Here is a 57,671-nt window from a genome sequence, read left to right on the forward strand (position 1 = left end):
AATTTCAAGGTAAAGTGATGGCTTCTTATATGTACAAAGGAGTATATTTAAATACTGAAGGTGTTGAACAAGGTTCTTTTTTATTAACTAAAATAGATGCTACTAAAGAATCTGATGAAGCTTTATTAGTCGCAAAAGAAGAAGAACATGATGAGGTAAAACAATCCTTAACACCTCAAGAGATTGATCAAATCTTGACTACCTACCTTAAAGAATTTAGAGACTGTAATCAAAAAGGGATAGACCCAAGTAAATGTAGACAGTTTACTTCTATGGCCTTAACGGAAATCTTTAAAACAAATGACTTTAAAGATGAATATGTAGGTGGACAGTATCTAACGATGACTGAAGCTTATGATAAAATTGCTGCAGACAAAACTTGGAAAATGTTGGGAGATGGCAACCAAGCTACATTCACTGCTGCTCAGGAGAAAGCAAATAATGGAGAAATCGTATTAGTGGTATATCCTTTTAAAGGGTATATTCAAATAGCATTAATGAGAGCAGGTGATTTGAAAATGTCTTCTAAATGGGGAATGAAAGTGCCAACAGTATCTATTTATTTCCATAATGATCCAGAAAAATCATCTATTTCAAAATCTATCAACTATATCTGGAGAGGTCCTGATAATGTAGAAGTTTGGGTGAAAAAATAAAATAGAGGATATCTCATTTATCCACTTTACCTCGTATCACAAGTCCTGTAATTAATTTCGGGGCTTGTAATACGAGGTTTTATTGAATTATGAGACATCCTTGTTTTACACTAGAACCAATTGCACAATCACTTCATATTCCCTGCACAATACCCATAATCGAAACTTTTATGTACTACAGTTGTTTTATTATTAGAACCAACTGTAATACTTATGATAAGCCGAAAAGCCAAAATCTACAGACTCTTGTTACAAGCTATTGACCACGCAGGAATGGAACCCCAAGATAAAGAAAGAAGAAAAAAGCGTATCAAAAGCTTATTGAGAATTAAAGCCTTCAATGAAATTTCTAAAGGAGTTATTTTCGAAACTGAAAGTTCAATATTCGTTGTTGGAGCACACCTTCCTTACCTTACTTATCAAGGAAAGAGGATTATAGGTATGACGACAGATTCCCCTATGTATCGTTTATTTAAAGGGAAAAAATCAGGTGATACTATAGATTATGGTGCTGAAAAGGAATCAATTTCTATCTTATAATTGAATTTGCCTTATTGTTGCATTACGTTTTTTTATATCTTTGCAACAATGAACCTGACAAAGAAATCTATATTACTTCTCATGATCTTTGCCTATGCGGTATCTGTATTGCATAGCTTGGTAGGTCATGTCCATCATGATGCACTCGATCATGAGTATTCTTGTCAGCACAATCAACAACTTACATCGCCATCTAATTTTAAAGACAATTGTGATGACAATTTCTATGGGTTATTATCATGTTTATTAGCACAAATACATCATGATGAAAATTCACAGGATGTTGTCAAGTCAATACAATATAAGCTTACCCATTCAATTGTACAGTCTTTTGATGTGGTTAGTTTTCTATTCCTAGAATACCTAAATATTGAGCAAACGGAGGAAAAAGTACCTTCGTTTTTATATCAAAAACTAAAGCAACAACTCACATATACTGATGTCACTCTTCGGGGTCCTCCTAACTCAGTATCTTTTCTTAGATAAGCGATATTTCCTTTGCTTACCACATCCATTTATTTTTTTCAAATTTACGTTTAAAGTGTGTGATAATATGAGTTCATCCTACTTGTATTATTACAAACACATCTATTTTTTTATATAAAATGATTAATCAGATCATTTCCTTTTCAATAAAGAATAAATTATTGATAGGGGTTATGATGATATTCTGGATCATTGCGGGTATTTGGAGCATTACCAAAGTACCTGTCGATGCTGTACCTGATATCACCAATAACCAAGTACAAATCATTACTCAGGCCCCTAGTTTGGGTACTGAAGAAGTTGAACAATTTATTACGTATCCTATTGAACTCTCTATGGCAAACTTGCCGGATGTCATAGAGATCCGATCAGTTAGCCGATCGGGACTTTCTTTGGTTACCGTAGTATTTGATGACGACGCAGGTACTTATCTTCCAAGACAATTAGTGGCAGAGAAATTACCTGAAGTTAGAGAAAAGATACCTCAAGGTTTTGGAGAACCTTTTATTGGTCCAATTAGTACTGGACTAGGCGAAATTTATCAGTATACTTTAGAGGTTGCTCCAGAATTTAAGGACAAATATTCCCTCTCAGATCTTCGAACAATTCAGGATTGGATCATTAGACGACAGATGGCTATGGTTCCTGGAGTGGTAGAAGTCAATGCTTTTGGGGGCTACATCAAAGAATATGAAGTCAGCATAAGACCTGACCAACTAAATGCAATGGGTATTTCTATGGATGAAATCTTCACGGCTTTAGAAAAGAACAATCAAAACTCAGGAGCGGCTTATATCGTCAAAAATCATAAAGCCAATTACATTCGAGGAGAAGGTTTGGCGAGATCTATAGAGGATATAGAAAATATCGTTGTGGCTAACCAAGGTGGATTACCTATTCTTATCAAAGATGTGGGTAAAGTGCAATATGGTCATGCAGTAAGATACGGTGCACTCACCAAAGAAGGTGAAGGGGAAGCCGTTGGTGGTATGATTTTGATGCTGAAGGGAGCCAACTCTAGAAAAGTAATTCATGCTGTTCAAGATAGGGTAGAACTTATCCAAAAATCGCTGCCTGAAGGTGTGCAAATCAAAGAATTCTTGGCTAGAAACAAGTTAATTGATAAAACTACATCTACTGTATATCAAAATCTAATCGAAGGAGCACTGATTGTCATTTTTGTATTAGTGCTATTGTTAGGCAATTGGAGAGGTGGTTTTGTTGTGGCCTCAACCATCCCTTTGTCATTACTTTTTGCCTTTATTCTGATGCATCAATTTGATGTTTGGGCCAACCTAATGAGTTTAGGTGCCATGGATTTCGGAATTATTGTCGACGGAGCGGTAATTATTGTAGAAGCCACCATCTTTTTGATGTACAGTAAATTAAGGGGTAGCGGACTTTTATCTTCAGATCAAAAAGATGAACTCACTTATAAAGCCTCTTCTAAAATGATGAACTCTGCCTTTTTTGGTCAGCTAATCATCCTCATTGTTTTTGCTCCTATCCTTACTTTAGAAGGCGTTGAAGGTAAAATGTTCAAACCAATGGCTTTGGCATTCATGTTCGCCATGTTGGGGGTAATGATTCTATGTCTCACTTACGTTCCGATGATGTCCTCTTTATTTATCAAAGTAAAAGAAAACAGTCATGAAGGATGGGGAACGAAATTCATCAAATACCTCGAAAACCTTTATGTGCCACTTTTATCAAAGGCATTATCAAATGTGAAGTGGGTCATTGGAAGTTGCTTAGTATTGTTATGTATTACTGTAGGGATTTTTACTTCTCTTGGTGGGGAATTTATGACACAATTGGATGAAGGTGATATCGCTTACCATGTCATTTTAAAACCAGGATCATCCCTTGAAGAAAGTATTGCAGCGACGACACAGGTGGAGCAAATAATGAAAGAGAATTTCCCAGAGATTGAGCAGGTCATGAGCCGTATTGGTGTTGCGGAAGTACCTACCGATCCCATGCCATTTGATGTAGCCGATTGTTTAGTCATTCTCAAACCAAAGTCCGAATGGACTTCAGCGGAAACCAAAGAAGAACTAATTCAAAAGATTAAAGAGAAAGTTTCTCAAGTACCTGGAGTTAATTATGAGTTTACTCAGCCTATTGAAATGCGTTTTAACGAGTTGATTTCGGGTGTAAGGGAAGATATTGCCATTAAGTTATTTGGGGAAGATCTGAATATTTTGGCGGATAAAGCCAACGAGATTTCTAAGTTAATTGCAGGTGTAGAAGGTATTGGAGACATGAGAGTGGAAGCAACAGATGGACTTCCACAATACTCCATTAAGTATAACAGAAAGAAGATCGCACAATATGGTATGAACATCCAACAGTTGAACGATCTTATTCAAACGGCATTTGCAGGAAAGTCGGCAGGGTTAATTTTCGAAGGAGAAAAACGATTTGATTTGGTAGTGAGATTCGAAAAGGACCAACGCTCTTCTATCGATCAGTTAAAAGAATTGTTTGTCACTTTACCGAATGGAAAACAAATTCCTTTATACATTCTTGCTGAGATCAAAAATGAGTTGGGTCCCATGCAAATTAGTAGGGATAATACCCAAAGAAGAACCTATGTGGGTATTAATGTAAGAGGGCGAGATATTCAATCGGTCGTAAATGATGTGCAACAGATTTTAGATGAACAATTGGACTTACCTCCAGGGTATTTTATCAGATACGGAGGGCAATTCGAAAACCTAGAAAGAGCCAATAGACGTCTGAAAATTGTAGTGCCATTGGCTTTAGCATCCATTTTTATTCTTTTAATGATCGCTTTAAAATCTTGGAAACAAGCACTAATGATTAATGTAGCGATTCCATTTGCTTGTATAGGAGGAGTCGTAGGACTATGGGGAAGAGGCTTGCCATTTAGTATCTCTGCAGGTGTAGGATTTGTCGTGTTATTTGGTGTAGCGGTTCTGAATGGTTTAGTATTGATTGAAGGATGGAATGAGTTGAAATCCAATAAAAATCTACCATTAAAAGATCGAATTAAAGAAGGAGCTAAACGAAGAATAAGACCGATCTTATTAACAGCTATGACCGATATTTTAGGCTTCCTACCCATGGCTATTTCATCTAGTGCAGGGGCTGAGGTACAAAGACCTTTAGCTACAGTAGTAATCGGAGGAATGATTACCTCCACACTTTTAACCCTATTTGTTTTACCTGTTTTATATCAAATGATGGAAAAGAAAGAGAGCATAAAAGTGGCACCTTCAGTGTTGACAATGTTGATTTTATTTATTGGTATTCCTTCTCTTTTTAATGTCGTCAACGCTCAAGATCGATTGATTAAATCACAGGATGAAGCAGTTGAGATTGGTATGATTCAAAACGGATATATCATTAATGCTCAAAAAGGAGTGGAATGGATGGAAGTGGAGAAGAAAAGAGCTTTTGATATTGATAAACTACAATTAGATGCCAATTATGGTCAGTACAACAGTTACCACAATGATCTTGGTTTCGAGGTGACCCAAAACTTCAATTTCCCTACCGTCTATGGAAAGCAAAAAGGATTGGCCAAGGAAAAAGTAAGTGCTGCCGAGTTCCGTTTAGAATTGACCAAAAGTGAGATGAAGCGTGAGATCAAGAAAGCTTGGGAGACTCTTACTTATCTAAAGGAGAAAGAGATATTGATGAATTACCAGGACAGTATCTTCAAAGAATTTAAGCGGGCAGCACAGGTGCGGTATGAAACGCAAGCGACCAATTATCTAGCCTTGGCCTCCGCAGAAACTCAAGTGATGAAAATTGAAAACGATCTCTACTTGCTATCATCAGATATTTTGATTGAAGAGAATAAGTTGAGAGTGCTTTTACAAGACACAGTCGGTTTCACTTTTCAGACAAATGCACAAAAGAAAAGGTCCATAGAAGAATTTCTATCCACAGACCAATTGATGCATCACCCAAAATTGAATCAGATCAAACAGGAAATTCAGATATCGGAAGCCGAAAAGAAAGTGGCATCTGCCAAAATGCTACCGAATATAAAGTTGGGGTATTTCAATAATTCCATGACCGGAAGTATACTAGAAAACGGAGCTGCGGCAAGTTCGTCTACGAGATTCCAAGGGGTGAAAGTAGGTGTGGGAATTCCTTTATTCTTTGGCTCAGAAAAAGCAGCAATCAATCAGGCAAAACTGAAAGCACAGATGTCGCAAGTGGCAGCCGACCAATATTCCATAGAGTTGAAAGGGGAGTATTATCAATTGCATCAACAGAAACAGAAATTAGAAGGAAGCTTAAGGCATTACGAAGAAAAAGCCTTGCCTCAAGCCGAACGTATTATTGAGTTTGCCCAAAAAAGCTATCAGCTTGGAGCGATTAATTATGTGGAGTTTTTCCAGAATATTAATCAGAGTTTGGGCATCAAATACAACTATTTAACTACGGTGAATAATTACAATCAGGTAATTATTCAATTAGAGTACCTTATGAACAAATAAATCGACATGAAATATATTTATTTAATATTATCGGTGATATTCTTTACAGGATGTTATAACGGTAAGGCAGAAAAACATGAGGATCATCACGATGAACATCATGATGAACATGGAGAGGAAGTCCACCTTTCTGAGCTTCAATTTAAGAACATGAATATGGAACTTGGGAAGTTACAGAAAATGGATATTGGGGAATATGTAATGACCAACGGAACGTTAGAAGTGCCTCCTCAAAACGATGCGGCTGTGACGGCAATCATTGGGGCGAACATCAAGAAGATCTATGTGATTGAAGGAGAAAAGGTGAAAAAAGGACAGTTGTTGGCTTACCTATATCACCCTGATTTGATCAAGTTGCAGACCGATTATCAAGTAAAATCCCATCAATTGGAATTCTTGAAGGAGGAGTTCGAACGTCAGAAAAAATTATATGATGAAAAAGTGGGATCAGGAAAAGAATATCAAAAGGCGAGTGCCGATTATTACAGTACTTTAGGTGATGTCAACGGTTTATCAGCACAAATTAAAATGTTGGGTTTAAACGCTTCCAAGATAAAGTCAGGGCAAATATTCGAAAATGTACCCGTGTATGCTCCACTATCGGGGTATATCAAGGCAGTGGGAGTGAAGACAGGTCAATATGTACTTCCACAAACTGAAATGTTTCATGTCATTAACCTAGAAGATATTCATGTTGATCTAATGGTTTATGAAAAAGACGTTGCCAAAGTAAAAGAAGGTCAAAAAGTGATATTCACGACAGAAATGCACCCTAAAAAAATTAGAACGGCTAGCATTTTTAATATTGGTAGAGCTTTCGAAGAAGGACCTAAAGCCGTACATCTTCATGCGGATATCCACGATTTAAAGGAAGAACTTATTTCTGGAACTTATGTGAGAGGAAAGATTATGGTCAACTCCAACGAAGTATCAGCCCTGCCAAAAGCAGCAGTGGTACAAGAAGGAACAGAACATTTTGTCTTTACCGTTGAGAAAGAAGGAAAGGAGTGGTCTTTTAAACCAGTACAAGTAAATATAGGCAATGAGGATAACGGTCAGATAGAAATCAAACTTTTAGAAGAAGTAGAAATATCTGTCGACTTTGCCTTAAACAACGCTTATTATTTGATGGCGGAGATGAAAAAGGCAGAGGCGGAACATCACCATTAACAAGTGAAGAGTGAATAGGGAAGAGTGAAGGACGGAATTTTAGGTAGCAGGTAGCAGGTAGTAGGTGCTAAATTAACGCTCGTTATTTTTAATTAATAGGGAATAAGTAATACCTGAAGGCTTACACTGAGTTATCAAAGACCACTTTCCTTAGCGAGTCGACTTCAGTCACTCGTACGCGGACCACTTACACGAACCACTTACACATTAGAAATTATATTTATTGTTAGTTTGCGAACTCGTGCTAACGTAATGAGGAGCGTAAATTCCGAACCTACTACCTACTACCTGCTACCTGCTACCTACTACCTATTTTTAAAATTTTTAATTTCAAACCAGCATTTGGCTTTATAATTGAAATTATACACCTTAATTAACAACATATTATAAATATTACAATGATCAGCGATTGGGTAAATACATACGCAGATGATTTATATAGGTGGGTTTTAAAAAGGACCAACGATGTGCAGCTTTCTGAAGATCTTGTTCAGGAGACGTTCATTGCTGCCCATCAATCATTTGATAAATTCGAAGGGAAAAGTAGCCCAAAAACATGGTTGACGGCTATCCTTAAATATAAACTGATGGACCATTTTCGAAAGCAAGAGAAGAAGAAAGAGAAAGTAACTTCAGATTTTTTCTTTAACGAGAAGGGACATTGGAAAGAAGGAAACAACCCATACTTTTGGGGAGATACTGATGAACACCTATTGGATAACTCCGATTTTCAGAAGGTTTTAGCCAGTTGTTTATCGAATTTACCCGACCGATCTCGCATTGCCATCACCTCTAAATTTTTAGATGAAAAAAAAGCAGAGGAAATCTGTCATGATTTAGAAATTACTACGTCTAATTATTGGCAGCTGATCCACAGAGCGAAATTAAGTTTAAGAAATTGCCTACAGTTAAACTGGTTTAAGAATTAAGATGATGATTACATGCAAAAAAGCATCGGAATTAATCGATAAAGAAGCAGAAGTAGGGATTTCCTTTAAAGAGAAATTACAATTATCGTTTCATACTTTTATTTGTAAAGCATGTAAACAGTATAGAGTAATGAGTGATCAATTAGGAAATACACTACAGAAGTTTATCGGCAAAAGCCATGAGGATGCGACGCTCTCTGAAGCGAAAAAAGAAGAGATTTTAAAAAATTTGAAAAAAAATGATGATGAAGTGTAAGGACAGTATAAGTTCTACGACTAATTATCAAAACCTTTAAAATTATGACCACCGCACTCACGGTAAAGTTGTGGATTAAGTTAGTGAGTGAGGTTGTGTGATAAGCAAAAGAGGAGGTTTTAAAGCCTCCTCTCTTTATTTTTTTCCTGTTATGAACATTTTATTGACCCTAATGTAAGAGGCCTTGGAGATGATCCGGGGCTTTTTTGTTGGGCAGGGGATATCACATCACAATCATCGACTCAGGTATCTCCAGGAAGTGTGCAACCCTTCCGCAACGAACCAAATCACAAAACTCTCATCCAAAGCAGGTCTGATTATTCATAATCCTGTCGGTCAACTCATCTTCCCCAAGGAGGGGTGGAACCCCTCCACAACGAACCTCTTATCACGTATCGGAGGGGTTGCACCCCTCCTTGTGTAGGATTAGTGTGCCGATATATTAGTTATATAATCATATCTGTGTATGTAGCTTGCGTAAGAGATGGTGTGTATCGGAGGGGTTACACCCCTCCTTATGTAGGATAAGAATCCCGATATAGTTATTAGGTAAGTATATCTATGTGAGATGCTTGAGTTGAGTAGGAGTGTTTCGGAGGGGTTTCACCCCTCCATGTGTAGGATTAGTCTACCGATATATTGCTTATGTAATTATATCAGTATGTTACGGTTAGGTAAGTGTCGATGTGTCCCGGAGGTGTTCCACCCCTCCTCATTGTACTTTACTACCTCATTATGACTATAAGTTAAGTATATGCATCATCACATCACCACCCCAACCCCAAACATCACCCCAGAAAAGTCCACTCCAACAATACGCAGGGAGTTATAACCACCCTGAACATAAAACGATTTCATATACCATTTCAATCCAATCGTACCTTCGCGCATGTCTACATCATCAGATAATCCGGAGAAGTACCACTCGGTGTAGAGGCCGACTGGCTTAAAAAGGTAGAGTTCGGTACCTAAATTCATATTTACACCAGAGTAGCCATCGTCTAAGAAGAGGTGGGAGTAACCAATGCCTATCCAAGCGTCAATTCCTGTATAGGCAAGTAAATGATAGGAAGCATTTAAATGTAAAGTACCCATATGATCATAGGTGTTTTCATTAATTTTTTCTTGATAATAGTTCCCTTTACCGGAGATACTAAACTTAGGAGCAAAGTTTAACCTTAGCTTCATATTACCAGATTGTAAATTTTGCATCTCTGTAACATAATTCATCTCGAATTCTGTTGTGAAAGAGGTTTTGGCTTCTGGATATCTCGAAAATTTACCACCACCCTCCATATAATAAGGATATTTCTGTAATCGTAAGGGAGCACCATACATTTGTGTAAGTTCTCTTTCTGATGGAATCGCATCAACAATACCCATCACAAGTGTGCCTAATACAGAAAAATTATTATTGGAATTGGAATTACTAGAGTGAGAAGTTGATGAAGAGGAAGACTTAGAATAAGTTTTCGTATCCTGCTTTTTAATATTTTTTCGAACTTGATCGATTTTTCCTTGAGAAAAAATGAACAAGGGGAAGAATGTGAATAGAAATAAGAGAGTAGTTTTCATGCTTTTGTTTAAAAAATTTTTCAATTTAATGACAGTTTGTGAGTGGAATATGACAAAATAATAGCCGTTTATTTAACTTTTAGGGCATTCGTGTTAAAGAAATGTGAATAACAAAATTCACCTTAAACGGAAATTAATATTCGTTCTGAGTCTTAACAAACAGTTCATCGAGTTTAAAAATTTGATAATACACATTGTGATTACTTTTAGAAATGAGTCCTTCATTTTTGCGTCAGCAATTAATTAAAACAAACGAATGTACAAGACTCTTCTATTAAGTATAATTTTTTATCTGACATATAACTCTTCTTTATTAGGACAAACTATTAAGGGAACTATTACAGACGAAAGTGGGGAAGCGCTCATTGGTGCATCAGTAGTTATTGAAGGGACTACCAATGGAGCAATGGTGGGACTTAACGGTATGTACCTTATTAAAGGTGGACAACAAGGAAGTCAAATTACCTTAATGGCTTCTTTTATTGGATTTGAAACACAGAGAAAAACGATTCAGTTGAACGGAAATGCAGAAGTTAATTTTGTATTGAAAACAGATCAACAAGAATTGGATGAGGTGGTAATTATGGCACAAAGAGAACTTGATTCTGATGCCAGTGCCAGAGCAACCGAGCAACATTCTGCTATGGTATTGAATGTTGTATCAGCAAACACTATCGAGTTGTCACCGGACCTTAATGTAGCAGATGTGGTGCAAAGAATTTCAGGTGTATCTTTAGAGCAAAGCAACGCAGGTGTAGGTAGTTATGCTATCGTTAGAGGGATGCCTAAAAGGTATTCTTATACTTTGGTAAACGGAGTGAAGATTCCATCGCCAGATAATAAAAACAGATATGTTCCATTAGATATGTTCCCATCAGAATTATTGGATCGTATTGAGGTAACAAAAGCATTAACGCCAAGTATGGAAGGTGATGCTGTAGGTGGAGTGATGGACTTGATCATGAAAAATGCCAAGGACAATTTCAGTTTCAAAGTCAATGCTTCAGGAGGTATGTCTTCTTTATTTATGGAAGGTAGTGGACAAGATTTCCTAACTTATAATCAATCGTTGACGAATAGAGTGGCTCCACATCATAGAGCAGTGGAAGGATATGAAGCTACTTTTAAAGACTTTACGACGAACAACCTAGTACCTTCTAAAAAGACAAATCCAATTGATTTTAATATTGGTACATCCATCAGTAATCGATTTTTTGATGGAAAGTTAGGTGTTGTCGTTGCGGGTAATTATCAAAAACTCCACAGAGGATCTGATACTCACTTTTACAGTATCGGTTTTGCGGATATCGTCAATAATGTGATGTCACTAAATACGTATCAGCATAGACAATATTCATCAGAAATGTCTAGAGGTGGTGTGCACAATAAAATTGATTATATCTTCAACAATAAGCACAGTATAAGTATGTACAATGCTTTGATTTTCGAAAGAGAAGATCAAGTTAGAGAGACAGAGCGATTTAGATTATGGGATGGGGAGTACAATCCAGAGACTAATTCAGGTACTGCTTCTTTAATTACTCGTATCAGAACGACTGAGCAAAAAATCTATAACTCCACTTTACAAGGTAACCATCAACTTCTACCAAATTGGAAACTGAATTGGTCGGGAGTGTATTCCATCGCTACGAGAAATCGTCCGGATCAAATGGTGTTTACACGAAATGCTTCTTATGTGAACGGAGTGCCGAAGCAAGTAAGGGTAGAAGATTTTGGCGGTCAGTATAGACAGTGGGAAGACAACGAGGATAGAGATTATACCGCTTATCTCAATAATATCTTTGATTTAAACCGCTTTGGAGAGTTGAAAGTAGGTGGAATGTACAGAGATAAAGCACGTACCAACTCTTATATCCGATACAATTTCAAACCACTAAACGACGAAACTAAAGTGGACGAAGATTGGTACTACAATCAAGTAGATTGGGTATTAACGAACCCTAGAGGAGGTCAGACCAACCCTCTAAATTATGATGCTCACGAAAGAATATTGGCGTACTATGGAGAGTATAAAATCGCTCCATCAAAGAATACAGAAATTGTCGGTGGTGTTAGAGCTGAACATACGGACCAAGGGTACGAATTAAGATATCCTCGTTATGGTGAAGAGCCATCGGCTACTCAGGAGTATGTTGATTTCCTGCCGTCGCTTCATTTCCGTTATATGCTAAATGAGAAATCTAATCTTAGAGCTTCCTACTTTAGATCGGTTATCCGTCCGGGATTCTTTGAGATTATCCCTTACGAAATTGGAGCAGAGATTTCTGATAGTGAATTTGCCGAAAGAGGTAATCCAGACTTGAAGAGAACAATTACGGATAATTTCGATTTACGTTATGAAATGTTCCCTGGAACAAGAGACAATCTTTTCATTGGTGCATTCTACAAAAACATCATGGATCCTATCGAAAACGGTATTGTAGTCGATGAAAAAGGAAACACTTTTGTACAGCCAGGAAACTATGGTACGGCAGTCAATTACGGACTAGAAGTAGATGCCACAAAGTATTTCAGAAGCTTCGGTATAAAAGCCAATTATACCTACACACACTCTAGTATTACGACAACAAAGATTTTGTATACTAGAGAAAATCCGGAAGATAACTCTTCGAATATCGTTCCATTACAAGTGGATCAGGAGCGTCCGTTACAAGGACAAGCAAGACATATTGGTAACGTTTCCTTACTTTACAAGAACCAGAAAAATGGATTAGACATTCAATTGGCGAATGTATTTACAGGTAAGCGTATCGAGCAATTAATGGTCTATTACGAAAAAGACTATTGGCAGAAAGCCATGTGGCAAATGGATTTCTCTATGGAAAAACACTTCGATTTCGGACTGACAGTATTTGTCAAAGCCCGAAACCTATTGGATACACATCGTATTCTTTACATCGAAGAACCTTCAACAGAAAATCAATCCAAATATCCGGCACAAGGTGCCCCAGGAGATAACTTGGTAGTTAGAGACGATCGCTATGGTCGCAACTTCCAAATTGGATTAAAATACAAACTATAACTTATTCTTTCTTATTTATTAATCGTTCAAAATGAAAAATTTAAACAACTTCTTGGTGAAAGGTGTATTCTTCCTTTCAACTCTTTTCTTCATGTTCTCTTGTACAGCAAACGAAGAAGATTTATTAGGATCTGATGATGATGACACAGAAACACCTGAAACTCCAGGTGGAGAGGAAGAAGAAGCTGAAGATATTAGTATTACTTCTACTTATGTAATCTCAGAAGATGAGACTTGGGAATCAGGTATCACAGTCAATTGGGGTGGTCATGTAGTGATCGAAGAAGGTGTAACATTAACTATCGAGCCTGGCGTTAAAGTATTAGCTGACAAAACTGCTGCTCCAGAATTCTATATCAAAGGTAACTTGCACGCATTAGGTACTGCTGATAAGCCTATCTATGTAACAGTTCCTGAAGCGGACAGAACAGAAGCAAACATCTTCAACTTACAAGCTTGGGGTGGTTTTATCTGTACTTCTACAGCAAAAACTTTCGTGATGGATCACGTGGTGATGGAGTTCGGTAACGCTACACTAACAGACGACCATATCTCTATCCAAGAAGGTGTAGTAGACATGGAAGTAGGTGAGCCATCTTACGGTTTCTACTCTGAAAATCCAGAAACAAAAGTAATCGTTCATAACTCAGTAATTGCGTATATGTCAGACGATGCTTTCCGTCCACAAGGTGGTCAAGTTTCTTTCTACAACAACGTATTCGCATACATCGGTTCAACAGGTGGTGAGGCATTAAACATCAAAAAAGGAACTACAGGCGATATCGCTTATAACTTATTCTACCACATCGCTACAAACGGTCCTAAGTGGTCGAACAAAAGTGGTGTAGATGTACAAACGAACATCAATGCTTATAATAACACTATCGTTTCGGGTGGATGGAGAAGAAATAAATCAGGTCGTGGTGGTTCTGTAAATATTGAAGAAACTGCTAGAGGTATGATCGTAAACAACATGATCGTAAACTGTCGTTACGGTGTGCGTGTAGTAGGTGATGCTGTTGAAGGTACTAACGTGGATATGGAAAACACTACAATCGACAACCAATACTACTATGGTAACCACGCTAGAATGACTTCAGAATTTGCTCCAAGTAATGGTTTCTTGACTGAAATTGCTGAAAACTCTATTGCAGGTAACGATCCAATGTTTGAAAACTATGATGTAGTAAACGAGTTCACTATCTCTTTAACAACAGAAGACGACGAATTCCCAACTCCTAACGAAGACAAAACTTTTGATGAGTGGTCAAAATATGATTTCCACTTAAAATCAGGTTCTCCAGCATTGAATGCAGGTTCTGTAAATGTTGAGCCAATGTACGGTTCAATTACAGTTGCTGGAAAAACATATACTGTTCCAAGATCGGCTGATTACATTGGTGCTTTTGGTACAAAATAACTTAAACCAATTATCAATTTTTTAGGGGAACCACTTGGGTGGTTCCTTTTTGTTTCAAACAAACCAAACAATAAACGGGCGTATGCGATACGCCCATGCGGACATGAGACATAAGTACATTTTTTTTGGGTTGATGTTTTTTTTAGTAATTGCATGCGACACCACTACCAACGACGAGATCGTTTACGTTCCAGAAGGACCGGTATTCGATACCCAATTCCCCATCACGGTTTTACCTACCGCCGAGGAATTACAATCCGATAACACTTTATTTCTACAGCCCATTCAAGCAATTATCGATGCCACACCATCAGGGGAAGACTTGTATATCAACATCTTTAAATTCTCTCAAGGGACATTAAGAGAAAACATTCTAGCAGCTCAAAGGAGAGGAGTAAAAGTACATATGATCCTTGATTCTGATGAGGTGAACAATTACACCGCTAAAGTTTTTCAAGACAGCCTCACCACATTTTTGAGATACAATAATTACCTCGACAGCAAAGCGATTAATCATAATAAGTACGTGCTCAGCTCGGCCATTAGCACTTCCGATTCGCTTAGAAGAAACATCGTACTCTCCACTAGCTACAACTTCACCGCAAGCGACAATTCAAAATATCAGGATATGCTCCTAGTTGATAACGAATTTGTGTACGAGTCATTCCTCCATAATTTTCATCAAATGATTGAGGTCGAAGAGGAGCAAACACTCCAACATTGGAACTTCCTATGGGTAGATAACAGCGAATACAAGGTTGGCTTTCTTCCTAAAACATCAGGTGCTGATATCATCATGGATATATTCGAAGAAACCTCTTCTACAGCCGAAGTCATTATCATGAATTCAAAATGGGAAGACGATAGACCTCAGTTAGTTTCCACATTGCAAAGATTACTTGATCAAGGCACAGACCTGACTATTATCGCCCCACCATCAAGAACCGATAACCTAGACAAAAACTGGGAAAACCGATTAATCGAGTGGGATCAGACCTACGAGAACTTCACCATAAAATGGATCTCCTCACCAAGCATCCACAACAAAACTATCTACATTAACGACGGAGAAAACAGCTGTGTATGGACCGGAGCCCACAACTTCAGAGCAAGATCACTGAGGTTTAATAATGAGTCGATGTTGAGAGTGAGGGATGTTGAGGTTGTTGAAGCATATCAAAAATGGCTTTATGAAATGAAAAATTAAAAGTTAAAAATGAAAAACGTGAAATGTAAGGGATTACGTGGAGGTGGTTCGTAGAATAACACTGGCGCAGATGTTAAGCGAAGCGACATCTGTGCCTATAAACGTTAGAGGTCTCCCGACCTCGTTTTTTATACTCTCTTTAATAGGCTTATCTCTATGAAGGGAGTAACCCTTCCTCAATCTTAATAATAATCCTCACTTTCAAAGCAGAAGTACTTCTTCACCAAATTCAAGTTCAACTCATCATCGCTAAGGAGGGGGCACCCTCTCCGAATACATCAAGAACTAATTCAACATCTTACAAAATAAGCGTTCTTAACTATTCCGTAAGGACGTTGCAGTGCAACGTCCCTACACAAATACGGTCAACACCTTCACTTTCCCCCCTAACATTTCACGTTTTTCATTTTTAATTTATTCTAAATACCTCATTCCATCGACAAAAATATTGTAATAAAAAGAGCCTTTTTAACACCGAACTCTACAATAAATGTGTCAATTAGTACAAAACATGTAGCATTCCGTCCAATATTTCTTTAAAAAGTGAATGATAATTCACAAAGTGTCTTTTGTAATGTTATATTCGCTCACGTATTTACGACTTTAAAAATTAACTACTACTTTTTTCTATTCTAATGAAACACCTTTTACTCGTTGCGACCCTCATTCTATGCGGGCAGTTTTCCTTTGCTCAGGATTATAGCAAAGATGTTACCTTCACAGCTAATAATGTGATAAATGCTACGCAAACCACAAATGCAGCCACCTCCGACATTACTTATTTAGCAGATGGAGGGAGTTATAACCTAGAAATCAAGGATAACTCAACTTTTACTATTGATTTGCAGTCTACTTATACCTTATTTACAAGAGGTTCAGGTGATCCAGATGATAATACAAATGCTGTCGAATTAGTTATTGATGAAGGTTCAATGCTTATTATCGATGGAAATTTAGATGTTGGAGCTCACACAGATATTGTATTAAATGGAAACATGATCATTACAGGAGATCTTTTAAATTCTGACCGTTTAACTAATGGAGGTTATGGAGATATTGATATTAACGGTAACGGCCTTATCTATATTGGAGGACAAGCGAACCTCGATTTTGTAGACCCTGCTAACGCTAAAAATATTTTCATCGAAGAAAGTTATGAAACACCAAACGATGGTTCCAGGCTTTCTGATGCAGAGCGAGCATTACTTGATAGAAATCTTGGCTCTAATCCGTTTTCTACAGACGATGGATTAAATGTTGATCAACATAATTATGATTTAAACCTATGGGAAGGAGCTCAAATTGATCCAACAGATCAAGGTAATGGAGAATTAACAACTGAGCCATTTACAGCAATAAAAGTAGAGACTGCCTCTGGGTGGTATAATCAATACATTAAACTTAGAGGAGAAGGGTTTGATGATGGTGAATTATCATCGAGCTCAATCTATTTCAATAGTAAAATTACCAGCCTTGATGAATTGGAAGACATTCTTCAGAAAATCAAATGGTCTGTGAAGAATGCAACCGTAAATGATAACGTATTGTTGCATCACGGAGGCTCGGATCGAGATGGTTTTACAGATCCAATAAAAACGGAAATCACCGATTACTTCGCAGACACTCGAAAGATTATAGTTTCCTTTGTCGATGGAGCATCAGAAATTGAATATATAGCGTCTTCCGGCAAAATGATGGCAGCAACAGTTGAAGAAATCATTATCAATACAGATGATGGAGATTTACCGGTAGAACTTATTTTCTTTAATGGTATAAAAAACGAAGATCAAACGGTAACACTAAACTGGGCAACAGCCACAGAAATAAATAACGAAAAATTTGATATCTATAGATCAACCGACAAAATCAAATGGGAAAAGATAGGGACAGTTGCCTCTCAGGCAGGGAACAGTAATTATCGAATTGACTATAAATTTATAGATTCTGATCCTTCAACAAAAAATTATTATAAGCTCGTTCAAGTGGATTACGATGGATCATCAGAAACATTTGGACCAATTCAAGTGATCTCTGAAAACACAGGTATACTTTCAGTAGAAGTTTTCCCTAATCCACTTGCCAACCAACAAAAAGGACAACTTCATATAAAAGGGATGTCAATTAACACCCCAACACAAGTGAGTATCTACACCAAATACGGTAAGATGATAGATACCTTCAACATCAATGAACAAAACCAAACCTCTTATATCCAACCTTTAGAATACAACCTTCCTTCAGGAATGTACTTTATTAGAGTGGTGAATGGAGTTGAGGTGGCAAATGCTAAACTCCTTTTGAAATGAAAAATTAAAAGTTAAAAATGAAAAACGTAAAATGTAAGGGGGGTGAATGAATTCAAGTGAAGAGGGAAGAGTGAATAGTGAAGAGCGGGGTTTTGAAATTAAAAATGAAAAGTTAAGAATGAAAAACGTGAAATGTAAGTGGTAACGTAGAGATGGTTCGTTGCCAAACTAACACTGGCGCAGATGTTAAGCGAAGCGGCATCTGTGCCTATAAACGTTAGAGGTCTCCCGACCTCGTTTTTTAGGTAATATGTTTAAAAAAAGTAAGGGGTAAGAAGTAAAAGGAAAATGCGAGATTGAATTCTCAAAAACTCCTTCATTAAATGTTGAATTCAGTACTCTGGAAATGGAATATGAGTAACTAATAAGTAGTGGGGAATAACTAATAAGCGAAAAGTTACTCTGATTTTTCGATATCCACTTTCCTCAGCGAGTCGACTTCAGTCACTCGTACACGAACCACTTACACGAATCTCTTTCACGAACCACCTACAATTTCCCCCTCAACATTTCACGTTTTTCATTTTTAACTTTTCATTTTTAATTTTAAGAACGCTTTTCATTTTTAACTTCTACTCATTATTTTAGTGGAAATTTTTAATCTATCCATACAAGACAGACCTATTACATCAAACTATTTGTTAGACTTAAGAACAACTTTACAACTCTTTCAAATGAAATTAAACTATTGATCTGCTTCAAATAATATAGTTATAAACGTCTGATTTTTAATAGCTAATCAAACCTTGTGTAGTAGAATTGAAAACCATTTTTTAAAGAAAACTATTTTTAAAAATGAACTTTAAATCAATTGTATTAGTAATTTCATGTATTGTATTTTTCAATCATGTAAATGCCCAAACGACAAGTGAAAAACCCGAAGGTGAAGGAACGGCAATTTCACCATATGAAATAAAAACTTTAAGTCATTTACGATGGATGTCTGAAGATTTTTATTTTTTTCAACCTTATGAAGGACATTTTGTATTAAAGGCAGATATTGACGCTTCAGAAACAAAAACTTGGAATGATGGGAAAGGATTTAAGCCGGTGGAAAAGGTATCATCATTTGATGGTTTGAATTACAGCATTTCCAATTTATTTATCAACCGACCGGATGAAAATGATGTAGGTTTTATCGGACGATATATAGTGGAACATGTACGAAATCTGCAATTAATTAATGTAGATATAACAGGTAATGTATATGTAGGTGGAGCAGCAGGGAGTAATAATCTTACACAAATGTCAAATATATTTGTAAGTGGGAAAGTAACAGGAACCAACCACGTTGGAGGGATCATTGGTGATGTATCAGAATTTCAGTCCAGTGCATTAATTAATGCAGCTCAAGTAAATGGTGATGAATATGTAGGAGGAATCGTTGGAAGAATTGCTTACCTCCATAACGTCGGAAGTAAAAAACTACAAGTTTTTCATATTAATGATAAAAATTATGGTGATGTTTCCGGAAATGATTTTGTAGGTCCCTTTGTTGGTCATATTGATCAAGTTAGGAATAAAGATTTTAAAATTTTATACTTCTTTAATAGCGGAAAAATAACAAATAATGGAAGTGAAAATGATTTCTTACAACAAGAATTGGATCAGGTTTTTGATGAATCGTATAATGATTCTCAAAGTAGCGGTTTTACAAGCACAGTGAAAGGGGTTACCAACTTAACCACAGAACAACTGGGAAATTCATCAAATTATTCATCTAACTTTTTAGAAAATAACCAATTAACAACGGTTTCCGAAATTAGCACTACCACTCAGCCTTATTCAAATGAATACTTCAAACCGTTCAAATTTGAATTTCAGAATGATTTCGATAAAGGAGTACTACTTTCTGTAGAAGGATTTAAAAATTATGGCTTGAATGAAGAAATGAAAGCTAAACTTAATTTTGGAAGTGGAATTCAATTCAAACGATTAATAATTGATGGAGAGACTTTTGAAACAAACGAAATATCGATTACAGCAAAGAAAGGTCAGAATACAATGATCATTGTAGATTTTGAATATAACCCTGTTTTTAGTGGTGGAAAAGGAACGTCAGACGACCCATATCAAATAACTGATATCAATCAACTTCAACAAATTGCATTCAATAAAAATTTACAAAAGGATACTTATTTTATTATAAATAACGATATAGATGCAGATAACCTAAATAATAAAGACGAGGGTTTCATTCCTATTGAAAATCTGAAATTTTTAGATGGTCAAGGACACACTATCCATAATCTAATATTAAAAAAAGGTGGGGTTGTGAAGTTTAATTATGGATTAATAAGAAACCTAAAGTTGAAAAACGCAGAAGGAAATATAAATACTGATGGTCCTTATGTAGGTATCCTTACTGATTTTAATTCAGGGGTGATTGATAATGTTCATATAGAAGGAAATCTAGAGACAACAAGGACAAATGCAGGTTTAATTGCCGGGTATTTTCAATATGGCAATGTAAAAAATTGCTCAGTCGAAGGAATGGTAACTGCTCATAATTATGTAGGGGGATTAATAGGTAATGCATATAGAACAATTATTGAAAATTGTGTTACAAATGTAAAAGTAAAGGGAGAAAATTATGTAGGCGGTAGTATTGGGTATTCATACAATTCTACTTTATCAAATCTCATTAGTTATGGTTCTATAGAAAGTACACTTACTGAAGGAAAAATAAATGCTGCAGGAATTACTACTACTAATCAAAATAATACGGCTGAAGAATCATATTTTGATAACACAAAAATTGGAATGGAACTTAACCAATTAAATGATCAAGAAAAAGGGAAAGAAACCTCATTTTTTGGAGATGAAAACAACTTCTTAAATTTTGATTTAGAAAATATATGGCATATTAAAAGTGGTGTTTATAACGAAACCGATGAATTATTAAGTCTTCAAAGTGCTACTGCGGAACATTATATTGCTGTAAATATTTTACAAGGGGACAATTTAGTAACTAACCTTACCAAAAGTAAAGGCTATAAAATTGGAGATACAGTGAATTTATCTGTTGAACTGATCATTGGATATAAATTAGATTATTGGTTAGTGAATGGAGAAAGATTTAGTTCTGAAAATCCTTTATCAATAACTATTGATGAAACTACAGCTAACGTTTTTAATGCCGTTTTAATTGAAGATTATGAAGTCTTTGATGAAGGAGATGGTAGTACGACTAATCCATATCAAATAAGTACTTTCGAACAGTTGGTGGCATTTTCTAATATAGAAGCACTCACGTATTCGTCCTTTGTATTAACGAATGACATCGATGCAAGTGCTTCAAAAACAATAGATGATGGCAAAGGATTCAATCCTAGAGCCGAATTTGGTGGTGAATTTAATGGACAAGGTTATACAATTTCTGATTTACAGATTCATAGAGATATGCTAACTGCTGGCCTGGTCCAACATCTAAAAAATAGTGGTAGAATGGAAAATATACATCTTAAGAATATTTCTTTTAAAGGAGATATTATGAATTTAGGAGGAATAGCAGGTACCACAAACATTAATGTTCACATTTATGGTTGTAGCGTTACCGGTGAATTAACTTCAATATCTAGCAATACATCCTATATTGGAGGTTTAGTAGGTAGTACTGGATCATCGCAGTTGTCTTACAATAGAACCAATGTTTCAATATCAGGTGGTAGTTATTGTGGAGGTCTTGCAGCCTCAATACATAATATGCAAATCAACAACTCCTATGCCTCTGGACGTATTAATACAGAGGATGACACAAATAAAAAAGCATTTATTGGAATTGAAAAAGGATTTAATGAATTTTCCAATAACTATTATGATTCTGACAATGCGGGAGTATCAAGTGGAGGTGGTAATGCTGTAGGACTAACTAGAGATCAGTTTGCAGATAAAACAAATTTCCCAAATTGGGATTTTGATAATCTCTTTATCATTGAGGATGACATTGATAGTCAATTTGAATTCCGCCCCGTAATAAGAGAACAGTATGTTACAATATCAACTGATGAAAAAGAGCTTATAATTAGACCAATTGTAGGAAGATACTATAAAAATGTACCTACTGGCATGAAGGTTAAAACAGTACCTTATCGAATCATGAATTCATTAAGTATAAATGATAATGAAATTGATTTTGATGGTACAATATATACCGCATGGCAAAAATTTGATGAAAACTATCACATCAGTGCCGATATATCTTGGGTGAAATACCAGGTATCAACAGAAGTAAATGGAGATGGATCTATAGAACCTATGAATCCAGAGGTAGATCACGGATCAAGTCAGTTATTCACTTTTACCCCTGTAAACGGTGGAGAAATTTTAGATGTACTTATAGATGGAGAATCTATTGGAACAGTTGACGAATACTTAATGGAAGACATTATCGATAGAAGCAGCATTAAGGTAATCTTCTCAACAGTAACCTCATTAGAAACCAACCTAAACAAAATCCAAGTCTACCCGAATCCTAGTAACAACACAGTCTACATCAAGACAAAAACATTGGGTGCATCAGCCCAACTCATCAATCTACAAGGACAACTTTTAAAAGAATTTGAAATCGAAAACTTCAAACAAAGCGTAGATATTTCTTCTTTACAAAAAGGAATTTACTTACTAAAAATTGGAAGTGAAACCTATAAAATTATCAAAGAGTAATTTTAAATGAAAAATGAAAAATGAAAAATGAAAAATGAAAAATGAAAAATAAAAAGTTAAAAATGAAAAGTTAAAAATGAAAAACGTGAAATGTTGAGGATTACGTGGAGGTGGTTCGTTGTCAACACTGGCGCAGATGTTAAGCGAAGCGGCATCTGTGCCTATAAACGTTAGAGGTCTCCCGACCTCGTTTTTTAGGTAATATGTTTAAAAAAAGTAAGAGGTAAGAAGTAAAAGGAAAATGCGAGATTGAATTCTCAAAAACTCCTTCATTAAATGTTGAATTCAGTACTCTGGAAATAGAATATGAGTAACTAATAAGTAGTAGGGAATAACTAAAAAGCGAAAAGTTACTCTGATTTTTCGATATCCACTTTCCTCAGCGAGTCGACTTCAGTCACTCGAACACGAACCTCTTTCACGCCTTACTTACACGTTACCCCTAACATTTCACGTTTTTCATTTTTCATTTTTAACTTTTCATTCATAAAAAAAGGTTGATTTCATAAAATATGAAACAACCTCCGTAATTGTTGTGTGAATTAATTGTCTAATTTCTTTCTTCCTTAAATACAAAAGACCCGATACAATCGCCATTCGGACTAAACTGTCGCATGGTCAGCTCATCTTTCTCGAATAAGCCCTTCTTGTAAGTGATCATCACCATAACGTGACCATCGGAAGTATTTTCAGTATATATCTTTTCTCCTTGAATTTTTTCTCTAAAGTCATACGTATTGATAAACGGATTTTTATCATCTCCACCCGTCATGAAACTCAACTCGATATTATCTTTATTCACAATTGCGTCTACTTCCAATCCAGCAAAATGAGCTTTTTCGATCTCCGTTAAACGAGGATAAGCTTCCATCTCCGAGATTTTAAACCTTGTTTGTGCTTGAGAAGAAACTCCCAAACCTACAAATAACAGTAAAGCAAATAGTTGAATTAGTTTCATACGTTTTTCTTATGGTTCACAAATACAAACGCATATCCGATGAAGATAATTGATTCAGTTATAAGTTATTAAGAAACTTTGGAAATGAAAAATAAAAAGTTAAAAATGAAAAACGTGAGATGTTAGGGGGATGTGTAGGGACGTTGCAGTGCAACGTCCTTACGGAATAGTTAAGAACGCTTATTTAGTAAGGTGTTGTATTATTTCTTGATGCATTCGGAGGGGTTGCACCCCTCCTTGGCGAAGATGAGATGAACCTAACTTTAGTGAAGAAGTACTTCTGATTTGAAGTTAAGGATTATTATAGATTCTTTAGAAGGGTTACACCCTATATCTAACGCGAGTTTCCGAACTCGTGCCACGTCATGAGGAGCGTAAATTCAGCACCTGCTACCTGCTACCTACTACCTAAAATCCATGGGTGACTGAAGTCGCCTCGTGCAAGAAAGTATATCTAGAGAATTCAACACCTACTACCTATTCTTTTTTCTTTTCATTTAGAATTCCAAAGTTTCTAAAGTCCAAAATGGGGTATAATTGAAAAGTATTATTACTTCAACCAGACACACATGGATAAATTAATTACAATTCTTTTTAGTTTACTTCTCATCACTACTACTAATGCTGATAACCGATATTGGATTGGTTCGGGGACATCTACGTGGAATGATGTGAACAATTGGTCGGACGTCTCTGGAGGATCGGGGGGATTCTCTGTACCGAGTGCTTTAGACGATATCTTTTTTGATAATAAAGGGTTAGCAGATGTCATTCTTGATGCCAATTATGAGGTGTCAAGTGTATCGATAGATGCCAATTATACGGGGACGATTGATTTTAACGGGTTCACTTTAACTGTATCTGGAGCTGGGGATACGCAGATTTTAGGGGGGACATTAGATAATGGTTCTTTGGTAGTAAATGATGCTGACAGAGATTTATTATTTAGAAATACATCCATAAATGTTGATGTGGTAGCGAGTAGTGGTAAAATATATTATTCAAGTACTACGTTTGGGGAGACGGTGAGTTTTACGCTTACCGGAGTGCCTGTTAATCCGCATTCGAATGGGTCGAGTACGTTTAAGAAAAATGCGACTTTTATACATAATTCTTCTGGTTATTGGGAAATCGCAAGTAATCAAACCAATCTATTTGAGGGTGATGTGAGGATTGAGAACAATGGTTCGGGGACGATCATGTTAGTGAAAGTGGGAACAACAACAATTAAAGGTGATCTCACCTATCTCAGTACTACGAGTGGGGCGGTATCAAGTAGTTTGTTATCGGTAAATAATATTGATGCTAAGTTTACTATTGAGGGAAATGTGATTCTCGAAACACAAAGTTCGGCCGATGATGAGTTGATCAAATTTCCGGTAAACGGACAAATCACTATCGATCAAAATTTGACAGTTCGTAATTCGGCTACTTCAGATCAGTCGTTGATCTATTTGAGTGGAAATGCAAAATCAAAAATCACGGTCAATGGCAACTTATTGATAGAAAACGATGGGTTGACAGGGACAAAAAAAGAAGTGAGGTTTCCCGATAAAGGAGAGGCCTTTGTCTTCGGAACTTCGGATATACGGAATACGTCTACGGCGAATCAGAATCTAATTGTTTTGGGGAAGAGTGGAGATGCTACTTTTCATCAAGCGGTAAGTATTACCAACAATGCAGTGAATACTAAATCGGAGGTGGTTGTTGCAGAATCTGGTCAGTTTATCTTTAATGGTGATGTTCATTTGATCAATAATGCATCAGCGAATAGCTCATGGATTGAGGTGAGTAAAAACTCGGGGACGACGGTTGCTTTTAACGGTAATGTGATATTGGAAAATACATCGACAAGTAGCGATTATATCCGTTTTGGGGCACAAGGGGGAACTTCCACTTTGGCAGATACTAAGGTGATTCAAATTAAAGATAACGATCCGAACAACTATCAAACAGATCTTACTATTAATAACCTCACTCAGAATGGGACTACTGCACAGCAATTGTCAATATCAAATGCTTTGTTGACGGTGGCGGCTTCGACTTTTAATGGAAACATCACTTTAGAGGCTCCTGAAATACTAATATCAGACAATCACTTTTACGGTGAAACAAGTATCACTCAGTCGGGGAGTAATAACCAAAACTCAGCAGGGAATAATCAGTTTTACGAAAATACATCGATAATTAATTCGGGGACGGGAATTTTTAGAACGGGGAACAATAACGGGAATATTTATCATAAGGACGTGACCTATCAGACGACTTCTACGGGGACAATTGAGGAGACTTCGGTATCGAAAACGGAATATAAAGGGGATGTGTATTTAAACACTACCTCGGTGGTTGAATTGGCGAGAGGGGTAAGCGGAGTCGTAGAATTTAACGGGACTTCCAACCAAAGTATAATCGATTTAAGTGGTAGTTCTTCTGCGCGTATATCTAGTCTGATTGTCAACACCGATGGAGAGCTTACTGTTAGTGTGCCGACCATAGTAAGGTATCAAATAGATTTCACTAAGGGGTTGGTCAACACCGATATTTTCAATACGCTTGAGTTGAGCAATGGAGGAGTGATCGCCAATGTTTCAGCGACTTCTCATGTGGTAGGTCCGTTTACGAAAGTAGGGTTGGATGCGTTTACCTTTCCATTAGGTGATGCTACGGCACTTCATCCCATTGGTATTAGCGCTCCACCAACAAGTAACTCCAGATTTACAGCAGAATATTACTCAGGTTCATCAGGATTAGAAGATAAAGAATTGGGCATCGAAAATGTGTCGACTTGCGAATATTGGAAGCTTACAAACACACAAAGTCATGCCGTACATGTGGATATTACATGGGACGGCTGTTCCGATATCGGAGATTATACCACTTTGGGAGTAGGGCGATACGTGAGTGGGGAATGGGTAAATTACGGAAATGCAGAGCTATCGGGAGACGAAGCAGCACAACGTGTAACCTCAAGCTTAACCCTTTCCAACCTAGAGGATGGAGAAAATTACATCACTTTCGTTACCGCAGATCCATCCAACGATTTACCAGTAGAGTTAATCGATTTCCGAGCATCAAAAGAAAACAATAGCGTTAAACTAAGTTGGTCGACAGCCACTGAAATTAATAACGACCGCTTTATACTGAGTAAAAGTACAGACAGAAGAAATTGGCAGGAGATAGGCGAAGTGAAAGGAGCCGGAAACAGCCAAACCCTCCTTCATTACAAATTCTTTGATGATGCACCCACAACCGAAACAGTCTTCTACCAACTAAAACAAATAGACTTTGATGGCACCGAGGAAATCTTCCCATCCATCCGTCTTCAATCCAACGATAACGATATTTACTTATACGCTTATCCTAATCCTTTCCAACATCAATTGACCATAGAAAGCAACGATATCGACTCCTTCCAACTATTTGATATGATGGGCAGGGAGGTGACGGAATCTGTTGTTGAAATCTCATCTTCGGAAAATAAAATAACGTTTGATGCAGCATTGTTAGAAAATGGAGTTTTTGTGTTTAAGACGAGATTGGGGAAAGCTGTAAGGGTGGTGAAGAATAGGTAGTAGGTGAGAATAGGTAGCAGGTAGTAGGTAGTAGGTAGTAGGTACTGAATTTACGCTCCTCATAACGCGGGCACTAGTTCGGAAACTCGCGCTAGATTTAAAGCTTTGGATGAATCATCTAAGGCTACTTTCCTCAGCGAGTCGATTTCAGTCACTCGTACACGGACCTGTTTTATAGGTAGCAGGTAGCAGATGAGTATCCGATCCGTGTACCGAGTGGCCAAGGCCGACTCGTTGAAGACGGAGAAGTAATGATATTCGAATTTGGTTCATATTCATCAACAAAGTTATTTTCCTTAGTTATTCCCTATTAGTTATTAATTAAAACCGAGCGTTAACTTTGCTACCTGCTACCTGCTACCTGCTACCTGCTACCTGCTACCTGCTACCTGCTACCTACTACCTAACAACAACCCCAAACGCCTCCAACATCTGGTCCTGACCTTTCAACGCCATCTCAGCCACAAGAATAATCTCATTCATCTTCTCCTTTAGGCTGTTGATTTTTTCTTTTTTGGTTTGCGTAAGATTTTGAGCTTCGGCTTTCAATTGGAAGACACGAGATCTTAGCAACGCAACTTCGTTGATCAATGTTTTTGTTTCGTTGATGATGTCTGCATTAAGGCGAATCATCTTGATTTTTTCTAGTACATCTTCGTTAGCCAATAAAGCAGAATATAGTTTATCTGTTTCATTGATGAAGTCGATTGATTTTGTTTTCATGGCTACATCTAAACCCAAAGCTTTGTAGGTGGTTGCCTCGTTTTTGAACATACGCTTTAATGCATCACGATGTGCTTTGTAGGTATCGCTCAGTTGGGTACTTTTCATTTTGTACTCTTCCGATAATTGTTTCACCTCAAGATCTTTCTGATCATTTTCTTTTTTGATGCTACTTGCTTCCTCGAAGAAAGTCTTGCCTTCCTCAATTTTTTTGGCATCATAGCCAGAAAGTTCCAATTCTTTGCGGATAGACTCTACAGTAACGGCGTTGGTGTAGATAATTTGTGCACGGTCTAAAAGTTGTGCCTCACTTAATTTGCTTAATTGCATGAGATTAAATAGTTAGTTAAGCTGTTTCTGTTGTACTGTGATTTGAAAAGAAGAATCGTTTCTTTTAGTCATCTTGAAGCATGAATTCCGACCCGAATTGTACAAAAAGGCAATGAAATAGGACAAAAACCGACCCGAATACCTCAAAAACCGAGGCGAATTGGATGAATCTAAGACGTTATTGGACGTCGACCGACCCGAATACCATGAATTCCGACCCGAATACCCCAAAAACCGACTCGAATTGGACAAAAAGGCAGCGAAATTGCACAAAAACTGACTCGGATAGGGCAAATTCCTATTTGATACCTTTGAAAAATACAATTCAATACCTGAAACCCAATCTCAATAGATCAAATTCTTTCTTTTCTAAATACATTCTTCATTTGAGAGATATAAATCGTTAATAGTGAAGAGTGAATCATCGTTGCAGTAAGAGAGAATAGCTTAGCAGTTCTAAAAAAATTAAACTATACCCTAACTTTTTCAAGTTAGGTACACTGTTGGTTAACAATGTGATGCAAGTTTAATAGCTATTGTGAATAAATGCAAATGATTAGTAGTTTTTTTCTTCAACGTATCACTGATACGTTCATCGTCCTTTCATTTACGATACAATCAAAAAAATAGAATTATTTAAAGTGCAGTTAGGCTGCACAAGTATACTACAACTTTACCATCAGATAAAAAAATGTCCATTCATATATAATGGATCATCATTAAAATAGATTTATGGCTAGGTAAATAAAAAAGTATTCAATCTTATAATTAGAAACTATTTAAGAAATGGACCTTTTGTACCGACGTTGCATTGCTACGTCCACGAGCCACTTTAATTCACTTGATAATTTAAACTAAACAACAAAATGGAAAAATTAACCTTTGTTGAAATCACTGAAGATAACTTCTTCCATTTTTGAGATTGTGATGATTATTTATATTCAAAAATAAATTCATGAACGTATCTATTTTACGTTCATCACCAATAACTTGTTCTTTGAAAATAATTCATTTAATATAAACTATTGTTTAAATAAAAATTTTTTCTTGATATATATTAATAATGCGTTGATTAATCCAAAAATTGGATTAATCATTATTTTAAATAAATTTAGAACCCAGTTGATATATATTCCATATTTTTGGACTATTTTTGTCCAAAAATATATGTATGGAAGATTTATTTGGTAATTATATAAAAAATAAACGTATTGAAATGGGGTTGCCCTTAAGAGAGGTAGCAACTACTTTGAAGATAGATATTTCTACCTTAGGTAAAATTGAAAGAGGAGAACGGTGTATATCCAAAAACTTAATACCAATATTAGCGAAGGTACTATCAATTGATGAAAGTATAATGATAAATAATTATCTATCATCAAAAGTTATTAATTTGTTAGAAGATTATCCAGATTATAATACTGTGTTAGATATTTCAAAAGAAGAATTAAAGAACATACTCAATGATGGGGAAAACCAGTTGGAGTTTACCTTTGAAAATAAAGAGTCATGGGTTGACAAAGAGGTTTCATTTCCAGATGCTAAAATAAAAGTAGCGACCCTTTTTTCTGGTATCGGAGCTATTGAGTATGCATTAAGAAGGTTAAAAATTGATACAGAAATCGTATTTGCAAGTGATATTGATAAATTTGTAAAACAAAGCTATTTTGCAAATTATCAGATTAGTGAAGAAAATTGGTATAATGATGTTCAAGATGTTGATGGAACTAAATATAAAGGAAAAATTGATTTGTTGGTAGGTGGAAGTCCATGTCAGTCTTTTTCAATGGTTGGTAAAAGAAAAGGTTTTGAAGATACAAGGGGAACTCTTTTTTATGAGTTTGCTCGTATTGTAAAAGAAACTCAGCCTAAAGTTTTTATTTTTGAAAATGTTAAAGGCCTGATTAACCATGATAAAGGAAATACATTTGAAACTATTAAAGCAACCTTTAATGAATTAGGGTATAAATATTACTATCAAGTACTAAATGCTAAAAATTATGGTATTCCTCAACATAGGGAAAGAATCTTTGTTGTTGGATTTAAAGATAAAAAGGCAGTTTTTAAATTTCCAACTTCTATAAAACTAGAATATAAAATGCAGGATTTTCTTGAAGACTATACTGATAGTAAATACTATTTAAAAGAGAAAGGTGTTAAATTTGTTACTAGTACAAAAAATAGGAAAAAGAGATATACTCAAATCAATGGTGAAATAGCTTTGTGTCAAAAAGCAAATCAACAGTTTAACTGGCATGGAGATTTTATATTTGAAGATAAAGAAAATCAAGAATACGATGAATTTATATTTAATGTTAATGAGGTAGAAGAAAAATATTATTTGTCTGATAAAGTGAAGAATTATGTTCTCTCAACAGGTACAAAGAATTTTAAAACAAATATTAAAACAGACCTCGAAGTAGCAAGACCTTTATTACAATCTATGCATAAAATGCATCGTGCAGGAGTTGATAATTATGTCACTCACAACAAAGGTCGTATTCGAAAATTAACACCCACTGAATGTTTACGATTAATGGGTTTTAGAGATGATTTCAAGCAAGTAGTTAGCGATACACAATTATATAGGCAAGCTGGGAATAGTATAGTAGTTGATGTTTTAATAGCAATTTTGAAAGAAATAGATATAACAACAATAGCAAAAAAATAATATTATTAAAAAAGGTTTTCTATTAAGAAAACCTTTTTTACTTTTAAAAAGTAAACTAAAAAACAAATATTATGGCAGATGCAATTTGCAGGTGGAGAAATCCTTATATCAATAATGTAAGAATTTTAATTGACATTTTACCCAAAGTTGAATTAACCATAGATGAAGCTAGAACCATTGTAAATGATAGTTCAACAAATCATTTTAGAGCATCTTTTTACAGAACTCCTTATCAATTGGCATGTCAATTAGGATTGTATCATGAAACTGATGGACATTATTTTCCTAAGTTTAGATCTTCTCCTTCACAGGAAGAATTAGAGAAATATTTAAAAAATTGGATCATTCATTATACTGTCCCCAATCCTTACACAAGTAGTCTGCCAAGTAGTCTTACTCCATTTTCTATTCATGCTGAAATTTGTAGAATGCTTGCTGAAAATGGTTCTAATATACTATGGGACGAAACAATAAATGAGCTTTTTGGTTTTGAAATTGGGAATAAAGATATTTTAAAAAATTCTTTTATTCATTCTCCAATTTTAAAGATAAATAATGATATTATAGGCTTGAAAACAGGATTTGATTATGACCAATTATCTGAATTCATAAATGTTGATATAAATAGAGATAGTGAAAATAAAGAGTATTTCTTTGATTTATTTAATGTTGAAAACTCATTTTCAAGTCATAACCCAAATGATTTAATTCAAAATATTACTGAAGAGGAAAAACAAGTGCTAAATGAATTAGAAGTTTCAGATGAGTTTTCTCAGACTGAGAAGCTTCAAATCGTTAAAGCAAGGATTGGCCAAGGGGTGTTTAGAAGGAGTTTAATTGAAGAAATTCCATTTTGTCCAATAACAAGCGTAAATGATGTTAATCTATTAATAGCAAGCCATATTAAACCATGGAGTACTTCAAACAATATAGAAAGAATTGACCATAAAAATGGATTTTTGTTTACACCTACATATGATAAACTCTTTGACAAAGGTTATATATCATTTAGGGAGGACAAAAGATTGATAATATCTCCACACTTGTCTCTAGAAAATTCTAATAGATTATCATTACAACAAAATATGATGGTAAACCATTTACCCATTGAGGGGAGAGAAGAATATTTAACATTTCATAGAGATGTAATTTTTAAATTTTAAGGCATTTATTTGATAATATGTGCACACTTAACGAATCCCAACGCTCCTACAACATGTCTCAAATAAAGAGTAAGGACACTAAACCTGAAATAATATTGAGAAGGTATTTACATGGGCAGGGGATTCGTTTTCGTTTACATGGGAAGTATAAAAAAGAGATATTACCGGGTAAACCAGATGTAGTTTTAGCTAAGTATAAGTCTGTTATTAATGTCAATGGTTGCTTTTGGCATGGACACAAAGGCTGTAAGTATTACAGGTTGCCTAAAACAAATGTTGATTTTTGGAAATGGAAAATTAGTAGAAATAAAGCAAACGATATACTAAATACACACAAACTGAATGAAAAAGGATGGAATGTAATTACAATTTGGGAGTGTGATTTGAAAGATAAGAGAGAAGAAACTTTAAAGAATTTATTATTACTTTTAAGCGAAATTAAGCCTTAAACAAACTAAACAATTAAAATGAAAAACCTACTCCAACTATTCACCACCTCAATTAATTCCATTTCAACAAAATCAAATGTTCCATTTATCAACCCAACAGAAATATACAATGAAGGGTGGATGACTAGATTCTTAGTTCACTATTCAATGCAAGAAAATTTAAATATTGAAGGCCTAATTGATTTTGGTAAAATCAAAAATGCCACATCTGAAGGTTTGATTTCTAGTCCTTTTATCAATGTGGATAAAAATCGTGAAGGATATACACATGCTGATATGGCAATGGGTGATTTTAAAATCGATTATGAAACAAGGGGTGAGATAAAAGTTGAAGATGGAGCTTCAATTTTTGGAATTATTGAAGCAAAAATGAAAAGTAATTTAAGCAAGGGAACAACAAATGCTTCAAATTATAATCAGGCGAGTAGAAATATAGCTTGTATTGCACATAATTGTCAACATCCAGAAATAGAGAATTTCTTTATAGTAACTGCTCCTGAGGCAATGGTTATTCATCATAAGATAAAAGATCAATTAGATAAAGAAGTAATTAAATCTCAGATACGGAATAGGTTTCAAATTTCTGAGGTAAAAGAAGATACAATTCTTCTTGATAGAGTTGACCGTTGTAATATAAGAATCTTAACTTATGAAGATTGGATTGATCAATTTGAAGAAGGTGATCTAAAAGAAGAGTTGAACGGATTTTATAATGAATGTTTGAAATGGAATAGATTAAATTAAACTTCAAAATCAGAAAATGATTTAATAGAAGAAGTTTATAGCTAGAGTTTGTGATACTTTCAAAGATTTTATTAATTAATGATACGATGAAAAACAGATTTCAAAATACATTTACCAAAGTAACCAACAGTTATAAGTTTTATTGGTGTTTAAGTCTAATAAATTGCTCAAACGAATTTTATAATGGTAAAATAAAATTTGAGGATCTGGCAATTGAAATCATATGTTTGGTGTGGTATCCCATTAATTATTTCCGATTAAACTTTGGGAAAACAGACCAATACGAGAAAATCATTCTAGAGATTAAACAGATATATGGATTAGCAGATGATATTAAAGAAAAGGACTTAAAGGCATTTCTAAAAAGTAGATCAAATGATAATGAAATGAAAGAGTTTATTCATTTGATTTGTACCTATGTACCTTATCGTTTTTTAAGTCCGTGGTTTGATTTTAGAGGGGTGAAAGATCATCATAGACACAAACATATTCTTGAAAATCAATATCGAGCTACAGATTTACCTTATACTATTGATATTGTCAATAAAGAGATCACTCTTTCTGAAAGTTTCAAGAACTGGATAACAACAGATAGGGTTTTTATCGAGAATTATACTTTGTTTCATTTACTACAATATCTGCAACAAAGAAATCCAAATGTTCCGGGAATCATCAATAAACTGTTTAAACCTCAAACTCGAAACTTAACGACTCAGACTAAAATTTGGAAAGAATTTATTATTGATTATCCTACAAAAAAAACAATTTTTTCTAATGTAGAATTATCGCTTATTCATGACTTAAGTGTAGATCATTATTTGCCATGGAGTTTTGTAACACATGACCAGATATGGAATTTACATCCAATAGAAAAGTCAGTAAATAGTGCTAAAAACAATATTTTGCCAAGTGATGGATATAATATCCCATTTATATCAATGCAATATGATCTAACTCGATTTTTACTTCACAAGAAAAAACAAAATAAAGTTTTAGAGGATTATTATACTGTGTTTTCCTTAAGTCAGGAAGATCTTCTGAATATAGATCTAGATAATTTTATCAGCATATATAAGAAAGTGTATAACCCACTTTTTGAAATAGCAATGAATATGGGTTTTCAAAAGGATTGGAGATACATAAAAAAATAACCAAGGATGGCGGAATTTCCCCATCCTTTTTTTAACTTCATGATGAAATTAACATTGCTACAACGATTCATCATGAACAAAACTATTACTCATTATCCCGAGTTAACGGCGATTCAGCGGGATAAAATGTCGTATCCGACGAGGATTTTAATGCAAAGAGGTCGCTTAAACAAAGATATTTTAGATTTTGGCTGTGGTCATGGTAGAGATACTCTTGAGCTTCAAAAATCGGGTTATTGTGTCGATAAGTACGATAAATACCATCACCCTCAATTCCCTCAAAAGAAATATGATACCATTCTATGTCATTATGTTTTGAACGTCTTGGAGAAGGCCGATCAGTCAAAAGTGTTAGCGGAGGTTTCTTTGTTATTAAAGCAGGGTGGGAAAGCGTATTTTACGGTGAGAAGAGATGTTTTTCGACCTGGTGTGAGGATACATAAATATCATCAGAAGCCAACTTATCAGTGTAATGTGGTATTACCCTTCACCAGCTTTTTGAGGACAGAACATTGTGAAATTTACGAATATACCAAGCCATCAGATTCGTGGTTGATTGCAGAGACCATAAGCGTGGCTGCTATATGGAAAAATAACAAAGTACAATATCAGAAGAAGGAGGCGGTGAATGCTCGTACAGATAAGGCAATTGCGCTTTTGAAGGAGGTTTTGGGTGAGGAGAGAAGTCAATGTTTTATTCCGAAGCAGAATACGAATTTGTATGAGAGGAAGAATAGTTTGCGGTTGAGGAAGTATGATTATGCGCAGGAGGGGGTGTATTTTATAACGATTAATGTTTATCAATTTAAAAGTGTTTTTGGGAGGATAATAAATGGTGAGATGCATCTAAATCCTTTGGGAGAGATGGTGAAAAGGGAGTGGTTGAATTCCGATAATATCAGAGATAATATCAAATTGGAAGCTTTTATTATCATGCCTAATCATTTTCATGGCATCATAATTATAAAACATCCTGCAAGAAAATTATCACTTGAGGACAGAAAAAGCCTATCTCCTTCAGAAGATATACCTGCGATAATCAGAGGGTTCAAAGGAGCAACGACAAAGCAGGCATGGGCAATGGGGTACGATAAGAATAAATCTCTATGGCAACGAAATTTTTATGATATCATCATACGAGATCAAGATCATCTAAAAAATACAATAGCCTATATAAATAATAACCCCTCGAACTATAAAAAATAGCTTCTCTAAATAAAGCCCCGTAAGGGCGAATCGCATTCGCCCACATCTAAACAAAATAAAAGAGCCTTTCACTACAAAATTAAAGGGTTGAGGTAAAAGAAAAGGGGAAACAAAAATGGGGAGAGCTGCTTTTAAGAAAGATGGGAGCATGCACAAATAAGCGGGCGAATGCGATTCGCCCATCCTTGACCTTCTTTTCAAACCACTTCTTCTTTGATCCTAAAAATACAGCCCAAAGTTTATGTTGAAGCGCAAGTGCCAGTCCGCATCTTCATCTCCATAGGCCAGAGCGGTGTTGTAGTTCGGCCCAAGCCAAGGCTGGTTTTTTCCCAGAGCTCCATCCACATAGATATACATCGGTCCGGCGGTGATCATGCAGCCCGTCACGTTTTGGTAGGAATCGTAGAAGGATTCTTCTGTTTTGTCCATGTATCCAAAGTCGTTGTAGAACATGAGGGAGCTGACAGGTCCCCATTCGACGGGTTGGGTGAAACTTACGCCAAGTGTGTACGTCATGGCCTCAGCGGCGACAAGGTAGGGAGCACCGTAAGCAGTAAGTGCCACGACATCCTTTCTTTCGCCATCGGGAGCATGGGCGTCTTTTTTATAGTAGGAAGCCTGCGCTTTTAAATTCCATTTTTTGATATCGAATTCATAATGTAGGGCGGCAGCATAATGCTTACCCATTTTTTCGGTATCGAGGTTGTATAATCCACCAAACATACCGGAGATACCTAGTTTATGCGCCATCTCACCGGTTTTTAGTTTTTTGAGAAGGTTGACGTTAAACTGATTCGTTTCCTTGTTTCGATATTGAAGTGTGCCATCGCCATTTTCGTCTATGGAGCCGACATCATAAGAATAACGACTATTTGATGCATCCGAGTAGCTGCCGAACGAAAGTTCCTCTGCGTTTTTGAAGAAGGCGATGCTGTATTCCCAACCCTCACCTGAGTGGGTGAATTTACCGCCCATATCATGATCATCTTCAAGCCCTAAATAATAATTTAAACTGAAGAACCAGTTATGTGAGTTAAAGGTGGTGATACCAAAAGGCACTTGTGTTAAACCTAACTGGATCTGATTTTCGTCGGTGAAATTGTAATCAAACCAACCGAATTTCATGAAATATCCTCCGAAGGCTTCAGAATAAATTCTAATATCGGTTTTTAGTCCGATGCCTTTATATTTCAATGTGGGCTGGAGAGAGAACATATCGTAACCGAAATCTCCACCTCTTTGTTGGTGTCCTTCTTTCCAAGTGGAATAATTGTAGTTAAACCTTAGCGCTCCTCCGAAATGAAATTCGGGTTTGTCTTGGGAAAATAAAGGGGTTGAGAGGAGAAATAAGAAAGATAGTAGTAAATATTTTTTCATGATGGAATAATGCGTGCGAAAATGAATTGATGAGTATCAAGTATTTTTTTTCGTATCAATATCCCAGGAATGAATTCCTGGGCTTTTGATACAGGGATTTATTGAATGATGATACATCCTTAATCCTGAATTATTTTTTCTTTTTCTCTCTTCTGTGAACTTCTCTATGTGATTTAAAATGCTCGTCGTAATAATCACTTAACGCTTTATAGAAAGAGAAACACATAATAATAATGAGGATGGCAAATGGTAAGCCGGTGAGGATGGATGCGGTTTGTAAGGCAGCTAATCCACCGCCCATCAATAAAACACCTGCAATTAATCCTTCCATTGAGGCCCAGAATATTTTTTGTCCTACGGGAGCATCGTGTCTACCTCCCGAAGTTAACGTATCGACCACGAACGATCCTGAATCTGATGAGGTAACAAAAAAGCTCGTCACCAAAATGATCGTTAGGATAGATGAGAATGTGGTAAATGGATATTGTTCTAATAGATAAAATATAGCAGTGGCAACGTTCTTATTTACCGCTTCGGTGATACTGTGGTTACCAATTAATTCTTGATATAAAGCACTACCTCCAAATACCGTGAGCCACAGGAAAGTCAATAATGCAGGAACAATTAATACTCCTAAAACAAACTCTTTGATGGTACGTCCTTTGGAAATACGAGCAATGAAAATACCTACGAATGGCGACCAAGAAATCCACCAAGCCCAATAGAAGACTGTCCATGAATTTTGCCAGTTTTTCTCTGAAGCTACACCTTTGTAAGAGTTGGTCCAGAAACTTAGTTCAAAGAATTCATAAATATAGTAACCGATATTTTGAACGAATGACTTCAAAATGAAAAGGGTAGGTCCGATGCATAATACTAAAAGCATTAACCCCAATGCCAAACGAATATTCCATTCGCTTAACATTCTAATTCCTTTATCAAGTCCTAAAACTAATGATAACGTAGCAAATCCTGTAATGATGACAATAAGAATCAGCTCTACCGAGTTAGAAGTTTCAATGCCAAAGAGATAAGTAAGTCCGGCATTGACCTGTTGTACACCAAAACCTAATGAGGTAGCTAGACCAAATAAGGTGGCTATAACCGCAATAATATCGATGATATCTCCCATCAAACCATAGATTCTTTTTCCTAATAAAGGGAAGAAAATGGAGCGGATGGTGAGTGGTAATTTCAAATTGAAAGTAAAGAAAGCAAGAGCTAATCCAACGACTGCATATAATGCCCAGGCATGTACTCCCCAGTGTAAAAAGGTAATGCCCATCGCTTTTTCGGCAGCGACTGCAGGGGATCCTCCATCTTTCATAAACGGATTACTATTGAAGTGAAAGATGGGTTCTGCTACCGACCAGAACAGTAACCCAATTCCCATTCCGGCACTAAATAACATGGCAAACCATGCTGTCTGAGAGAATTCAGGCTCTGCACCTTGTCCGCCAATCTTTATTTTCCCGAACTTGCTAAAGCCTAAGAATAATGCAAAGAAAAGCATACAGTTTAATAGCAAAATAAATAGCCAACCAACATTATTGGCTACTGCATTTTGTGTTTCTTTGAACCATTTCTCCATGGGTTCGCCGACGACTAATGTACTAACAACAAGCACAAAAATAATAAATATTGATGTTAGGGATACAGTGGCATTAGCCTTTATACCCATAAAGGTTTTTTGATCACTACGAACGTGGCGACTCATACTTCTATTTTTAAGTGACTAAGAAACTGATGTCCTTAGGATATTGAGATGTTCTAAGCGAACAGAGGGAAATTGGAGAGAGGACAACCAAACTCGGGGTGAGCTCAAAGTTGAAATGTCACAATTCACGTGGACATGAGAAGATGCAAATCAAAATATCAAATTGATTACATCACAAAATTACTGATTATTCCTTGGATAACGAATTGAATAGGGATTGTTAAGACGATAGTGCAATAATATCGTAGAGATGTGCTATTAATAAGGATCAGAAGCGACTTCACTTATTTTCTGAGCCACTTTCTGCCCTTTACTTCTACATACTTATAACTCCAAGCCGATATCAAGATGGTGATCCCGATGAAAGTGATCATATACAAAAGATGCATCCACTTGGGTAAAGTCTCCCAACCGAATTGCTCTTTCCATATCGGGAACTGAAACCAGAAAAAGAAGAAGACTAACCCGTGCATTAGATAAAGTGAGTAGGAGATATCACCTAAGAATTTTAAGGAAGGAGACTCTAAAAAAGAGCTTACTTTATTGTTGTTATAGGCTGTTGCAAGTAAGAGTAAGGCGAATAAAGGAACGAATATCAAATCGTTCCACATAAAGTGAAAACCAATGCCAATGCTCATCATCAAAACAATAAATATGATGTCTTTTGATAGAAAGGATGCTCCGATTTTCTTATCAAATAATTGATAGATATTGACACCTAAGATAAATTGAAATAGGCATCTCAGCCAACCAAAATCCCAAGTGATGTCTAAGTTATGGTTGGGATGGAAATGAACTAACATCACCAAAAGACTAAATGATAAAACAGAAGAGATTATCCATCCCACTTTAGTTTGTTTTCCCAATGCTCCGAGAATAAAGATGGCGATGAAGTAGGTCCAAAACTCTGCTCCAATTGACCACGACGGCATATTCCAAGATAAGAAATGATAGAAGTTCATGGCGTTCATCATGGTGAATTCGGGAAGTAAAGCCTTTGGAGAGAAATAGAGTTCCCAGCTTCCATCAATCAATTGAGGGTAAAGCTGACCAAAAATTAATGCCCCGATGATGGTCACCATTAAAGTAAATAAATGAAGGGGGTATAATCGACTAAAACGCGTCCATAAAAAGCGTTTCATCTTAGGAAATGAGAAGCCCTCTTTAAACTCTTGTCCATAGACATGGTAGATGATGAATCCGCTTAACAAAAAGAAGAAATCCACCCACAAGTACCCTTTAGAGAAAATACCTGTAGAAGAGCGATCGAATAAACTGCCAAGATCTCGGTAGTAAGTGCTTACATCAATATGGAATATAATAACCCATAATGCCGCGATTCCTCTTAAAGGAGTGAGTGAAGTTAAGTAGTTAGTCGGTTTCATATTTACTTTAATATCTTGTTGTCTAACCACTAAGGTAATCATAAATCTGATAGAAGAGGTGGAATTATTGATTATCGAAGAACTTCTTTATATTTGAATTACTTTTTTAATAATGTATCAAGCAAACATGAAACGACTACTCTATTTAGTTCTACTTTTATTGGTAGGACTTACAGCTAATGCACAAACGCCAATCGGGCTTCAATTTGATTTATACGGACAGCCTATTCATGGGTATTATGATCCACTTTCTTTTTCTTCATCGGCATCGGTGTCTAAAAATTTAGGAGAATTCTTACCAGGAAAGGTCTATGACAAAGAAGGTAACCCACGTAAAACCCTAACAAAATTCTCTGTGGCTAAAATTTCTAAAAAGTCAGCTGATGGTATTTCTGAAGCCGTTTATCCTAGCAGATATTCTGCGGTGACTGTAGGGCAGGATTCCTTTTTTGTTGCACAGAATATTCACTTTAGAGGTAGAACCAGAAACCGAGAATCTTTTGTACAATACATTGCAGAGTTCGATAGTACTGTCTTTGCAAAGGTGTATAACATGAACTTTAACGGTTCGGTGATGCATCAGACCTATATTGCAAAGAAGTATGATGAGGAAACTTGGGAAGAGATTAACCCAAATAAAAAAAGTATCGAACCAATGATTGAGCATTTTTTCTCGAAGTATGATAATGTTATCACTCAAGGAAAAACCATGGAAACGGGGGCGGTAAATTACTTTGCTTTTTTAGGATTCGAATACGAAAAGAATCTCGAATTAAATGATCAATCCATTGCAGGGTTAATCAATATTGCAAAGATAACCTCTAAGTTCAGTAAGGATGAAAAGACTTATTTAAATAAGTTTTTTATAGAAACGAGAGATACATCAAAAGCAAAATATTACACAAAAATTAAAGGTATTTATCAGGACTATTATACTAAGCAGTACTTTAATTTGTATGATGAATTAATGTATGAAGTCGACTTTAAGAATACCAAAATGAATGAGCTACATGGTAACTATACCATGTATTACAATGGGAAATTAGCCCTTAAAAAAACGATAGAAGATGGAGAAGTGAAGAAAGGGGAAGTATATAAAGATGGTCTTTTAGTGTATTCATATACCAATGAAAAAGTCAAACCTGAATATGGTAGTGAATATACAGAGTGTGTTTTCAATTTTGGACAAGGAGATCAGAAAACGGGAACGTTCGATTTCTATGATCCTTTTGATAACCTCAAGAAGTTTATTACGCTAGATAATGGTGTTCCAACATCAATTACTTTCAACGACCATGGAGAATTAAAATCTTATTTTGTTCAATCTGGAAATCCTTTCAAACTGAAAAAGATAAACAGGCTTTTTCAAAGCCACATAAAAGATCAATTCTTTGTTTTCCATGATGTTTACAAACCATTATTGGTCCGCATGAAAATAGATACTGAAGGTTATGTAAAGGAGTATCAGCTTTTGAATGAAGTCAACGATAAATTTGATGTAAAAGTAGACGAATTCATCAAAGCCCATGTATTAAATGGAGGAGGAAAGAAGTTAAGATTACGACCAAAAGACAAAAAAATAGATTCCCCATTAGTGGTCATCGTACCTTTTGAATTGTTGATCGGAGGACAATTCTGGTTTATCAATAATAATGCGGATTGGATGATGCACCAACAGATGATGTGGCATAATAATTTTATGCACCAACAAATGATGCATCAACAAAACTTACATCATATCCAAACCATGGCTCCAACTTTTTAAATGCACGGGCGTATCGCATACGCCCCCCCTACACAATTCGCCTATTCATCACCCAAAACCAAATTGGAGGAAACAAAGCACAAATAATAGCCGCCGGATATCCAAAAGGTAATTCGGGGGCTTTTTTTTGATGTTCCAGTGTATGGTACTTCTTCGAAGCTTTGTAATGATGATCGGAATGTCTCGTAAGTTCAAATAAAATGATACGTCCAAACGTATAGTTTGCATTCCAAGAGTGGTACACCTGTACTTTTTCGTATCGGCCATTAGGTAGTTTCTTTCTTAGCAAACCGTAATGTTCAACGTAGTTGATTGTCTCTAATAATAGTACTCCTACAAAGCCAGAAAGTATCACAAAGGCAGCGGTGGTGGAATTAAATAGGAGAAATAATGTAGTCATGTACATCAAGTAGATGATGGAATACCAAAGCATTTTATTCTCAACTGTAAAGAATTTCCCCTTCAATAATTGAAGTTGAATCTTCCATGCATCAACATAAGAGAAGATAATACTTCTCATCCAAAAGAGGTAGAGCCACTCGTTCTTTTTAGCCGTGGCAGGGTCGTTAGGGGTAGCTACGTGATAATGATGACCTCGATTGTGTTCTATAAAGAAGTGCATATAAAATGATGGGAGTAAGAGTAATTGTGCAAAGATCTGCTCTCTCTTTTTATTTCGATGCCCTAGTTCATGAGCGACATTAATACCCGCTGTTCCTAATACAAGTCCTAGGCTGATGATAAGCCCGATGTTTTCAGAAGTAGAGAAATTTGTCGCTTCCCATTGAGCAATTGATAAGGCCACCAATCCATACACCCAAACTAGATTAAAGTAGAGAAGTAGGTCGTAAATTAAAGCGTATTCTTTATTATTGGAATCACTTACTTCTTCTGTGGTTGGAAGTATTGCATCTAAGATAGGAACGAAGATAAAAGCAAAAATAACAGTTCCCCAAGCGAAGAAACCTCCTTTAAGGAAGCCAATCAGACAAAAAAGTGGGATCAAGTAAGCGGAGAAATATTTTAATTCTTTGGTATTCATTATGTGTGTTAATTTATTGGTTACTACAAAATTAGTAAAGAAAACTTAGGAATTGAAATGTGGCTCCCACTGGCGCAAGAATTAAGCGCTAGCGTTTCTTGTGCCTACAAACTTCCAAGGTCTCCCGACCTTGTTGCCGTATATCACGAGGTCGGGAGACCTCTAACGTTTATAGGTACAGATGTCGTTATCGCTAAACATCTGCACCAGTGTAGTAAAACTGGCGCAAGAATTAAGCGCTAGCGTTTCTTGTGCCTACAAACTTCCAAGGTCTCCCGACCTTGTTGCCGTATATCACGAGGTCGGGAGACCTCTAACGTTTTTAGGTACAGATGTCGCTATCGCTAAACATCTGCACCAGTGTAGTAAAACTGGCGCAAGAATTAAGCGCTAGCGTTTCTTGTGCCTACAAACTTCCAAGGTCTCCCGACCTTGTTACCGTATACCACGAGGTCAGGAGACCTCTAACGTTTATAGGTACAGATGCCGCTATCGCTAAACATCTGCACCAGTGTAGTAAAACTGGCGCAAGAATTAAGCGCTAGCGTTTCTTGTGCCCATAAAACTTCCAAGGTCTCCCGACCTTGTTACCGTATACCACGAGGTCGGGAGACCTCTAACGTTTTTAGGTACAGATGTCGCTATCGCTAAACATCTTCACCAGTGTAGTAAAACTGGCGCAAGAATTAAGCGCTAGCGTTTCTTGTGCCCATAAAACTTCCAAGGTCTCCCGACCTTGTTGCCGTATACCACGAGGTCAGGAGACCTCTAACGTTTATAGGTACAGATGTCGCTGTCGCTAAACATCTGCACCAGTGTGGTTCTTAAACATATGCACCATTCTGTTGTAAAGAAAATTATGATAATACTGTAGTAATGATTAACTTAAGGAACCAACTTCCAATTCAATAAATATTTAAATTTCTACTATGCTCCAACGCTACTTACAATCGAAGAACAGATGTATTCTGTGCTTTATTTTTATTACCTGTATTTTTTTATTTGGTAAAGTAGAAGCACAAAACCTGGACGATTATCAATGGAAAAACCGCTTATTGGTTATTAAAACGAATGTCGAAGGTCAAGACCTCTATACCCAACAAATTGAAGAGTTCGAAGGGGAGGAAGATGAGTTTGAGGAAAGGAAAATAAAGGTATTTTATGTTGTCAATTCATCTTATTCGTTAAGCGCCGATGAAAAAGCTTCAATCGATTGGGAACACCCCTTGCTATTTGATAAAAGAATGGATTTTGAAGTAGTTTTAATAGGTTTAGATGGTGGAGTGAAGCTAAGAGAATCAACATTTCTGTCAAAAAAAGACTTATATGATAAAATAGACAGTATGCCAATGAGAAGGACGGAGTTAAGGGATAAGAATGTCCATTAACTTTCATAAGATCCACTTATCATTCATTAACTTATAAGCCATTTTTAATTTAATATTTTTGCATCCGAAAAAAATTGACGGTTCTCTTTCAACAAGCAAAAAAGAATCATTTAAAACGGATAAATTACTTAAAAATGAAAAATGGCAATCCAGCAGTAGTGGGTTTAGCAGGCTTCGGTTTGACTACTTTATTATTACAATTCCATAACCTTGGATGGGTCGGTTTAGGTCCTGTTATGGCTATGGGTATTATCTTCGGTGGTCTAGCACAGTTTATCGCAGGTTTCCAAGAACAAAAAATGGGGAACAGCTTTGGTTTCTCAGCATTTGTATCTTACGGAGCATTCTGGATGGGTTTATGTATCATCTGGCTTTGTAACCACTATGGAGTGTACACTTCGTCGCACTCTGACGTAGGATTCTTCTTATTAGCATGGATGCTATATACAGCAATCATGTTCGTTGCTTCATTAAGAATCCACACAGCAATGGCTTTCACATTCGGTACATTGTTGTTAGGTTTCTTGTTCTTAGTGTTAGAGCACTTCGTATCGGAAGCATTCAAAACAATTGCAGCAATCGATTTGATCATTTGTGCATTGGCTGCATGGTACATGATGGCTGCGGCAATCATCAACGAATTAGCAGGTAAAGTAGTACTACCTTTAGGTAACAAGATTATCAAGTAGTCTGACTTTATTTAAAATATTAAAACCACCTCAAGAGTGATCTTGGGGTGGTTTTTTGTTTATCTAAAAACTTCTTGTTTAATTTTCTTCATTCCTCTGGAAATGGATGAGGAAAGGGCATCAATCTTATCTTCAATATTTTTAATATGAGTATTGATCTTCTTCAACTCATCACTAGGTTGTTTCTTTAGCAATACTTGAATTAACTGATGAACGATAGAGAAATCACCTTTTACCTTATATTCTGAATAGTTGAAGATGTTTTCAAAGGTCTCGTAATCTTGTACAAGCCGATCGGTTAAATCAAATATTTTGGACTCGTCGTGATACTGACAAACCATATACCCATTGGATAATTTCTGAATCTTATTGGTCCGATATAAATAGTGATCATCAGAAATTTTATAGGTTTTCAATTGATGTTCTTGGGGGATTCCTGTTTTAAAAACCTCTTCTAGTTTTTCAAATATCCCAAACTCGTGTACATTGGGAAACAAGTCTTCTATGAACTTCCCTTCATAATCTATATCAGGGACTCCATCCATTTTTCTTCCTGTGGTATTGTAGAGTACGAATCGATATCGATCTTTTTCCACTCTTTCATAAACCGCTATTCCATAAAGAGAATTTTTAAAGTAGTTAAGTAACAATTGATCCATATAAGTAAGCTAGTAGATTTGTAAAAAGGGGTCGTTAAATACATCAACATGAAGTTAATGAAAATTGTTCAATAATCCATTTTGCTCCCCAATTATGAATGATTACCTTGTGGTAAACCTAATGTTGAACAGCTATATAAATTACATTTTTTAAATTAGTACTAACTTCAAATTGAAATGAATATAAATATCAAAACCCCCATTTTATTTTTTTGTTTATCTGCAATAATTATTTCTTGTAATTCACAGAAGGGTAAAGTGTTACAAGATCCTCAGCTTACCTATAAAGTATACACTCCAAAAACAACAGATATTAAAATATCTCGAATGGAGTACAAAGATAAATTATATGGATTCTGGTTGGGTCAGTGTATCGCAAACTGGACGGGGCTTGTGACCGAAATGGATAAGATAGGCAATATCGGAGAAATCAAAACAGGTGACTTTTATACAAGAGAGGATTGGGGGCAACCTGATCAGCCAAGTATTTGGGGGCAGGGAGTACCAAGTGATTTATCAGAGACAATTGACTTTGTGATTAGAACCAAAGATGAAGTCTGGGGAGCAGACGATGACACTGATATTGAATATATCTATCAACATCTACTTTACACAAAAAAGAAAAGTATTTTATCTCCTGAAGATATTCGAGAAGGTTGGTTGAAGCATATTAAAAAAGAGGAAGAAAACTATCTTTGGGTATCCAATCAAAGAGCATTTGATTTAATGCAAGAAGGAATGTTACCACCGGACACAAGTGACCCTAAAAACAACGAGCATTACGATATGATCGATGCTCAATTGACTACAGAGATCTTTGGATTCTTTGCACCCGCTCGTCCCGATATCGCTCAGAAAATGGCCTACCTTCCGATAAGAACCGTAGCAAGAGAAGATGCCGCTTATATCTCAGAATTTTATGTCAATATGTACTCTTTGGCATCAAAGGTAGATCAAAAGTTAACCCAAAAAGAGAAGATCTTGTGGATGGCCAAAGAAGCAAGAACTAAAATGCCACCGTCTTCATATGCTACGAAGATGTATGACTTCGTTAATGCCGAATATCAAAAAGGAACAAAATGGGAAGAAGTGAGAGACTCATTGTACATCAAATACCAAGTGAACCAAGAAGATGGCTACGATATTACTTCAAAGGAACTGTATTGTAACGGCTGCTTTGCTGCAGGCATTAATTATGGAGCATCCATCATCAGCTTGCTATATGGAGAAGGTGACTTAAAAGAAACTATTAAAATCGGCACACTTTCAGGGTGGGACTCCGATAATCCAACCGCAACATGGGGAGGACTCATCGGTTTTATGATTGGTAAAGAAGGAGTAGAGGCTGCTTTTGGAAACAACCTTTCCGACCGTTTTGATATCCATAGAACAAGACAAAACTTTCCCCTCGATAGCGTAGATACTTTTGATCGTATGGCAGAGATTGGGGTGTATATTGTGGATAGAGTGGTGCAGGAAGAGATGGGTGGTGGTGTTGATTTTGAGGAGGGGGTTTGGTGGGTGCCTGGTACTTAAGAGTAGAAAACTAAAAATCCTGTTAACTTAAATTAATGCAATTTTTAAATAATAAATGTGATTTGTTATATTTATTTTTAAATGGGAACTATTGCATTTATTGATATTGAGGTGAATGTAAAATCTAAAAAAATTGAAGATATTGGTGTATTGACTAGCGATGGAATGAAATCTCATTCAACATCAAATAAGGACTTACTTCAATGTATTCAGACCAAAGATTTTATTTGTGGACATAATATTTTTGTCCATGATATACCCATTATTGAAAAACAATATATCGTTTCTTTTGATGATAAACATTTGATTGATACGTTACATTGGTCTCCATTATTATTTCCCACTAAGCCTTATCATCATCTTCTAAAAGACGATAAACTTCAAACAGAAGAGCTGAATAACCCATTAAACGATTGTCTGAAAGCAAGAGATCTTTTACAAGACGAAATCTCCTCCTTCCATAAATTAGATGATGAATTAAAGTCAATTTATTATTCATTATTGAAAGAAAAAAAGGAGTTCTTGTCTTTCTTCAAATACATTGGGTACAAAGAATCTTATTCAGATCCAATCACTTTGATTAGAAAAAGATTTAAAGATGAGATATGCGACAATGTAGATGAACTAGCAGAACTAGTTTCCGATCACCCTATTGAATTAGCTTATGTATTATCTTTAATTTCGATAAAGAGTAAATATTCAATCACTCCACCTTGGGTCTTGAGAACATACCCTGAGATTGAAAATGTATTTCGACTTCTTCGTAATACAAAATGTTCTTCAAACTGTAATTATTGCAATCAGAAATTAGATGCCAAAGAAGGCTTAAAGAAATATTTTGGTTATCCTGATTACCGTAAGTTTGAAGGAAAGTCACTTCAAGAAGATGCTGTAAACGCTGCCATTAATAATGACTCCATCTTAGCTATATTTCCTACAGGCGGAGGTAAATCGATTACTTTTCAAGTACCTGCATTGATGAGTGGGGATAATGTAAAAGGGTTAACGGTCGTCATTTCTCCATTACAATCTTTGATGAAAGATCAGGTGGATAACTTGGAGAAATCTAGTATCACAGATGCGGTTACGATTAATGGATTATTAGACCCTATTGAGAGAGCAAAGTCCTTTGAAAGAGTGGAGGAAGGGAAGGCTTCTTTATTATATATTTCTCCAGAATCTCTTCGGTCGAGGTCAATAGAAAGGCTTTTGTTGGGACGAAATGTCGTTCGATTTGTCATTGACGAAGCCCATTGTTTTTCGTCTTGGGGACAAGACTTTAGGGTGGATTACTTATATATTGCTGATTTTATCAAGAATCTGCAAGAGAAGAAAAATCTTGATTATACCATTCCTATTTCATGTTTTACCGCCACTGCAAAGAAGCAAGTAGTCAACGATATCAAGTTCTATTTTGCTAGCAAACTCTCGCTAGATTTAAAAGAATTTAGCTCAAAAGCATCAAGAACTAATTTAAGTTATCAGGTAATTCCTAAGAAAGGAGACAAAGAAAAATATGCGAAGCTACGAGAGTTATTAGAGGCGAAACAATGTCCGACTATCGTTTACGTGTCTAGAACAAAAAAGGCCTATAAAGTAGCTGAACAATTGAACCAAGATGGTTTTTGTGCCAGGGCTTATCATGGTAAGATGGATAAAAATGAGAAGTCGGAAAATCAGGAACTTTTTATCAATGGTGAAGTAGATATTATGGTGGCTACGTCTGCTTTTGGCATGGGAGTAGATAAAAGTGATGTTCGAATGGTAGTACATTTTGAAGTATCCGATTCTTTAGAAAATTATGTTCAGGAGGCAGGAAGGGCAGGAAGAGATCAGAGTTTGACAGCAGAATGTTTTGTGCTTTTTAATGAAGAAGATTTAGATAAGCATTTTCTTCTATTAAATCAGACAAAATTAAATTTCAATGAAATAAAACAGATATGGAGTGCCATCAAGCAATTGTCTGTTTTTAGAAATAGTGTATCGAATTCAGCTTTAGAAATTGCAAGAAAAGCAGGTTGGGACGATAGTATCAAAGAATTAGAAACAAGAGTCACTACTGCAATAGCAGCTTTAGAAGATGCTGGGTATGTGAAAAGAGGGCAGAACATGCCTCAAGTATTTGCAGATAGTATCCAATCGAAAAATGCTCAAGAAGCGATTGATAAGATTTATGATTCTCCTCGATTTAATGAGGCTCAAAAGCAAAATGCAATTCGGGTGATAAAGAAGCTGTTTTCATCAAAAACTAGGATTAAGGAAGATGATGAAAAGGCTGAAACAAGGGTGGATTATATCTCTGATCATCTTGGATTAAGTAAAGAAGAAGTCATTGAAAGCATTTCCTTAATGAGAGAAGAAGGGATACTTTCTGATGCTAAAGACCTTACAGCTTTCATCAAAAGAGAAGATAAACAAAATACTTCTCTGAATATATTGAAATGGTTTATTGGTATCGAAAAGTTCTTGATGAATGAGTTTACTGAGGAAGAAGGTCAATACCATATCAAAGAGTTAAATGAGAAAGGTGAAGCTGAAAATGTGACCAAAGTAAATCCTCAAAAGATAAAAACCATTTTAAATTTTTGGGTAATCACCAATTGTATCAAGAGAAAGAAAGATGAGTTTTCTAATCATCATTTGTTGGTGAAAAGTAAATTGCCTAGAGAGACGTTCAAAGAGAAAATTAATTTACGATATAAAGTAGCCCAATTCATTGTTGAATACTTATTTATAAAAAGTAATGAACAGCCCTCTTCAAGTAAGGAGATTTTAATCCATTTTTCTGTTTTAGAATTACTTAGGTATATAGAATTTAAAAATGCTTCATCTATTGATAAGATCCATCCTAATATAAAGGATGTGGAAGATGCACTTTTCTATTTGTCAAGAATTGATGCAATAAAGATTGATGGAGGATTTTTGATCACTTACAATAAAATAAAAGTCGATCGTATAGAAAAAAACAATGCGATTAAGTACAAAAAATCGGATTATAAAAAGTTAGAGGATTATTATCAAAGTAAGACAGAACAAATACATATTGTTGGGGAGTATGCCAACAAAATGATTGATGATTATAAAGCTGCCTTACAATTTACAGAGGATTATTTCCATTTAGAATACGCCGACTTTCTGAAGAAATATTTCAAAGGGAATAAAGGAAAAGAACTAAAACAGAACATCACTCCTGCAAAATATGAACAGTTGTTTGGAGGGTTATCCATAACTCAAAATAGTATTATTACGGATAATAAATCGGAGTACATTTCTGTATTGGCAGGGCCTGGCAGTGGGAAAACTAGAGTGTTGGTACATAAACTCGCTTCTTTAATTTTAATGGAAGATGTAAAGCACGAACAGCTTTTGATGTTGACATTTTCTAGGGCGGCAGCCACTGAGTTTAAGATGCGTTTGAAAGAACTGATTGGTAATGCGGTTTATGGAATTGAAATAATGACGTTTCATTCCTATTGTTTTGAGATATTGGGAAGGGTAGGCGATTTAGAAAAGGCCAAGAATGTAATTGCTTCTACGGTAGAAATGATCCGTAGTAAAGAGATTGAACCATCGAATATTACCAAAACGGTGTTGGTGATTGACGAAGCCCAAGATATGGACCAAGCAGAATTCGATTTAGTATCCGCTTTAATGGAGGTAAACGATGACATGAGGGTGATTATGGTGGGAGACGATGATCAGAACATCTACGAATTTAGAGGGGCATCATCAAAATATCTGGAAAACTTTATACATGAACATCAAGCGAAAAAGATTGAATTAACAGAGAATTATAGAAGCGATAAATCACTAGTAGAGTATTCTAATGAGTTTGTTCAAAAGATCCAAACTAGGTTGAAGGAAACCCCAATCATTCCTAAATCTAAAGTGGATGGCACCGTTGAATTGACCAAATATTCGTCAGCACATCTAACGGAAGCTGTGGTGAGGAAAGTATATCGTAGTGAATTAAAAGGTTCGACTTGTATTCTTACTCATTACAATGTAGATGCCCTCCAAATAGCAGGAATGTTGAACATGATGGGGAAGAAAGCTAAACTCATTCAAACCAATGAAGGATTTAATCTCTTCAATTTATATGAAATTAGAGCATTTATAACTGCTGTTGACTTTAACAACTCAGAGGCAATTATTGATAATCAGGTATGGAAAGATGCCATTAATAAAATTAAGATAGAATTTAAGGATAGTCCTCATCTAGAAATTTGTTTGAATATTACTTCTGCGTTCCATGATTTATACCCAAAAATCAAGTACAAATCAGATCTAGAAATATTTATCAAAGAGTCTAAGTTAGAAGACTTTATCAATTCAGAAGAAGAAACGATATTGGTATCTACCATTCACAAATCAAAAGGAAAAGAATTTGATAACGTCTTCATCATGTTAAAAGACAAAATTGATAATGTAGATGCTAAAAAGCGAGAATTATACGTCGCCTTCACCAGAGCAAAACACAATTTGTTTATTCATACCAATAAGAATTATCTCAATAATATCTCAATCCCCAATTTAATTTGGAAACAAGATGATGAACAATACGAACCATCAAAACTTTTATTGCTTCAGACTACTCACAAAGATCTTTGGTTAAGTTATTTTGTCCGTATGCAAACTCTAATATCAAAATTAAAGACAGGAGATGAACTTACTTTTGATAATGAAGGATGCTATTTCCAAGAACAATACCCTGTATTAAAGTTCTCTAAAGCATTTCAGGAAGAGTTGAAGAAATATGAGATGAAAGGGTATACTATTAGAAAAGTAAAGGTGAGTTATATTGTGTATTGGTGGTGTGAGGAACATGAGCAAGAGGTGAAGATAGTGTTGCCGGAGGTGTTGTTGAGGAGAGGGTGATTGGAATTAACTTAATGGACAAATAAAAATATTATAGATTAACGATCTTTCCCTTCTAAATAACATTTCTCAAAATAATCAATATCATTTTGAGAATATACACTGAAGAACTTTTTGAAAACTTCATTTTTTAGATCAAAATGCAAATGAGAAAACAAAGAAGCTTCTAGAGTAGTGCTTCCTATATCTTTAGGAAAGTGTTTTACTTTTATCATAAAGTGGTGTAGTATAGTTCATCTGTAATTCTAAGGCTTCGATAATAGCTCCTTAACCAATACTAAACTTTCCTTCCTTTTCCTTTGTGAAAAATGGTGCATTCATATAGTAACCTATACTTTTTTTGTTTAATCGGGCAAATATTTGGTGCGTTTTTGTTTTAATTAATAAATTTTGGTGCGATTCTTAAGGCCTCAATTTGTAATAAGGGTATTTGCAGACAGTAAAGTATCAAAAAAGTGAATGTGAGCTATATTGTGTATTGGTCGTGGGAGCATGAGAAGGAGGTGAAGATTGTGTTGCCGGAGGTGTTGTTGAGGGGGTAAGATATAAAAATTGTATGTACGTGATAAAGTAATAAATAGTGATAACGTCAATAAGATTATTTTAAATGTTCATTTTTTTTAGTTGTTCATAAAATATGAACAAAATGTATTTGTGAACACAAAACAAGATGAAACTTTCCTTAAAGAAGTTTAGTCTTAAACGGCTTAAATAGGAGGTTGAAATAAGGTTCCTACGCATCAATTTATATATTAATGATTTTGATACTATTAAATCATGCAATTGATGTAATTATTATTATCAAAATTGATATATTTAAATTCTGATTTGATAATTAGCTAGATCTTCAAAACTGATGAACAAAAAACAACTGTCGGAAAGAGATATCTGTACAAAATTCATTACCCCAGCAATAATCAATGCAGGATGGAATATAAAGAAGCAAGTAAGAGAAGAAGTGTCTTTTACTGATGGGCGTATCATTGTCCAAGGTAAAATGCATGCTAGAGGAAAACGCAAGAGGGCCGACTATATTCTTTTTAATAAGCCTAATGAAGCAATTGCTATTATAGAAGCTAAGGATAATAAAAAGCCTGTAGGTTCTGGTATGCAACAAGCTTTAGAATATGCTGATATTCTACAAGTTCCATTTGTTTTTACGTCGAATGGTGATTCTTTTGTTTTTCATGATAAGACTACCAATACTGAGCAAGAAATCGCATTAGAAGATTTTCCTTCTCCTGAGACTTTATGGGATAAGTACCTAAATTATATTGGTATTAAGGATGAATCAGCAAAAAAAGTTGTAGAGCAAGAGTATTATATTGATGAGAGTGGTATGACCCCTCGATACTATCAGCAGAATGCAATAAACCGAACGTTAGAGGCAATTGCAAAAAGACAGAATCGAATTCTTTTGGTAATGGCTACCGGAACAGGCAAGACATACACAGCTTTTAATATTATATGGAGACTTTGGAAAGCAGGTATTAAAAAGAGGATTCTATTTTTAGCAGATAGGAATGCTCTTTTGACGCAAACTAAAAATGGTGATTTTTCTCCATTTGGTAATGATATCATGACGATTATAAAAAATCGCAAAATTGATAAGTCCTACCAGATATACTTTGCTTTATACCAAGGGTTGACAGGGAATGATGAATCAAAAAATGCATATAAAGAGTTTAGTCCTGATTTTTTTGATTTAGTTATTATAGACGAGTGCCACAGAGGAAGCGCTTCTGAGGCATCAGCTTGGCGAGAGGTATTGGATTACTTTAGTAGTGCCACTCAAATTGGTTTGACAGCTACTCCAAAAGAAACAAAGGATGTATCTAACATTAATTACTTTGGGGAACCGGTATACTCTTATTCTTTAAAACAAGGTATTGAAGATGGATTCTTAGCTCCATATAAAGTAGTACGAATTACCACTACGATTGATGAAGGTTGGAGACCAACAAAAGGAAAACTAGATAAGTATGGTCATGAAGTAGCGGATAGAATATATAATCTCAAGGATTATGATCGTAATCTTGCTATCGATGAAAGAACAAATCTAGTCGCTCGAAAGATAACGGAATACTTAAAGGGTTTTGATCGCTATGCAAAGACTATTGTGTTTTGTGTAGATATTGATCATGCTAATAGGATGAGGCAAGCTTTGATTAATGCTAATGCTGACCTTGTTGCAAAACATCCAAACTTCGTTGTGAAAATTACAGGTGATGATGAAGTTGGTAAAATGGAGTTAGACAACTTTACTGATGTTGAAGAAAAGTGTCCTGTTATCGCTACTACTTCTAAGATGTTGACTACTGGTATTGATACTAAGATGGTGAAATTAGTTGTTCTAGATACAAATATTGGTTCTATGACGGAGTTCAAACAGATTGTCGGTAGAGGTACTCGTATCAGGGAGCAAGATGGCAAGGTATTCTTCACAGTGATGGATTTTAGAAAGGTAACCAACCTTTTTGCTGATCCTGATTTTGATGGTGATCCAGTCCAAATTTATGAGCCGGGTGAGAATGAACCCGTTATACCAGAAGAGGATGATATATCTGAAGAAGATCCAATTTTAGGAGAAGACGGTGAGCCAATAGATGGAGAAGATGGTGTACCACCTCATGATTTTGGTGATATGGATGAGGAAGATGAGCCTCGTAAATATTACGTCAATGATGTAAAAGTAACCGTCGCCCATGAAAGAGTACAGTATTATGGACCTGATGGTAAATTGATCACCGAATCGCTAAAAGATTATACAAAAAATAGTGTTCAAAGAGAATTCTCATCAATAGAAGTTTTTAAAGAGAAGTGGAATAATGCAGACAAAAAAGAGGCTATAATAGATGAACTAAAAGAACAAGGAATCCTAATAGATGCGTTAAGAGAAGAAGTAGGCAAAGATATGGATGCTTTTGACTTGATATGTCATATCGCCTTTGATCAACCTGCATTGACTAGAAAAGATAGAGCGAATAATGTAAGAAAGCGAAACTATTTTACAAAATATGGAGATGTAGCTCAGAAAGTGTTATCAAGTCTTTTAGAGAAATATGAAGAAGAAGGTATTGTCTCTATTGAACAAGGTGGAGTATTGAAAGTACAACCATTAAATGAGATAGGATCACCAGTAGAACTTGTAAGAGCTTTTGGAAAGAAGAAAGATTTTGATCAAGCGGTGAAAGAGCTTGAAAGTGAGCTGTATGCTTAAAATAAATAGTGTTTATTTAGATGATAAATGCATAAAAGGAAATAAATTAAGTATGAAGAGTTTTAGTCTATTAGTAAAAACCATTGAAAATACAGATTTACTTTTTAAAGAAGGAGTAAAAAGAACAATTGATAAATCATTAAGTCTACGCAATTGGCTCTTTGGTTTTTATATAGTAGAATATGAACAAGCAGGTAATGATAGACAAAATTATGGTGACAAAATTATTCATCATCTGAGTGAGAAAATTAATAAAAGAGGTTTTTCGGTTACTAATTTAAAGCTTTACAGACAGTTCTATATTACTTATCCTCAATTTGGGGAAGCCATTAAGTCCATTTTATACCCACAACAGTTATCATCATTTAATCAGGTAATAGAAGATTCAGGAATCAGTCAGACACTGTCTGACCGATTGAGTAGTGCCTTGCCTTTAGATGTAGATTTATTAAGTCATTTGTCTTTCTCACATTTTTTAGAATTAATAAAAATTCATGATGAGAATCAAAGGAGGTATTATGAATTAGAAGCAATAAAAGGGGTGTGGTCAGTGAGAGAATTAAAAAAACAAATTAATAAGCTGAGTTATGAAAGATCAGTTTATGCGAAAAACCCTGAGAAAATGATGAAGCATTTTCAGAAGAGTACAGAAAAGATTTTACCTACTGATGTGTTGAAAACTCCCTATGTTTTTGATTTTCTTGAATTACCAGATAACGTATTAGCTTCTGAGTCAAAACTAGAAAACGCATTACTCAATGACCTTAAAGAATTTATGTTAGAGCTTGGTCATGGGTTTTGTTTTGAAGCTCAACAAAAAAGAATAGTAATTGGAGGGGAATACTTTTTTGTTGATTTGGTCTTCTATCATAGAATACTTAAATGTCATGTGCTAATTGAACTTAAAATTGATGAATTTACACATCATTATGCTGGACAACTTAATACCTATCTACAATACTATAAAAAGCACATTCAAAGGGAAGATGATAATCCACCCATAGGTATTCTTTTATGCACCAATCAAAATCATGAGTTAGTAGAATTTGCCCTAGGTGGTATGGATAATAAAATGTTTGTAACCCAGTATAAAACAGAATTACCAACTAAAGAACAGTTAGAAGACTTTTTAAGAAATAGGTGATTACTTTTTTAATTCCTTTGAAATATTATGTTCGGAAAAACAATAAAAATATATTTATCAGATGCTTCTGCAAGTGGATTGAGACATGTAGAAATTGTCAATTGGTCAGGTCAAGCGGTAGCATGTCCAAGGAGTAAATTTTCTGAGTTGAAGGCATGGGAAGAAGCACAAAGACCAGGAGTTTATTTTCTTTTAGAGCAGCATGCTACTGATGGTAGAAACAATGTATATATAGGAGAGTCAGAAAACGTTTATGATCGTTTGGTGGATCATTTTAGAAATAAAGATTTTTGGAGTGAGGTCGTGTTCTTTACCAGTAAAGATGAGAATTTAACCAAAGCTCATATAAAGTATCTAGAATCTCGTATAACAGCTTTAGCTCTTGATGCTGATCGTTATGATCTTGAAAATGGTAATACGCCTCCTCAGTCGTCATTACCACGTTCTGAGAGATCAGCTATGGAAGAATATCTTCATAATATTAAAATGGTGATGGGAACATTAGGTCATCCATTATTAGAAAAGTTAGACGCTACATCTTCTAACAAAGAAGAAAAGAAATCGGAAACTGAAGAGGAAGAAATATTCTATTTCAAAATCAAAGGGCTAACTGCAAAAGGCAAAAGAAGTAATGAAGGCTTCGTCTTATTAAAAGATTCTCAAATGGTAAAAGAAATATCCGATAATTTTAGGGAGAACCAAAAGAAATTATTAGAAAAAAGAGAAGACCTAATTAATGATGAAAATATCGTGGAAGTAAGCAACAAATGCTTTATCCTTAAAAAGAATGTTTTAATGAGTTCATCTTCCTATGCAGCCGCTTTAATTGCAGGAACAGCTAGAAGTGGACCAGAAAGTTGGAAAAACAGTAAAGGAAAATCCTTAAAACAGATTGAAGAGGAGTCTATCTAGATTTATTTAAACGATAATTATTATGTTAACAAATTACAGTAATCTAAATGAAATAGCGATCGATTTATCTTCTTTTAAGGGTAATCATCTAAAAGAAAAAGAATACTTAATTGAACATATAGGTTTATGTACAGAAACTACTCATGATTTATCTTCAAGTAATCAAGAAAGATTACTTCAACAAATTGAAGAAGAACCTGATAAAGAAAGCCAACTTCAGGAATTGTATGAAAAAAAAGTCAGAGTTTTAAATTGTCACTT

The 57,671-nt window shown here is 35.5% G+C and carries 37 protein-coding genes (2 of these 37 running past the window's edge); 28 read left to right on the top strand and 9 right to left on the bottom strand.

The annotated features are described in order from the left end of the window. From MY04_RS03240 to MY04_RS03270, 7 genes are all read left to right on the top strand, one after another. Positions 1-656: the 3' portion of a hypothetical protein gene (locus tag MY04_RS03240; RefSeq protein WP_066206241.1), read on the top strand. It extends 244 nt beyond the left edge of the window; only the last 656 of its 900 coding nucleotides appear in the window; its start codon lies off the left edge, out of view; it ends in the stop codon at positions 654-656. A gap of 213 nt (positions 657-869) precedes the next feature. Further along, complete coding sequence (locus MY04_RS03245; protein WP_066206244.1) at positions 870-1,196, top strand: hypothetical protein; 327 nt, start codon at positions 870-872, stop codon at positions 1,194-1,196. An 81-nt stretch (positions 1,197-1,277) separates the two neighbouring features. Beyond that, a complete protein-coding gene (locus MY04_RS03250; protein WP_158297538.1) occupies positions 1,278-1,682 on the top strand; it encodes a hypothetical protein in 405 nt (134 codons plus the stop codon). A 119-nt stretch (positions 1,683-1,801) separates the two neighbouring features. Further along, positions 1,802-6,160, top strand: a complete 4,359-nt coding sequence (locus MY04_RS03255) for a CusA/CzcA family heavy metal efflux RND transporter (RefSeq protein WP_066206251.1) — start codon at positions 1,802-1,804, stop codon at positions 6,158-6,160. Between the two features lie 6 nt (positions 6,161-6,166). After that, positions 6,167-7,330: an efflux RND transporter periplasmic adaptor subunit gene (locus tag MY04_RS03260; protein WP_066206254.1), complete on the top strand. Its 1,164-nt coding sequence runs from the start codon at positions 6,167-6,169 to the stop codon at positions 7,328-7,330. Between the two features lie 398 nt (positions 7,331-7,728). Further along, positions 7,729-8,259: a sigma-70 family RNA polymerase sigma factor gene (locus MY04_RS03265; RefSeq protein WP_066206257.1), complete on the top strand. Its 531-nt coding sequence runs from the start codon at positions 7,729-7,731 to the stop codon at positions 8,257-8,259. Position 8,260: 1 nt separating this feature from the next. Further along, entirely contained in the window at positions 8,261-8,515 is a 255-nt protein-coding gene (locus MY04_RS03270) for a hypothetical protein (RefSeq protein WP_066206259.1), read from the top strand. Between the two features lie 762 nt (positions 8,516-9,277). On the opposite strand, the gene MY04_RS03275 is transcribed toward MY04_RS03270, so the two are convergent. Further along, positions 9,278-10,090, bottom strand: a complete 813-nt coding sequence (locus MY04_RS03275) for a hypothetical protein (protein WP_066206262.1) — start codon at positions 10,088-10,090, stop codon at positions 9,278-9,280. A gap of 256 nt (positions 10,091-10,346) precedes the next feature. On the opposite strand from MY04_RS03275, the gene MY04_RS03280 reads away from it, so the two are divergent. The 5 genes from MY04_RS03280 (at position 10,347) to MY04_RS03300 (ending at position 22,731) form a co-directional block, all read left to right on the top strand. Beyond that, positions 10,347-13,133: a TonB-dependent receptor gene (locus tag MY04_RS03280; RefSeq protein ID WP_066206265.1), complete on the top strand. Its 2,787-nt coding sequence runs from the start codon at positions 10,347-10,349 to the stop codon at positions 13,131-13,133. Between the two features lie 31 nt (positions 13,134-13,164). Beyond that, a complete protein-coding gene (locus MY04_RS03285; RefSeq protein ID WP_066206267.1) occupies positions 13,165-14,553 on the top strand; it encodes a hypothetical protein in 1,389 nt (462 codons plus the stop codon). Between the two features lie 82 nt (positions 14,554-14,635). Beyond that, positions 14,636-15,760, top strand: a complete 1,125-nt coding sequence (locus MY04_RS03290; protein WP_084005750.1) for a phospholipase D-like domain-containing protein — start codon at positions 14,636-14,638, stop codon at positions 15,758-15,760. A gap of 635 nt (positions 15,761-16,395) precedes the next feature. Next, positions 16,396-18,066: a T9SS type A sorting domain-containing protein gene (locus MY04_RS03295; RefSeq protein ID WP_066206275.1), complete on the top strand. Its 1,671-nt coding sequence runs from the start codon at positions 16,396-16,398 to the stop codon at positions 18,064-18,066. Positions 18,067-18,861: 795 nt separating this feature from the next. Beyond that, a complete protein-coding gene (locus tag MY04_RS03300) occupies positions 18,862-22,731 on the top strand; it encodes a T9SS type A sorting domain-containing protein (protein WP_066206278.1) in 3,870 nt (1,289 codons plus the stop codon). A 550-nt stretch (positions 22,732-23,281) separates the two neighbouring features. Here MY04_RS03300 and MY04_RS03305 read toward each other — a convergent pair. Then, positions 23,282-23,689, bottom strand: a complete 408-nt coding sequence (locus tag MY04_RS03305; RefSeq protein ID WP_066206281.1) for a hypothetical protein — start codon at positions 23,687-23,689, stop codon at positions 23,282-23,284. A 569-nt stretch (positions 23,690-24,258) separates the two neighbouring features. Between MY04_RS03305 and MY04_RS03310 the strand changes: the two genes are divergently transcribed. Beyond that, positions 24,259-27,261 carry a T9SS type A sorting domain-containing protein gene (locus tag MY04_RS03310; RefSeq protein WP_066206287.1) on the top strand — a complete coding sequence of 1,001 codons (3,003 nt, stop codon included), beginning with the start codon at positions 24,259-24,261 and terminating at the stop codon, positions 27,259-27,261. Between the two features lie 399 nt (positions 27,262-27,660). Here MY04_RS03310 and MY04_RS03315 read toward each other — a convergent pair whose 3' ends face one another. Then, positions 27,661-28,314 carry a hypothetical protein gene (locus tag MY04_RS03315; RefSeq protein ID WP_066206292.1) on the bottom strand — a complete coding sequence of 218 codons (654 nt, stop codon included), beginning with the start codon at positions 28,312-28,314 and terminating at the stop codon, positions 27,661-27,663. Positions 28,315-29,485: 1,171 nt separating this feature from the next. Between MY04_RS03315 and dcm the strand changes: the two genes are divergently transcribed. The 6 genes from dcm to MY04_RS03345 all read left to right on the top strand — a co-directional run bounded on the left by dcm (position 29,486) and on the right by MY04_RS03345 (position 35,698). Next, on the top strand, positions 29,486-30,985 hold the full coding sequence (dcm, locus tag MY04_RS03320) for a DNA (cytosine-5-)-methyltransferase (RefSeq protein ID WP_084005751.1): 1,500 nt from the start codon (positions 29,486-29,488) through the stop codon (positions 30,983-30,985). A gap of 71 nt (positions 30,986-31,056) precedes the next feature. Next, positions 31,057-32,148, top strand: a complete 1,092-nt coding sequence (locus MY04_RS03325) for an HNH endonuclease (protein WP_066206294.1) — start codon at positions 31,057-31,059, stop codon at positions 32,146-32,148. Positions 32,149-32,165: 17 nt separating this feature from the next. Next, positions 32,166-32,597: a very short patch repair endonuclease gene (locus MY04_RS03330; protein WP_066206296.1), complete on the top strand. Its 432-nt coding sequence runs from the start codon at positions 32,166-32,168 to the stop codon at positions 32,595-32,597. Between the two features lie 18 nt (positions 32,598-32,615). Next, positions 32,616-33,341 carry a hypothetical protein gene (locus MY04_RS03335; RefSeq protein ID WP_066206299.1) on the top strand — a complete coding sequence of 242 codons (726 nt, stop codon included), beginning with the start codon at positions 32,616-32,618 and terminating at the stop codon, positions 33,339-33,341. Positions 33,342-33,427: 86 nt separating this feature from the next. Further along, positions 33,428-34,492 carry an HNH endonuclease domain-containing protein gene (locus MY04_RS03340; protein ID WP_066206301.1) on the top strand — a complete coding sequence of 355 codons (1,065 nt, stop codon included), beginning with the start codon at positions 33,428-33,430 and terminating at the stop codon, positions 34,490-34,492. 72 nt (positions 34,493-34,564) lie between these two features. After that, the gene (locus tag MY04_RS03345) at positions 34,565-35,698 is read left to right on the top strand and encodes a class I SAM-dependent methyltransferase (protein ID WP_158297539.1); all 1,134 of its coding nucleotides are present in this window, start codon (positions 34,565-34,567) and stop codon (positions 35,696-35,698) included. A gap of 219 nt (positions 35,699-35,917) precedes the next feature. On the opposite strand, the gene MY04_RS03350 is transcribed toward MY04_RS03345, so the two are convergent. The 3 genes from MY04_RS03350 to MY04_RS03360 all read right to left on the bottom strand — a co-directional run bounded on the left by MY04_RS03350 (position 35,918) and on the right by MY04_RS03360 (position 40,219). Further along, a complete protein-coding gene (locus tag MY04_RS03350; RefSeq protein WP_066206306.1) occupies positions 35,918-37,075 on the bottom strand; it encodes a hypothetical protein in 1,158 nt (385 codons plus the stop codon). A gap of 130 nt (positions 37,076-37,205) precedes the next feature. After that, the gene (locus MY04_RS03355) at positions 37,206-38,792 is read right to left on the bottom strand and encodes a BCCT family transporter (RefSeq protein ID WP_066206308.1); all 1,587 of its coding nucleotides are present in this window, start codon (positions 38,790-38,792) and stop codon (positions 37,206-37,208) included. Between the two features lie 284 nt (positions 38,793-39,076). Beyond that, a complete protein-coding gene (locus MY04_RS03360) occupies positions 39,077-40,219 on the bottom strand; it encodes an acyltransferase family protein (RefSeq protein ID WP_066206310.1) in 1,143 nt (380 codons plus the stop codon). 85 nt (positions 40,220-40,304) lie between these two features. On the opposite strand from MY04_RS03360, the gene MY04_RS03365 reads away from it, so the two are divergent. Then, a complete protein-coding gene (locus tag MY04_RS03365) occupies positions 40,305-41,942 on the top strand; it encodes a hypothetical protein (protein ID WP_158297541.1) in 1,638 nt (545 codons plus the stop codon). Between the two features lie 28 nt (positions 41,943-41,970). Here the strand turns inward: MY04_RS03365 and MY04_RS03370 are convergent, their stop codons facing one another. Then, on the bottom strand, positions 41,971-42,984 hold the full coding sequence (locus MY04_RS03370) for an alkane 1-monooxygenase (RefSeq protein ID WP_066206320.1): 1,014 nt from the start codon (positions 42,982-42,984) through the stop codon (positions 41,971-41,973). A gap of 929 nt (positions 42,985-43,913) precedes the next feature. Here MY04_RS03370 and MY04_RS03375 point away from each other — a divergent pair. Further along, positions 43,914-44,372: a DUF4174 domain-containing protein gene (locus tag MY04_RS03375; RefSeq protein WP_066206325.1), complete on the top strand. Its 459-nt coding sequence runs from the start codon at positions 43,914-43,916 to the stop codon at positions 44,370-44,372. A gap of 134 nt (positions 44,373-44,506) precedes the next feature. After that, positions 44,507-45,061 carry an acetate uptake transporter gene (locus MY04_RS03380; protein ID WP_066206332.1) on the top strand — a complete coding sequence of 185 codons (555 nt, stop codon included), beginning with the start codon at positions 44,507-44,509 and terminating at the stop codon, positions 45,059-45,061. Between the two features lie 59 nt (positions 45,062-45,120). Here MY04_RS03380 and MY04_RS03385 read toward each other — a convergent pair whose 3' ends face one another. Further along, a complete protein-coding gene (locus MY04_RS03385; RefSeq protein ID WP_066206335.1) occupies positions 45,121-45,720 on the bottom strand; it encodes a hypothetical protein in 600 nt (199 codons plus the stop codon). A gap of 177 nt (positions 45,721-45,897) precedes the next feature. On the opposite strand from MY04_RS03385, the gene MY04_RS03390 reads away from it, so the two are divergent. Both MY04_RS03390 and MY04_RS03395 read left to right on the top strand, forming a co-directional pair. After that, positions 45,898-47,256: an ADP-ribosylglycohydrolase family protein gene (locus MY04_RS03390; RefSeq protein ID WP_066206338.1), complete on the top strand. Its 1,359-nt coding sequence runs from the start codon at positions 45,898-45,900 to the stop codon at positions 47,254-47,256. Positions 47,257-47,337: 81 nt separating this feature from the next. Continuing rightward, entirely contained in the window at positions 47,338-52,134 is a 4,797-nt protein-coding gene (locus tag MY04_RS03395; RefSeq protein ID WP_066206341.1) for a RecQ family ATP-dependent DNA helicase, read from the top strand. A 38-nt stretch (positions 52,135-52,172) separates the two neighbouring features. Here MY04_RS03395 and MY04_RS03400 read toward each other — a convergent pair whose 3' ends face one another. Further along, entirely contained in the window at positions 52,173-52,349 is a 177-nt protein-coding gene (locus tag MY04_RS03400; protein ID WP_158297542.1) for a hypothetical protein, read from the bottom strand. Between the two features lie 641 nt (positions 52,350-52,990). On the opposite strand from MY04_RS03400, the gene hsdR reads away from it, so the two are divergent. The 4 genes in view from hsdR to MY04_RS03420 are tightly spaced (at most 27 nt apart) and all read left to right on the top strand, a layout consistent with a single transcriptional unit that may run on beyond the window. Further along, entirely contained in the window at positions 52,991-55,354 is a 2,364-nt protein-coding gene (hsdR, locus tag MY04_RS03405) for an EcoAI/FtnUII family type I restriction enzme subunit R (protein ID WP_066206346.1), read from the top strand. Next, entirely contained in the window at positions 55,347-56,498 is a 1,152-nt protein-coding gene (locus MY04_RS03410; RefSeq protein WP_205960490.1) for a PDDEXK nuclease domain-containing protein, read from the top strand. Before hsdR ends, MY04_RS03410 begins: the two co-directional genes overlap by 8 nt. Positions 56,499-56,525: 27 nt before the next feature. Next, the gene (locus MY04_RS03415) at positions 56,526-57,410 is read left to right on the top strand and encodes a GIY-YIG nuclease family protein (RefSeq protein ID WP_066206348.1); all 885 of its coding nucleotides are present in this window, start codon (positions 56,526-56,528) and stop codon (positions 57,408-57,410) included. Between the two features lie 22 nt (positions 57,411-57,432). Further along, positions 57,433-57,671, top strand: partial view of a hypothetical protein gene (locus MY04_RS03420; protein WP_066206350.1) — the 5' end (the start) only. The gene runs 463 nt beyond the window's last position; 239 of the gene's 702 nt are visible here — the first part of the coding sequence; it begins with the start codon at positions 57,433-57,435; the stop codon falls past the right edge of the window.

Source organism: Flammeovirga sp. MY04 (assembly GCF_001682195.2).
GTDB classification, from domain to species: Bacteria; Bacteroidota; Bacteroidia; order Cytophagales; family Flammeovirgaceae; genus Flammeovirga; species Flammeovirga yaeyamensis.

What these genes read in the sequence shown, in the direction of transcription:
- MY04_RS03245 (WP_066206244.1), top strand. Translation starts at nt 870, where the DNA reads ATGATAAGCCGAAAAGCCAAAATCTACAGACTCTTGTTACAAGCTATT.
- MY04_RS03250 (WP_158297538.1), top strand. Translation starts at nt 1,278, where the DNA reads ATGATCTTTGCCTATGCGGTATCTGTATTGCATAGCTTGGTAGGTCAT.
- MY04_RS03255 (WP_066206251.1), top strand. Translation starts at nt 1,802, where the DNA reads ATGATTAATCAGATCATTTCCTTTTCAATAAAGAATAAATTATTGATA.
- MY04_RS03260 (WP_066206254.1), top strand. Translation starts at nt 6,167, where the DNA reads ATGAAATATATTTATTTAATATTATCGGTGATATTCTTTACAGGATGT.
- MY04_RS03265 (WP_066206257.1), top strand. Translation starts at nt 7,729, where the DNA reads ATGATCAGCGATTGGGTAAATACATACGCAGATGATTTATATAGGTGG.
- MY04_RS03270 (WP_066206259.1), top strand. Translation starts at nt 8,261, where the DNA reads ATGATGATTACATGCAAAAAAGCATCGGAATTAATCGATAAAGAAGCA.
- MY04_RS03275 (WP_066206262.1), bottom strand. Translation starts at nt 10,090, where the DNA reads ATGAAAACTACTCTCTTATTTCTATTCACATTCTTCCCCTTGTTCATT.
- MY04_RS03280 (WP_066206265.1), top strand. Translation starts at nt 10,347, where the DNA reads ATGTACAAGACTCTTCTATTAAGTATAATTTTTTATCTGACATATAAC.
- MY04_RS03285 (WP_066206267.1), top strand. Translation starts at nt 13,165, where the DNA reads ATGAAAAATTTAAACAACTTCTTGGTGAAAGGTGTATTCTTCCTTTCA.
- MY04_RS03290 (WP_084005750.1), top strand. Translation starts at nt 14,636, where the DNA reads ATGCGATACGCCCATGCGGACATGAGACATAAGTACATTTTTTTTGGG.
- MY04_RS03295 (WP_066206275.1), top strand. Translation starts at nt 16,396, where the DNA reads ATGAAACACCTTTTACTCGTTGCGACCCTCATTCTATGCGGGCAGTTT.
- MY04_RS03300 (WP_066206278.1), top strand. Translation starts at nt 18,862, where the DNA reads ATGAACTTTAAATCAATTGTATTAGTAATTTCATGTATTGTATTTTTC.
- MY04_RS03305 (WP_066206281.1), bottom strand. Translation starts at nt 23,689, where the DNA reads ATGAAACTAATTCAACTATTTGCTTTACTGTTATTTGTAGGTTTGGGA.
- MY04_RS03310 (WP_066206287.1), top strand. Translation starts at nt 24,259, where the DNA reads ATGGATAAATTAATTACAATTCTTTTTAGTTTACTTCTCATCACTACT.
- MY04_RS03315 (WP_066206292.1), bottom strand. Translation starts at nt 28,314, where the DNA reads ATGCAATTAAGCAAATTAAGTGAGGCACAACTTTTAGACCGTGCACAA.
- dcm (WP_084005751.1), top strand. Translation starts at nt 29,486, where the DNA reads ATGGAAGATTTATTTGGTAATTATATAAAAAATAAACGTATTGAAATG.
- MY04_RS03325 (WP_066206294.1), top strand. Translation starts at nt 31,057, where the DNA reads ATGGCAGATGCAATTTGCAGGTGGAGAAATCCTTATATCAATAATGTA.
- MY04_RS03330 (WP_066206296.1), top strand. Translation starts at nt 32,166, where the DNA reads ATGTGCACACTTAACGAATCCCAACGCTCCTACAACATGTCTCAAATA.
- MY04_RS03335 (WP_066206299.1), top strand. Translation starts at nt 32,616, where the DNA reads ATGAAAAACCTACTCCAACTATTCACCACCTCAATTAATTCCATTTCA.
- MY04_RS03340 (WP_066206301.1), top strand. Translation starts at nt 33,428, where the DNA reads ATGAAAAACAGATTTCAAAATACATTTACCAAAGTAACCAACAGTTAT.
- MY04_RS03345 (WP_158297539.1), top strand. Translation starts at nt 34,565, where the DNA reads ATGAACAAAACTATTACTCATTATCCCGAGTTAACGGCGATTCAGCGG.
- MY04_RS03350 (WP_066206306.1), bottom strand. Translation starts at nt 37,075, where the DNA reads ATGAAAAAATATTTACTACTATCTTTCTTATTTCTCCTCTCAACCCCT.
- MY04_RS03355 (WP_066206308.1), bottom strand. Translation starts at nt 38,792, where the DNA reads ATGAGTCGCCACGTTCGTAGTGATCAAAAAACCTTTATGGGTATAAAG.
- MY04_RS03360 (WP_066206310.1), bottom strand. Translation starts at nt 40,219, where the DNA reads ATGATTACCTTAGTGGTTAGACAACAAGATATTAAAGTAAATATGAAA.
- MY04_RS03365 (WP_158297541.1), top strand. Translation starts at nt 40,305, where the DNA reads ATGAAACGACTACTCTATTTAGTTCTACTTTTATTGGTAGGACTTACA.
- MY04_RS03370 (WP_066206320.1), bottom strand. Translation starts at nt 42,984, where the DNA reads ATGAATACCAAAGAATTAAAATATTTCTCCGCTTACTTGATCCCACTT.
- MY04_RS03375 (WP_066206325.1), top strand. Translation starts at nt 43,914, where the DNA reads ATGCTCCAACGCTACTTACAATCGAAGAACAGATGTATTCTGTGCTTT.
- MY04_RS03380 (WP_066206332.1), top strand. Translation starts at nt 44,507, where the DNA reads ATGAAAAATGGCAATCCAGCAGTAGTGGGTTTAGCAGGCTTCGGTTTG.
- MY04_RS03385 (WP_066206335.1), bottom strand. Translation starts at nt 45,720, where the DNA reads ATGGATCAATTGTTACTTAACTACTTTAAAAATTCTCTTTATGGAATA.
- MY04_RS03390 (WP_066206338.1), top strand. Translation starts at nt 45,898, where the DNA reads ATGAATATAAATATCAAAACCCCCATTTTATTTTTTTGTTTATCTGCA.
- MY04_RS03395 (WP_066206341.1), top strand. Translation starts at nt 47,338, where the DNA reads ATGGGAACTATTGCATTTATTGATATTGAGGTGAATGTAAAATCTAAA.
- MY04_RS03400 (WP_158297542.1), bottom strand. Translation starts at nt 52,349, where the DNA reads ATGATAAAAGTAAAACACTTTCCTAAAGATATAGGAAGCACTACTCTA.
- hsdR (WP_066206346.1), top strand. Translation starts at nt 52,991, where the DNA reads ATGAACAAAAAACAACTGTCGGAAAGAGATATCTGTACAAAATTCATT.
- MY04_RS03410 (WP_205960490.1), top strand. Translation starts at nt 55,347, where the DNA reads ATGCTTAAAATAAATAGTGTTTATTTAGATGATAAATGCATAAAAGGA.
- MY04_RS03415 (WP_066206348.1), top strand. Translation starts at nt 56,526, where the DNA reads ATGTTCGGAAAAACAATAAAAATATATTTATCAGATGCTTCTGCAAGT.